This is a genomic window from Nitrosospira sp. Nsp11 (genome assembly GCF_900142705.1).
Taxonomy (GTDB): Bacteria; Pseudomonadota; Gammaproteobacteria; order Burkholderiales; family Nitrosomonadaceae; genus Nitrosospira.
In genome coordinates this window covers 57672-113338 of record NZ_FRBV01000009.1, presented here as the reverse complement: position 1 = coordinate 113338, position 55667 = coordinate 57672, and the positions used below count along the sequence as shown (strand labels likewise).

The 55667-nt window shown below is 52.7% G+C and carries 59 protein-coding genes and 2 tRNA genes (1 of these 61 only partly in view); 44 read left to right on the top strand and 17 right to left on the bottom strand.

Annotated features, from left to right (window positions below; genetic code table 11):
• The first annotated feature begins 200 nt into the window (after positions 1 to 200).
• Positions 201 to 683 carry a hypothetical protein gene (locus tag BUA28_RS10985; protein WP_072768161.1) on the top strand — a complete coding sequence of 161 codons (483 nt, stop codon included), beginning with the start codon at positions 201 to 203 and terminating at the stop codon, positions 681 to 683.
• A 131-nt stretch (positions 684 to 814) separates the two neighbouring features.
• On the opposite strand, the gene BUA28_RS10980 is transcribed toward BUA28_RS10985, so the two are convergent.
• The 3 genes from BUA28_RS10980 to BUA28_RS15585 form a co-directional block, all read right to left on the bottom strand.
• A complete protein-coding gene (locus BUA28_RS10980; protein WP_218587261.1) occupies positions 815 to 2116 on the bottom strand; it encodes an MFS transporter in 1302 nt (433 codons plus the stop codon).
• 343 nt (positions 2117 to 2459) lie between these two features.
• Positions 2460 to 2738: a hypothetical protein gene (locus tag BUA28_RS10975; RefSeq protein WP_072768160.1), complete on the bottom strand. Its 279-nt coding sequence runs from the start codon at positions 2736 to 2738 to the stop codon at positions 2460 to 2462.
• A gap of 938 nt (positions 2739 to 3676) precedes the next feature.
• Complete coding sequence (locus BUA28_RS15585) at positions 3677 to 3808, bottom strand: transposase (RefSeq protein WP_090958220.1); 132 nt, start codon at positions 3806 to 3808, stop codon at positions 3677 to 3679.
• 414 nt (positions 3809 to 4222) lie between these two features.
• On the opposite strand from BUA28_RS15585, the gene BUA28_RS10965 reads away from it, so the two are divergent.
• Complete coding sequence (locus BUA28_RS10965; protein ID WP_072768159.1) at positions 4223 to 4525, top strand: hypothetical protein; 303 nt, start codon at positions 4223 to 4225, stop codon at positions 4523 to 4525.
• Positions 4526 to 4996: 471 nt separating this feature from the next.
• Here BUA28_RS10965 and BUA28_RS10960 read toward each other — a convergent pair.
• Positions 4997 to 5072, bottom strand: a tRNA-Thr gene (locus BUA28_RS10960).
• Positions 5073 to 5343: 271 nt separating this feature from the next.
• Here BUA28_RS10960 and aroQ point away from each other — a divergent pair.
• From aroQ to BUA28_RS10895, 13 genes are all read left to right on the top strand, one after another.
• A complete protein-coding gene (aroQ, locus tag BUA28_RS10955) occupies positions 5344 to 5826 on the top strand; it encodes a type II 3-dehydroquinate dehydratase (RefSeq protein WP_072768158.1) in 483 nt (160 codons plus the stop codon).
• A gap of 159 nt (positions 5827 to 5985) precedes the next feature.
• Complete coding sequence (gene accB / locus BUA28_RS10950) at positions 5986 to 6450, top strand: acetyl-CoA carboxylase biotin carboxyl carrier protein (protein WP_072768157.1); 465 nt, start codon at positions 5986 to 5988, stop codon at positions 6448 to 6450.
• A 76-nt stretch (positions 6451 to 6526) separates the two neighbouring features.
• Positions 6527 to 7882: an acetyl-CoA carboxylase biotin carboxylase subunit gene (gene accC, locus BUA28_RS10945; protein WP_072768156.1), complete on the top strand. Its 1356-nt coding sequence runs from the start codon at positions 6527 to 6529 to the stop codon at positions 7880 to 7882.
• A gap of 92 nt (positions 7883 to 7974) precedes the next feature.
• Positions 7975 to 8892 carry a 50S ribosomal protein L11 methyltransferase gene (prmA, locus tag BUA28_RS10940; RefSeq protein WP_072768155.1) on the top strand — a complete coding sequence of 306 codons (918 nt, stop codon included), beginning with the start codon at positions 7975 to 7977 and terminating at the stop codon, positions 8890 to 8892.
• Positions 8893 to 8914: 22 nt separating this feature from the next.
• Positions 8915 to 9922, top strand: coding sequence for a DUF3426 domain-containing protein (locus BUA28_RS10935; RefSeq protein ID WP_072768154.1), 1008 nt, complete (start codon positions 8915 to 8917; stop codon positions 9920 to 9922).
• A 249-nt stretch (positions 9923 to 10171) separates the two neighbouring features.
• Entirely contained in the window at positions 10172 to 10984 is an 813-nt protein-coding gene (locus BUA28_RS10930; protein WP_072768153.1) for an ABC transporter ATP-binding protein, read from the top strand.
• Positions 10977 to 11774, top strand: coding sequence for a lipid asymmetry maintenance ABC transporter permease subunit MlaE (mlaE, locus tag BUA28_RS10925; RefSeq protein ID WP_072768152.1), 798 nt, complete (start codon positions 10977 to 10979; stop codon positions 11772 to 11774). Before BUA28_RS10930 ends, mlaE begins: the two co-directional genes overlap by 8 nt.
• Positions 11774 to 12268 carry an outer membrane lipid asymmetry maintenance protein MlaD gene (gene mlaD, locus BUA28_RS10920; RefSeq protein ID WP_072768151.1) on the top strand — a complete coding sequence of 165 codons (495 nt, stop codon included), beginning with the start codon at positions 11774 to 11776 and terminating at the stop codon, positions 12266 to 12268. Before mlaE ends, mlaD begins: the two co-directional genes overlap by 1 nt.
• A 58-nt stretch (positions 12269 to 12326) precedes the next feature.
• Positions 12327 to 12965 carry an MlaC/ttg2D family ABC transporter substrate-binding protein gene (locus BUA28_RS10915; protein WP_072768173.1) on the top strand — a complete coding sequence of 213 codons (639 nt, stop codon included), beginning with the start codon at positions 12327 to 12329 and terminating at the stop codon, positions 12963 to 12965.
• A 3-nt stretch (positions 12966 to 12968) separates the two neighbouring features.
• A complete protein-coding gene (locus BUA28_RS10910; protein WP_072768150.1) occupies positions 12969 to 13271 on the top strand; it encodes an STAS domain-containing protein in 303 nt (100 codons plus the stop codon).
• A gap of 121 nt (positions 13272 to 13392) precedes the next feature.
• Positions 13393 to 14325: an ABC transporter ATP-binding protein gene (locus tag BUA28_RS10905; protein WP_178298017.1), complete on the top strand. Its 933-nt coding sequence runs from the start codon at positions 13393 to 13395 to the stop codon at positions 14323 to 14325.
• The gene (locus tag BUA28_RS10900; RefSeq protein WP_072768149.1) at positions 14322 to 15077 is read left to right on the top strand and encodes an ABC transporter permease; all 756 of its coding nucleotides are present in this window, start codon (positions 14322 to 14324) and stop codon (positions 15075 to 15077) included. The genes BUA28_RS10905 and BUA28_RS10900 overlap by 4 nt, the downstream gene beginning before the upstream one ends.
• Before the next feature lie 212 nt (positions 15078 to 15289).
• The gene (locus BUA28_RS10895; protein WP_072768148.1) at positions 15290 to 15538 is read left to right on the top strand and encodes a BolA family protein; all 249 of its coding nucleotides are present in this window, start codon (positions 15290 to 15292) and stop codon (positions 15536 to 15538) included.
• Positions 15539 to 15758: 220 nt separating this feature from the next.
• On the opposite strand, the gene rpoH is transcribed toward BUA28_RS10895, so the two are convergent.
• The 4 genes from rpoH to ftsY all read right to left on the bottom strand — a co-directional run bounded on the left by rpoH (position 15759) and on the right by ftsY (position 19290).
• Positions 15759 to 16604, bottom strand: coding sequence for an RNA polymerase sigma factor RpoH (gene rpoH / locus BUA28_RS10890; RefSeq protein WP_072768147.1), 846 nt, complete (start codon positions 16602 to 16604; stop codon positions 15759 to 15761).
• Between the two features lie 90 nt (positions 16605 to 16694).
• Complete coding sequence (gene ftsX / locus BUA28_RS10885) at positions 16695 to 17603, bottom strand: permease-like cell division protein FtsX (protein WP_072768146.1); 909 nt, start codon at positions 17601 to 17603, stop codon at positions 16695 to 16697.
• A complete protein-coding gene (ftsE, locus tag BUA28_RS10880; RefSeq protein WP_072768145.1) occupies positions 17600 to 18253 on the bottom strand; it encodes a cell division ATP-binding protein FtsE in 654 nt (217 codons plus the stop codon). Before ftsE ends, ftsX begins: the two co-directional genes overlap by 4 nt.
• 50 nt (positions 18254 to 18303) lie before the next feature.
• Entirely contained in the window at positions 18304 to 19290 is a 987-nt protein-coding gene (ftsY, locus tag BUA28_RS10875; protein ID WP_072768144.1) for a signal recognition particle-docking protein FtsY, read from the bottom strand.
• Positions 19291 to 19457: 167 nt separating this feature from the next.
• On the opposite strand from ftsY, the gene BUA28_RS10870 reads away from it, so the two are divergent.
• The 5 genes from BUA28_RS10870 to BUA28_RS10850 all read left to right on the top strand — a co-directional run bounded on the left by BUA28_RS10870 (position 19458) and on the right by BUA28_RS10850 (position 23557).
• On the top strand, positions 19458 to 20819 hold the full coding sequence (locus BUA28_RS10870; protein ID WP_256598303.1) for a M16 family metallopeptidase: 1362 nt from the start codon (positions 19458 to 19460) through the stop codon (positions 20817 to 20819).
• 66 nt (positions 20820 to 20885) lie between these two features.
• Positions 20886 to 22196: a M16 family metallopeptidase gene (locus BUA28_RS10865; RefSeq protein WP_072768142.1), complete on the top strand. Its 1311-nt coding sequence runs from the start codon at positions 20886 to 20888 to the stop codon at positions 22194 to 22196.
• Between the two features lie 53 nt (positions 22197 to 22249).
• Positions 22250 to 22801, top strand: a complete 552-nt coding sequence (gene rsmD, locus BUA28_RS10860) for a 16S rRNA (guanine(966)-N(2))-methyltransferase RsmD (RefSeq protein WP_371915215.1) — start codon at positions 22250 to 22252, stop codon at positions 22799 to 22801.
• Complete coding sequence (gene coaD, locus BUA28_RS10855) at positions 22794 to 23273, top strand: pantetheine-phosphate adenylyltransferase (protein WP_072768141.1); 480 nt, start codon at positions 22794 to 22796, stop codon at positions 23271 to 23273. The genes rsmD and coaD overlap by 8 nt, the downstream gene beginning before the upstream one ends.
• A gap of 14 nt (positions 23274 to 23287) precedes the next feature.
• Positions 23288 to 23557 carry a YfhL family 4Fe-4S dicluster ferredoxin gene (locus BUA28_RS10850; RefSeq protein WP_072768140.1) on the top strand — a complete coding sequence of 90 codons (270 nt, stop codon included), beginning with the start codon at positions 23288 to 23290 and terminating at the stop codon, positions 23555 to 23557.
• Here BUA28_RS10850 and BUA28_RS10845 read toward each other — a convergent pair.
• From BUA28_RS10845 to BUA28_RS10820, 6 genes are all read right to left on the bottom strand, one after another.
• Positions 23523 to 24254: a YggS family pyridoxal phosphate-dependent enzyme gene (locus tag BUA28_RS10845; RefSeq protein WP_072768139.1), complete on the bottom strand. Its 732-nt coding sequence runs from the start codon at positions 24252 to 24254 to the stop codon at positions 23523 to 23525. The two genes, BUA28_RS10850 and BUA28_RS10845, sit on opposite strands and share 35 nt — an antisense overlap.
• A gap of 139 nt (positions 24255 to 24393) precedes the next feature.
• The gene (locus BUA28_RS10840) at positions 24394 to 24828 is read right to left on the bottom strand and encodes a type II toxin-antitoxin system VapC family toxin (RefSeq protein ID WP_072768138.1); all 435 of its coding nucleotides are present in this window, start codon (positions 24826 to 24828) and stop codon (positions 24394 to 24396) included.
• Complete coding sequence (locus tag BUA28_RS10835) at positions 24828 to 25082, bottom strand: type II toxin-antitoxin system Phd/YefM family antitoxin (RefSeq protein WP_072768137.1); 255 nt, start codon at positions 25080 to 25082, stop codon at positions 24828 to 24830. The genes BUA28_RS10840 and BUA28_RS10835 overlap by 1 nt, the downstream gene beginning before the upstream one ends.
• Positions 25083 to 25393: 311 nt before the next feature.
• Positions 25394 to 28960 carry a DNA polymerase III subunit alpha gene (dnaE, locus tag BUA28_RS10830; protein WP_072768136.1) on the bottom strand — a complete coding sequence of 1189 codons (3567 nt, stop codon included), beginning with the start codon at positions 28958 to 28960 and terminating at the stop codon, positions 25394 to 25396.
• A 357-nt stretch (positions 28961 to 29317) separates the two neighbouring features.
• Entirely contained in the window at positions 29318 to 30361 is a 1044-nt protein-coding gene (locus BUA28_RS10825) for a YheT family hydrolase (protein ID WP_072768135.1), read from the bottom strand.
• A gap of 265 nt (positions 30362 to 30626) precedes the next feature.
• Entirely contained in the window at positions 30627 to 31067 is a 441-nt protein-coding gene (locus BUA28_RS10820; RefSeq protein ID WP_072768170.1) for a DUF2127 domain-containing protein, read from the bottom strand.
• A gap of 240 nt (positions 31068 to 31307) precedes the next feature.
• On the opposite strand from BUA28_RS10820, the gene BUA28_RS10815 reads away from it, so the two are divergent.
• Complete coding sequence (locus BUA28_RS10815; RefSeq protein ID WP_072768134.1) at positions 31308 to 31640, top strand: hypothetical protein; 333 nt, start codon at positions 31308 to 31310, stop codon at positions 31638 to 31640.
• A 262-nt stretch (positions 31641 to 31902) separates the two neighbouring features.
• On the opposite strand, the gene BUA28_RS10810 is transcribed toward BUA28_RS10815, so the two are convergent.
• The gene (locus tag BUA28_RS10810; RefSeq protein ID WP_072768133.1) at positions 31903 to 32175 is read right to left on the bottom strand and encodes a hypothetical protein; all 273 of its coding nucleotides are present in this window, start codon (positions 32173 to 32175) and stop codon (positions 31903 to 31905) included.
• Between the two features lie 422 nt (positions 32176 to 32597).
• Between BUA28_RS10810 and BUA28_RS10805 the strand changes: the two genes are divergently transcribed.
• The 5 genes from BUA28_RS10805 (at position 32598) to BUA28_RS10785 (ending at position 39750) form a co-directional block, all read left to right on the top strand.
• Entirely contained in the window at positions 32598 to 33419 is an 822-nt protein-coding gene (locus BUA28_RS10805; protein WP_072768132.1) for a TlpA disulfide reductase family protein, read from the top strand.
• A 569-nt stretch (positions 33420 to 33988) separates the two neighbouring features.
• On the top strand, positions 33989 to 35641 hold the full coding sequence (locus BUA28_RS10800; RefSeq protein WP_072768131.1) for a phospholipase D-like domain-containing protein: 1653 nt from the start codon (positions 33989 to 33991) through the stop codon (positions 35639 to 35641).
• A gap of 745 nt (positions 35642 to 36386) precedes the next feature.
• Entirely contained in the window at positions 36387 to 37661 is a 1275-nt protein-coding gene (gene dcm, locus BUA28_RS10795) for a DNA (cytosine-5-)-methyltransferase (RefSeq protein WP_083569970.1), read from the top strand.
• A gap of 269 nt (positions 37662 to 37930) precedes the next feature.
• Entirely contained in the window at positions 37931 to 38410 is a 480-nt protein-coding gene (locus BUA28_RS10790) for a very short patch repair endonuclease (protein ID WP_072768130.1), read from the top strand.
• Between the two features lie 29 nt (positions 38411 to 38439).
• Positions 38440 to 39750 (top strand): MvaI/BcnI family restriction endonuclease, encoded by a 1311-nt coding sequence (locus tag BUA28_RS10785; RefSeq protein ID WP_072768129.1) that lies wholly within the window; start codon positions 38440 to 38442, stop codon positions 39748 to 39750.
• Positions 39751 to 40065: 315 nt separating this feature from the next.
• On the opposite strand, the gene BUA28_RS10780 is transcribed toward BUA28_RS10785, so the two are convergent.
• Positions 40066 to 40141 (bottom strand) — tRNA-Lys (locus tag BUA28_RS10780).
• A 142-nt stretch (positions 40142 to 40283) separates the two neighbouring features.
• Between BUA28_RS10780 and thiO the strand changes: the two genes are divergently transcribed.
• The 16 genes from thiO (at position 40284) to BUA28_RS10700 (ending at position 53116) form a co-directional block, all read left to right on the top strand.
• Positions 40284 to 41414: a glycine oxidase ThiO gene (gene thiO, locus BUA28_RS10775; RefSeq protein WP_072768128.1), complete on the top strand. Its 1131-nt coding sequence runs from the start codon at positions 40284 to 40286 to the stop codon at positions 41412 to 41414.
• 149 nt (positions 41415 to 41563) lie between these two features.
• Complete coding sequence (locus BUA28_RS10770; RefSeq protein ID WP_072768127.1) at positions 41564 to 42289, top strand: YebC/PmpR family DNA-binding transcriptional regulator; 726 nt, start codon at positions 41564 to 41566, stop codon at positions 42287 to 42289.
• Positions 42290 to 42435: 146 nt separating this feature from the next.
• Positions 42436 to 42954, top strand: coding sequence for a crossover junction endodeoxyribonuclease RuvC (gene ruvC, locus BUA28_RS10765; RefSeq protein ID WP_025041824.1), 519 nt, complete (start codon positions 42436 to 42438; stop codon positions 42952 to 42954).
• Positions 42951 to 43544: a Holliday junction branch migration protein RuvA gene (ruvA, locus tag BUA28_RS10760; RefSeq protein ID WP_072768126.1), complete on the top strand. Its 594-nt coding sequence runs from the start codon at positions 42951 to 42953 to the stop codon at positions 43542 to 43544. The genes ruvC and ruvA overlap by 4 nt, the downstream gene beginning before the upstream one ends.
• Before the next feature lie 96 nt (positions 43545 to 43640).
• Entirely contained in the window at positions 43641 to 44696 is a 1056-nt protein-coding gene (gene ruvB / locus BUA28_RS10755) for a Holliday junction branch migration DNA helicase RuvB (RefSeq protein WP_072768125.1), read from the top strand.
• 173 nt (positions 44697 to 44869) lie between these two features.
• Positions 44870 to 45316, top strand: a complete 447-nt coding sequence (gene ybgC / locus BUA28_RS10750; protein WP_072768168.1) for a tol-pal system-associated acyl-CoA thioesterase — start codon at positions 44870 to 44872, stop codon at positions 45314 to 45316.
• Positions 45313 to 45999 carry a protein TolQ gene (gene tolQ, locus BUA28_RS10745; protein ID WP_072768124.1) on the top strand — a complete coding sequence of 229 codons (687 nt, stop codon included), beginning with the start codon at positions 45313 to 45315 and terminating at the stop codon, positions 45997 to 45999. Before ybgC ends, tolQ begins: the two co-directional genes overlap by 4 nt.
• Positions 46000 to 46023: 24 nt before the next feature.
• Entirely contained in the window at positions 46024 to 46440 is a 417-nt protein-coding gene (tolR, locus tag BUA28_RS10740) for a protein TolR (protein WP_072768123.1), read from the top strand.
• 40 nt (positions 46441 to 46480) lie between these two features.
• The gene (locus tag BUA28_RS10735) at positions 46481 to 47311 is read left to right on the top strand and encodes an energy transducer TonB (protein ID WP_072768122.1); all 831 of its coding nucleotides are present in this window, start codon (positions 46481 to 46483) and stop codon (positions 47309 to 47311) included.
• 38 nt (positions 47312 to 47349) lie between these two features.
• Positions 47350 to 48648 carry a Tol-Pal system beta propeller repeat protein TolB gene (gene tolB, locus BUA28_RS10730; protein WP_083569969.1) on the top strand — a complete coding sequence of 433 codons (1299 nt, stop codon included), beginning with the start codon at positions 47350 to 47352 and terminating at the stop codon, positions 48646 to 48648.
• A 40-nt stretch (positions 48649 to 48688) separates the two neighbouring features.
• Positions 48689 to 49204 (top strand): peptidoglycan-associated lipoprotein Pal, encoded by a 516-nt coding sequence (gene pal, locus BUA28_RS10725; RefSeq protein ID WP_072768121.1) that lies wholly within the window; start codon positions 48689 to 48691, stop codon positions 49202 to 49204.
• A 2-nt stretch (positions 49205 to 49206) separates the two neighbouring features.
• A complete protein-coding gene (gene ybgF, locus BUA28_RS10720; RefSeq protein ID WP_072768120.1) occupies positions 49207 to 50112 on the top strand; it encodes a tol-pal system protein YbgF in 906 nt (301 codons plus the stop codon).
• 147 nt (positions 50113 to 50259) lie between these two features.
• Positions 50260 to 50892 (top strand): 7-carboxy-7-deazaguanine synthase QueE, encoded by a 633-nt coding sequence (gene queE / locus BUA28_RS10715; RefSeq protein ID WP_072768119.1) that lies wholly within the window; start codon positions 50260 to 50262, stop codon positions 50890 to 50892.
• A gap of 42 nt (positions 50893 to 50934) precedes the next feature.
• Complete coding sequence (gene queC, locus BUA28_RS10710) at positions 50935 to 51660, top strand: 7-cyano-7-deazaguanine synthase QueC (protein ID WP_072768118.1); 726 nt, start codon at positions 50935 to 50937, stop codon at positions 51658 to 51660.
• A gap of 30 nt (positions 51661 to 51690) precedes the next feature.
• Positions 51691 to 52389: a leucyl/phenylalanyl-tRNA--protein transferase gene (gene aat, locus BUA28_RS10705; RefSeq protein ID WP_072768117.1), complete on the top strand. Its 699-nt coding sequence runs from the start codon at positions 51691 to 51693 to the stop codon at positions 52387 to 52389.
• Positions 52373 to 53116: an arginyltransferase gene (locus tag BUA28_RS10700; RefSeq protein ID WP_072768116.1), complete on the top strand. Its 744-nt coding sequence runs from the start codon at positions 52373 to 52375 to the stop codon at positions 53114 to 53116. The genes aat and BUA28_RS10700 overlap by 17 nt, the downstream gene beginning before the upstream one ends.
• Positions 53117 to 53169: 53 nt before the next feature.
• Here the strand turns inward: BUA28_RS10700 and BUA28_RS10695 are convergent, their stop codons facing one another.
• A complete protein-coding gene (locus BUA28_RS10695) occupies positions 53170 to 54114 on the bottom strand; it encodes a tetratricopeptide repeat protein (protein WP_083569967.1) in 945 nt (314 codons plus the stop codon).
• Between the two features lie 343 nt (positions 54115 to 54457).
• Between BUA28_RS10695 and BUA28_RS10690 the strand changes: the two genes are divergently transcribed.
• Together BUA28_RS10690 and BUA28_RS10685 are read left to right on the top strand one after the other, a co-directional pair.
• Complete coding sequence (locus tag BUA28_RS10690) at positions 54458 to 55504, top strand: quinone-dependent dihydroorotate dehydrogenase (RefSeq protein WP_072768115.1); 1047 nt, start codon at positions 54458 to 54460, stop codon at positions 55502 to 55504.
• A protein-coding gene (locus BUA28_RS10685) for an RnfABCDGE type electron transport complex subunit B (RefSeq protein WP_072768114.1) crosses the window boundary here: on the top strand, positions 55501 to 55667 show its 5' portion. Its footprint extends 565 nt past the window's final position; only the first 167 of its 732 coding nucleotides appear in the window; the start codon lies at positions 55501 to 55503; its stop codon lies off the right edge, out of view. The genes BUA28_RS10690 and BUA28_RS10685 overlap by 4 nt, the downstream gene beginning before the upstream one ends.

Sequence of the window (55667 nt, the reverse complement as noted above, 5' to 3'; positions counted from 1 at the left end):
CGGGCTGGTCAAACACCGAGATGCTGATGCAGCAGGTCGCGCAGCTTAATCGGGAAAAGGAGATATTGCCCCCGCCGGGGGATCATGTGCATTGAGTTGAGTAATGGCTCACAAAAGGGAGGGAGCAGACCGAGAAACATAGAGCCCTGTATGAGGCTTTCCACCAAAGTTTTTTTAATAATCGTTCAAGGAGATAAAATATGATTAAATCGATGGCCACGGTCTTGATGAGTGCTGCGCTGGTCGTGTCAGTACCCGCGTCGGCGCATACCGAAGAGCATTTCGACGCCATTGATACGCCGCACGGGGGACAGATGCGTATGGCAGGTCCCTATCATCTGGAGCTTGTTACACAAGAGAAAGACATCGTCCTCTACGTAACGGACCATGGGGATAATAAAGTCAGCACCGATGGTGGAACGGGTAAAGCAAGTTTTCAGATAGGCAAGGCCAAGCCCAAGGATTCGATAAAACTCGAACCCGCTGGGGATAACATCCTTAAAGGCACCGGGGATTTCAAGCTCACGCCCGAAACTACAATCGTCGTTTTCGTCAAATTACCGGACCAGGAGCCACAATCTACCCGCTTTACTCCGCTCAAGCCTAAGGCGTCCCAAAAAACCCAGGAAAAAAAGCCTGCGGGATCCGCCAGTGGACATGAGCATCATCACATGCACCATTGAGCGCCACGAGAAAAATAGCCCGTAAACGATAGAAAGCGGGATATCATAAAATCGCGGGGCGGCAGCAACTGGATAGCGCCAACCGAAACACCACGACGTCTTGCCATTTTTTAAGCAATTCACAGCGGTTTTTACGTTTGCAGCGCAGCTTGCCGCCCCCTCTTGATATCAATGTTTAGCAGTATCAGTAATCCAATAACAAAATAAACGCCGGTAATCAGCATGGCAAGCCGATGATCTCCTCGAGAAATCCAGCTTACCAATCCATACGTGACCGGACCCAGTATGGACGACAGCTTGACTGCCAGTCCCCACAGCCCGAAAAATTCGGCACGCCTGGCGTCAGGGCTGAAATATCCTACCAACGCCCGACCTGCTGACTGAGAAGCCCCCAGGCACAGGCCGGCGACATTGGCAGCCAGCCAGAACATCGCCCGGCTTTCGGCCATCCAGGCCAGCAATATCATAACAATCCAGCCAACAAGCGTCAGAGCGATCGTGGGAATATGCCCGATCCTGTCCTGTATGCTGCCGAAAGCAAATGCCCCCACTGATGCGGTGATGTTAACCACCAGGACCAGAAACATGGTGTCGCTCGTGTTAAAGCTCATTACCTGCTGCGCGTATATTGCAGCCAATGTAATTACAGTCTGGATACCCGCTTGGTAAAATACGATGCAGACAAGAAAACGCACCAGGTCGCGGTAATCCCGCACGCGATGAAACGTATCGCCCAGCCGCGAAAATGCCTCACTCACCACGGTACGTCCCGCAAGATGCGATTGAGGTACGGCGCGTTCCTTCAGGAAAAGAAAGGTGGGAATACTCGACAGCGCAAAGAAACCAGCGGTTATCAGCATCGTAACGGGAACAAAATGCTCGGCCGGCTCGCCATGTTCCTGCGCCCAGGTGACATACGCCAGTGATAAGCCCAGACTGACCAAGCCGCCGATATAACCCAGGCTCCAGCCCCAGCCCGAGACTTTTCCCAGCGCCTCGCTCTGCGCCAGCTCCGGTAAAAACGCGGCAATCAAATTTTCACCGCAACCAAAGAAGAAATTGGTGAGAATTATCAGCACAACCGCCAGCCACAGATCACCGGGCCCCACAAAGTAGAGCAATCCCGTAAACAGGACACAGCCCACCGCACTCAGGAACAGCAGACGCTTCTTCGCTGCATACGCGTCGGCATATGCTCCTAGCGCAGGTGCGGTCAGGATAATAAGGGCATAGGAAACCGCAAGCGCAGCGGTCCATGCAAACGTCGCCCACTCAGCATTTCCCGCTACGACCGCAACGAAATAAGCATTAAAAATGGCGGTGATTACAACTGTGGTATAGCCTGAATTGGCGAAATCAAACATCGCCCAAGACCACGCTTCCCGCCGGCTCACCCCTGCCGCCAGATATTGAGGGTTATCCTGTATTTGCATGGAAGGCGGCGATATCCCTGATTAATCAGCTAACAATACATGATTATTAACTTAGGGCTGTCCTAAGCCATGAAGGCCGTTGCAGATCGCTGAGGTCATTTTTTACGGCAAAAGGACTCCACCGTCCTGACCTAGGCAGTAAGCACTCACTCCCTACGCTAGCGTTTGTAGAATCTGCCTAATTACAATAGGCCTGTACCGCCCCGACTGTTCTGCAGTCATTCAAAGGGCTTGTCCGAAATTTCCACCCGCAGTCTCTGATTACGACCAAAAAATACGAGTGGTCACAGCGTGATTATGGACTGGCACCGCTCCATCTCAGAAAAAAACCGCAATCCTGATATTAATGCCTAACCTGTCTTACGTCGCCGCAGACATTCACCAGCACCCCTATCAGGTTTAACATGCCTTCCATCAGTAAATTCAAATGTTCCTCGCTCCACTCGAACGATCGTAACGATGCCAAGGTTTGGTCAACCGGGATCTCTTCATGATTTATCTGCTGATGCGCAAGACTCAAGGCTAGCAGGCGCGCGCATTCGGCCAGTTGATCCTTGGTTGCCTTCTTGATCAGCATATTCGCCAAGTCATATGTCTGATCAAAGGTTAATAGTTGGGTCACGATATTTGCCTATCATAATTTTGTCAGCCTTTATTCTTCTGCAATAGCACACCGAATAAACCCCACAAGCATTCAGCTCTCTGAGTATTCCGGCGTTGGTTTTATTATTCCTTAGGGTTGGCAAAACTCAACGCTATTCCCAACAGGAAAGCTGATTGTTCGCATAATAACCGTATTGTCGGGCATTGCAATTGGACTTAAGTACACGTGCTAATCTTTAGCTCATGATTTAGCTAATCTACATTCCGTGTTGCGCCATAGAAAAAGGTTACCGAAATAGTTTTTAGAAGTTAACGCAAACGCCATAAGGATGGGCACTTCACTTTAGTGCGTTGAAAATGATTTTAAGTTTTGCCTGTATGGTTTTCTTCAGGATAAAGGGATCGGTATTGAGGAAAGTATCTGTCAATCGGTTTTTTGTTTCTGGGCAGACATGATCGGACGCTAGCAGCCGCTGGCAAGGTGTTTGAGGAGAGTGGTATTCCTTGTTAATCTAGAATGACGCGCTACTTTTCCTTGAGTTTCAGCAGATTAAGCTTCAGGGCACAAATACACCCGACAGGTGCGCTTGTGATTCCATGCATGACCTGCTAGCCGCAGCCGGTCGTGACATTTCCAGAACCCCCAGCGGCTATGCTTGGTGCCCACGGCATGAGCGCTTCAACTACGGGCATCACGCGCTGCAAGCTTGTTCTCTTCCCGGTAATACGCCGCCCCTGACAGGTTCACCAACTGGCAGGATCGTCTTACGGATAACCTCTGATCCTGCGCCAAGCGGAAAACCATGTCCCCGCGTTCAGGCGGCGCTACAGCTTTTTTAATACCGCCTTGATCGCTTCATTCTCCAGCGCCAAGTTCGCATACATCCGCTTGGGCTGGCTGTTCTCCGTTTCCAGCTCTTTTACACGCACCAGCTCGGAAACCTCAAGCCCGCCATACTAGGCTTTCCACTTATAGTAGGTCGCCGAACTAATCCCATGCTTGCGCCAGATCTCGTCGACTGCAACCCCGCTATAGGCTTCCTTCAGAATCCCTACAATCCGACTTTCCGTAAACCGCGAATTCTTCATTTGAACCTCCAGGCAAAATGCTGTCAGAAAGTTCTACTTCTTGCTTGTCTCTTAAATGGGGATGCTTACGTTACCACTTCATTTTTCAGACAGTGTGAAGCTCGCGCTCGTCAGGACGCACTGCGGGAAAAAAGCCCAGGTCTGAAGTCACGCCATATGTTTCACCTGTATTTGCTGATCTCGCCCAACTGACATGAACGACATTCTGACCTATAGTGAAGAAAGCATAGTCTTTCAAATACTATCGCGGAAATTTGTGATTCATAATTTTTGGTAGCAGCTATTGGATGAATTTCTAATACAGCAAGTTATTACAGGATGTCATGACAATTTCTTGTACGCCATTAAGGAAATATCATTTTTCTCTAAAAATCGTTTAATGAACTACTGGAAACCAAACTAAGGAGAGTCATCATGATACAAAAACGAAAAATGGAATCTATTATTGCAATCGTTCCTTTTTTAATGGCCACGGTTAGTTTCGCAACTAGTGCCAATGCAAGTGAACATGAAGGAGGAAGCGATGCTTCTGTGATGAAAAGAGAACCAGACGGTAGTGTCAGTAAAAAAGAATTCATGAAACACCACGAGTGGATGTTTGACCAAAACGACAAAAACCATAACGCTAAGCTGGAGCCCGATGAAATGAGAAACCTACACAAAATGGTGAGTAAAATGCATGGGCGCTTTGAACAAGAATATGGACAAAAAAAATAGCTAGTGTATTGGGATTTATTTGAGCTAACGGAACCCTGCTCCCACAGGTGACCTGACCAGACTAGGGGGGTAGGGAATGGGGGTGTGTCCAGTCTCGGCAAGACCCCGCCCCCTTAAGTCTGGGTGCCATCCCCCTCTCACCTTTCTCAAATTTCAAAAACCATTTTTCTGTAGACGGACATTCTCTTGCTCATGGGAATGCCTCTTCCTGTCGGCTATATTGTCGTTTTACGCATTTTTCTGACAAGTAACACCCTAACTAGTCTGTAAAGCCAAGGATAGGTAAGTGCTGTACTCAAAATCCTAGACATGGGGTTCCCAAAATAGCACCCCTACCTGTCGGAAACAGCTCCCCTTCATCTGTTTCACATGAGAATAGGCTAAAACCCTAAATTTGTTGTTCAAAGTTACCCCATTGTTACCCCAAAAGGGTTTTCCGGTGTTTGGGACATAATTAAGTTATTGAAATAATGGTGCTGTTGAGAGGAGTCGAACCTCCGACCTACTGATTACGAATCAGTTGCTCTACCAACTGAGCTACAACAGCGCGAAGGGAAATACAACGTTGTGGATTATAGAGGTTTGGTAAACGGCGAGCAATGTGAGGGACGAGCGTAAAGGGCGGCTTTTTCCACGGGGACTGACAAAAATGTTTTGAATATACTTTCGCAGCCTGAAAACTTGTAGTTGAAGCTGCTAAAATCGCCAATGGTGTTTGCTCTACCGCATCCCGTTAAAACTATCCCTATTTTCCCTTATTTTCGTCGATGTCCTGCAATAACTAGACTTTTTTATAGGTTTACGGCACACTTGCATCCATGGAAAATGACGCGTCCACAATAAAAAAAATCCTCGTTCTTCATGGGCCTAACCTAAATCTTCTGGGAACACGCGAGCCGGAGCTCTACGGAACACTCACGTTAGGCGAAATTAACAGCAAATTAGCGATTTTAGCGAACCACGCGGGTGTCGGATTAATTCACTTTCAAAGTAACGCCGAGGGTGAGCTAATAGATCGGGTTCAGCTAGCGATGAGCGAGGGGATCGCTTTTATAATCATCAATCCCGCAGCCTACACGCATACCAGCATTGCTTTACGTGATGCCTTTGCCGCAACCAGAATACCGTTCATCGAAGTGCATCTTTCCAATGTTTTTGCTCGTGAGTCTTTCCGCAGGAGGTCGTATTTCTCCGATCTGGCGGTAGGTGTAATCAGCGGTTTGGGCCCTAAAGGATACGAACTTGCCTTGGAGTACGCTTTAGAGGTAACAGCAGGCGTGAAGTTCGATAATCCCGCATAGCCGTATTGATATTTATGAGACTGGGAGGCAGGGAAGTGGGACATGAAAGAGAAACTTCGCGGAATAGAAAGCAGACATGCGCCAGCGCGCTGAAAGATGGTGCAGCAATGGCAGGCATGTTGTTAAAGACGTAAAGGGGGACCGCCCCGGAGGCCTATTATGGATTTGAGAAAACTGAAGAAACTGATTGATCTGGTCGAGGAGTCGGGCATTGCCGAACTGGAAATTACCGAAGGTGAGGAGAAGGTGCGCATCAGCAGATCAACCTCATCCGTGCAAACCCAGGTAACCCCCGGTGGAACATCACCTCAACAGGGGACGCCGCCCAGTGCTGTTATCGCATCCACGGCGCTTACTCCCGCTAACGCAGTAGCCGAGATCTTGCCAGAGGGTCATGTGGTGAAATCACCCATGGTAGGAACGTTCTACCGTAGCTCCTCTCCTGGTTCCAATGCATTCGTAGAAGTAGGACAGACGGTCAAGGAGGGGGAAACGCTTTGCATCATTGAGGCGATGAAGCTGCTTAACGAAATAGAATCAGACAAGAGTGGCGTGATAAAGGCAGTCCTGGTGGAAAATGGCCAGCCAGTAGAGTATGGCGAACCGCTATTCGTGATCGAGTGATCCTGCGCCAACGCGCATATAACGCGCGGAAAGACAGTGGGCAACTTCCATCTTCAGGAAATAATTTCCGGTAAATATGTTCGAAAAAATTCTTATAGCCAATCGGGGCGAGATCGCCCTGCGAATACAGCGTGCATGCCGGGAGATGGGCATCAAAACAGTCGCGGTGCATTCCCAGGCGGACGCTGACGCCAAGTATGTGAAGCTGTCCGATGAGTCCGTGTGCATCGGCCCAGCCCCCTCGGCGCAAAGTTACCTTAATATTCCTGCCATTATCAGCGCTGCGGAGGTGACGGACTCGGAGGCTATTCATCCGGGCTATGGGTTTCTTTCCGAAAATGCCGACTTCGCCGAACGCGTTGAAAGCAGTGGTTTTGTCTTTATTGGCCCTCGCCCCGAAACCATTCGCCAGATGGGCGATAAGATCAGTGCCAAGAATGCGATGAAAAAGGCAGGTGTGCCTTGTGTTCCAGGGTCTAACGGCGGGCTTCCCGAGTCCCCTGAAGAGATCCGGGCCATTGTCCGCTCCATTGGTTATCCAATAATTATCAAGGCCGCAGCGGGTGGCGGCGGCCGCGGAATGCGGGTAGTCCATACCGAAGCCGCTTTGTCGAACGCGGTGATAATAACCCGGAACGAGGCGCAGGCAGCTTTCGGTAACCCGACGGTCTATGTGGAAAGATATCTTGAAAACCCGCGCCACATCGAGTTCCAGGTTTTGGCGGACGCGCACGGGAATGCGATTTATCTCGGCGAACGAGAATGTTCGATGCAGCGCCGCCATCAGAAAATTCTCGAGGAAGCGCCCGCGCCGGGCATCCCCCCGAGGTTGCGCGACAAGATGGGCGCACGCTGCGCGGACGCATGCCGCCGTATCGGTTATCGCGGCGTAGGTACGTTCGAATTCCTGTTTGAGAAAAATGAATTTTATTTCATCGAAATGAATACGCGCCTGCAAGTAGAACACCCGGTTACGGAAGCGGTTACCGGAATCGATCTGGTACAAGCGCAAATTCGTGTTGCGGCAGGCGAAAAACTCAACATTCGCCAGAGGGATGTCGTATTGAAAGGACACGCCATAGAGTGCCGCATTAATGCCGAGGATCCTTATAAACTTACGCCGTCCGCTGGGCGTATTACGCAATACCACGCGCCAGGCGGACCCGGCATTCGCGTGGATTCCCATGTATACCATAACTATTTGGTGCCGCCCTATTACGATTCGATGATCGGTAAAGTGATTGCCTACGGCGACAACCGCGACCAGGCAATTGCAAGGATGCGCATCGCGTTGTCCGAAATGGTGATTGAAGGCATTAAAACGAACATGCCGTTACACCTCGACCTGTTATCCGACGCCGCTTTTCTGAATGGCGGCACCAGCATCCATTACCTGGAGCAAAAGCTTGCCAATTATAATAAGTCAGGCTAAAACGCAATCCATTTCGCGCCGCCTGAGCTATTTCAAGGCGGGTGAGCCAGCGTTCCACCGGACAGCCAGCTTGCGGTCACCTGTTTCTTGATATGGCCTGGATTTCGCTGGCTATAGAAACCGATAGCGCGCACGCCGAAGCCTTGGGTGACGCGCTGCTCGAACTGGGCGCGCTGTCAACAGACATACATGACGCCGCCAGCGGCACGGATCGAGAGCAACTCTTGTTCGATGAGCCGGGTGAGCCTTCCGAGAAAATCTGGCTCGCATCCGAGCTTACCGCTCTATTCAACGAGGATGTTGACATCGCTTCCACTGTACAGGCTGCGGCGAACGCGGCCCAGCTCCGCTGTCAGCCCAGCTATCGCATTACACGTGTGGAGGAGCAGGACTGGGTTCGGATGACACAGTCGCAATTCACCCCGATCCAGATATCGTCCCGCCTGTGGATCGTTCCCAGTTGGCATCAAATACCCGATACCGCGGCGGTCAACCTGATACTCGATCCCGGGTTGGCTTTCGGTACGGGTAGTCACCCCTCTACGCAACTGTGCCTTGGCTGGCTTGACGAAACGCTGCGGGGGGGTGAAGATGTTTTAGATTATGGCTGCGGTTCAGGCATACTTGCCATTGCCGCGTTGAAACTGGGTGCGGGTCACGTAGTGGGAATAGATATCGACCCGCAAGCCGTTGCCGCAAGCCGCGCAAATGCAATACTTAATCAGTGCGATGAAACAAAAGCGGAATTTTTTGCGACTCCCGTCACGGATCGGGCAGGGTCTAAAAATGGAGCATGGGCGGATGTGGTCGTGGCCAATATCCTTGCCAACCCGTTAATCGTACTGGCGCCGTTATTGATGCACGCCACGCGCAGGGGTGGACACATAGCGCTTTCCGGCATCCTCATGGAACAGGCGGAAGATGTGATACAGATTTATCGGCAATGGTTTGATATTCATATTACACGCGAGCAGGCAGGATGGGCTCTGCTCACCGGGACGAGAAAGTGAATTTGTTATAAAACCTACGGCTATGGCGCTCGTAACCCGTTGTCCTAACTGCGCGGCTGCTTTCCGCGTAACCCCTTTGCATCTGCAGGCGCATGGTGGTGACGTGCGCTGTGGACAATGCTCACAGGTATTTAACGGCTTTGCCACCTTGGCGACGGTGCAGGAACCGGAAGACCATGATGTGGCCGGACCAGAAGCGGAGGAAATGCCAGAAACCGAGGCAGCGCCAGAAGGCCAATCGGGAACCCCGCCTCAAAATGATCCGGATACGCTGACTGTATCGGATCAAGAGAATTTACCTTCAGCGCCAGCTCAAGAAGCAGCTCCGGATCAATCCGGTCCGGACATGACAGCGCAGGCCGCGCCTGCTTCGGACTTGCCACCCATTGCGGAAGAATCAGCACCGCAAAGAGAAGGCGAGACCAGCAGCAGCGCTGCCGCTAGCGAAGGCGGGGAAAAACGATCTCCGCACAGGCCGGACGCGACCATTCCGCCGTCGGAAAATTACGCATGGGACAACCATGCTTTCGACGAGGTTCAGTTGCCCAAGGCCTCCCTGGCGTGGGGGATCGGCAGCCTTTTGTTGATTGTGATGCTGGCGGCCCAGGCCATCTATCTTTATCGTGTCGAGCTATCCGTCAACGCGCCAGCGACCAAGCCTTATCTTCAACGATATTGTGAGCTATTGGGGTGCACAATTCCCTCGTCACAATATGCGAAGTTGCTGAATATCGAATCGTCCGATATGCAATCGGATACGGCGCAACCCGGCGTCATCACCCTGAGCGCCACGATACGCAATCATGCCTCCAATCCCCAGGCACTTCCGTCTTTTCAATTAACGCTGATCGACCATCAGGACCAACCCCTCGCCAGCCGTAACTTTCCTCCCGAAGCCTATCTTGAAGACGCTGCCAGCCGTGGGAAAGTCATTGCGCCCAATGCCGAATTCAATGTAAAGCTTCACCTCGATAGCGGGACTTTGAACGCGGCCGGATATCGACTGCTATTGCTTAATCCTCGTTCGTAGGAAGTAGGAACATTGCACGGAGAGGTTTCGCAGAAAGGACCGGGCGCATAGGGACGTGACGACGAGCCGGTTTGTTCCGTTTGCGTCCGTGACCGAGCCCAACTCTCGACGGTTCTGCCTTACGTTGCGCCATCCAGCATATCGTGTCACTGCTTTTCACCGTGCTCCAAACGTACACTCCATCCCGCCCAGTTGCCGGATTTAGGTTAAAATCAGCATCCCGTCAAATCATCTTCGTCCTCTGGCAGAATGACACCTGAAGCTTTGATCGAAACCAAGGATCTCGGTTTTTCCTATGGGGATCGTTCCATTCTCAAAGGGATCGACATCACCATGTCGCGCGGCAAAGTCATCGCTATCATGGGGGGCAGCGGTAGCGGCAAGACTACCCTGTTGCGCCTTATCGGCGGTGCGATCCGTCCGTCCTCCGGTTATGTCAAGTTTGCCGGTAAGATAGTGCATGAGCAAAAAAGAGATGAGCTTTTCCAGATGCGCCGGAAGATGAGTATGTTATTTCAGTTCGGCGCGCTGTTTACCGATTTGTCGGTATTCGATAATGTAGCTTTCCAGATGCGGGAGCATACCGACTTACCGGAATCCATGATTCGCGACCTGGTGCTGATGAAACTTCAGGCTGTGGGCCTGCGCGGCGCACATGACCTGATGCCGGCGGAACTCTCGGGAGGAATGGCGCGGCGGGTGGCATTGGCTCGCTCGATTGCGCTTGACCCGGTACTCATCATGTATGACGAGCCTTTTACCGGTCTTGACCCCATTTCGCTAACGGTCATCGGTAATTTGATCCGTCGTTTGACCGACGCGTTAGGCATGACTTCAATCGTCGTGACGCACGACGTGCAGGAATCGCTGAAAATCGTGGATTATGTGTACTTTATTGCAGACGGGGTGATCGCAGCACATGGCACCCCGGATGAAGTGCGCGGATCGGTGGCCCCCTTCGTACATCAGTTCGTGCATGGAGAAGAAGATGGTCCCGTCTCGTTTCACTATCCGGCTCAAGCCTATGCGCGCGATCTGAAACTGGAGGGCAGTTTTGCCTAGGCGCATCGTTATCGGCATCCGGGGCGTTGGTCACCGTGTAATAGATAGCGTCTGGCGGCTGGGCTACGCCAGCCGCTTTTTCTTGCTGACTCTGCTGAAGTCGGGTACCAGCTTTCGGCGCTTCGGCCTGATTATCCGTGAGCTTTATTTTACGGGCGTTTTGTCGCTCGTCATTATCGTTGTATCGGGGTTGTTCGTCGGCATGGTGCTGGGTTTGCAGGGTTATGAGACATTACAGCGATTCGGCGCCGAATCTGCTGTGGGTACAATGGTTGCATTGTCGCTTGTTCGGGAACTGGGACCCGTGGTGGCGGCGTTGTTATTTGCCAGCCGTGCCGGCTCCGCCATTACTGCTGAAATCGGCTTGATGAAAGCCACCGATCAACTGGCAGCGATGGAAATGATGGCGGTGGATCCGATTGCACGGGTGGTTGCCCCCCGGTTCTGGGCGGGCGTAATTTCGATGCCATTACTTGCGGCAATGTTTTCCATCATCGGGGTTTTTGGCGGTTATATGGTGGCCGTAGTGCTTATCGGTGTGGATGAAGGGTCATTCTGGTCACAAATGCAGGATGCGGTGGACTTCAGGTACGACATCGTCAACGGTATCATCAAGACCTGTGTTTTTGGTGTGGCGGTGACGGCAATCGCAGTGTTCGAGGGTTACGATGCGGCGCCGACGGCTGAGGGAGTGTCCGGCGCGACAACCCGCACCGTGGTGACTTCCGCGCTGGCGATTCTGGGACTGGATTTTGTTTTGACCTCGGTCATGTTCAGGGGAATGAGCTGATGCAGCGGACAACAATGGATCTGTGGGTAGGCGTATTTGTCATGGCTGGTATAGGCGCGTTGCTGTTGCTGGCGCTGAAGGTGGGAAATCTTGGCACTTACAGCTCGGCAGCGAGCTATACGTTGACTGGAAGTTTTGAGAATATCGGCGGTTTGAAAGTCAAGGCGCCGGTAAAGGGTGCGGGCGTGGTAGTGGGGCGTGTAACGGATATCCAGTTTAACACCAAGACTTACGACGCAGTGGTAACACTGAGCATAGACAACCGTTACCAATTTCCGAAGGACACTTTCGCCAGCATTCTTACATCGGGCCTTTTAGGGGAGCAGTACATAGGCTTGGCGGCAGGCGGTGACGAGACAGCGCTGAAGAATGGAGATAAAATCATGAAAACCAATTCCGCGATGGTCCTGGAAGAAATGATCGGCCGGTTCCTGTTCGACAAGGCATCAGAGAATAAGAAAACGGACGACGACAAGAGCGGAAATGGTGATTAACAAAAATATCGTAATTTCGCATAATGTAGTGTGGTTAAAAAATTCTAGCGAGGGAATCATGAAGAAATATTTTAATACGTCTTTATTATTGGCGACTTGGCTCGTCACGCTCCCCGTATGGGCCATGGCGACCAGCCCGGATACCCTGGTGGATAATACGGCCCAGGAGGTGCTCGCGATCGTCCGGCAAGATAAGGACTTGCGCGCGGGCAATACCACCAAGATTCTCGATCTGGTGGAAGCTAAGATATTGCCCCATTTCGACTTTACCCGGATGACGCGGTTGGCGATGGGTAAGAATTGGTCCAAGGCTACGCCTGAGCAACAGCAGGTATTGGTGAAGGAATTTCGCACGTTGCTGGTACGCACCTATTCCAACGCACTTAGCAGCTATAGCGAGCATACCATTACGGTTGAGCCGCTGAAAGAGAAGGCGGGCGAGACCGATACCACAGTCAAGACAAAAGTGATAAACCAAGGTCAACAGCCGATTCCCATCGACTATAGTATGGAAAAGACAGGTGACGATTGGAAAGTCTATGATGTGACAGTGGCTGGGGTAAGCCTGGTAACCAATTATCGCAGCACCTTCAATAACCAGGTGCGTGACGGTGGCGTAGAAAAATTGATTCAAACGCTCGTGGAAAAAAACCGGGCCCTGGTTGCTGCCGATAATAAGGCTGCATCAGCGAAATAATCCATGATTGAAGATGCGGCTAGATTGGTTTTGCGCGCGGGCGGCGAACTGAGCGTCGAAGGCTCGATAACCATCAATAACGTTGTGGCGATGGTTGGGCAAGGCATTGCTCTGTTTGACCGCGATAATATGGTAATCGATCTGGCGCGTGTGACTGAGGTGGATTCTTCCGCGGTAAGCATGTTGCTGGAGTGGCAGCGCGAGGCGGGTCGCCGCAATTGTCCTGTGCGCTTTGCCAATATACCGCTTAATCTGCGAAGCCTCGTGCAGCTATATGGTCTCTCCGAATTAATGCACGTCGCCTGATCGGTAACCGATCAATATCGGGCTCAAGTATCTTTTACATAGAGGCTTGTCCCTCGCGGATCTGCAATCCGTCCCGGCTATCTGGCCCATGTGTCAGGCCACTATCTTATCCAATTTCTCGATGATCCCGGCAATCGAAGTCAAACAGATGCACAAGTGCTTCGGTAAACTGCAGGCGTTGGCAGGTATCGACCTTGAAATAAAAACCGGGGAATTTTTTGCCTTGCTTGGCCCCAACGGCGCAGGCAAGACAACGCTTATCAACATTATTGCCGGACTAACCCGCGCCACGAGCGGCAGCGCCAGGGTAATGGGTTACGATGTCGTTGCGGACTACCGTGAAGCGCGACGCATGCTGGGCGTGGTGCCTCAAGAACTGGTGTTCGATCCCTTTTTTACCGTTCGAGAAACGCTTGCAATTCAATCCGGATATTACGGCTTAAAAAACAATAAATCCTGGATAGACGAAATAATTCACCATCTGGATCTGGCAGACAAGGCGGACGCCAACATGCGTACGCTTTCCGGGGGCATGAAGCGACGCGTGTTGGTGGCTCAGGCATTGGTGCACAAGCCCCCGGTCATCGTACTGGATGAGCCTACCGCAGGGGTTGACGTCGAGTTGCGCCAAGGCCTTTGGCGTTTTATCAGAGAGTTGAATCGTGATGGACATACCATCGTACTCACCACCCATTACCTTGACGAAGCAGAAGCCTTATGCAGCCGCGTCGCAATGCTGAAGCAAGGTAATATCGTAGCGCTCGATAGCATCAGAAATCTCATTAGCGGAATTTCCGGATGCTCGGTGCGGCTGCGGCTATCGCCCGATACGCTGCCTCCAGCCCTGCAACCTTTGATGAGCCGTTGTGAAGCAGAGTATTACATACTGGCGCTTGACGAGTATTCCCAGCTTGAGCAAGTTATGGCGGCGCTGCGTACAGCAGGATCGCAAGTGCTGGAGATGCAGGTATTTCAGCCCGATCTCGAAGAGGTATTCGTAAAAATCATGGGGGACGTTGAAATCAGGGAAGCGGTAGCCGTTCCCATCACATGACCGGATTTCTTACGCTGCTCTATAAGGAATTGTTGCGATTCTGGAAGGTCGGGTTTCAGACCGTATTCGCGCCTATGGTGTCCACCCTGCTTTATCTCATGATTTTTTCTCATGTCCTGGATGCCCATGTGCAAGCCTATCCAGGTGTTGCCTACACTGTTTTCATGATTCCGGGCCTGATAATGATGGCGGTGCTTCAGAACGCTTTTGCCAACTCGTCGTCCAGCCTGATCCAGTCCAAGATCACCGGAAACCTGGTTTTTGTGCTGTTATCACCGCTATCCTACCAGGAAATATTTTTTGCCTATGTGCTGGCATCGGTAGTGCGTGGGCTGGCGGTGGGACTGGGCGTTTACCTGATAACATACGGATTTTTCGATGTTTCCTTATCCTCGTTTCCATGGATATTCATATTTGCCCTGATGGGCAGCGCGCTACTGGGCGCGTTGGGTCTTATTGCCGGCATTTGGGCTGAAAAATTTGATCACCTTGCCACATTTCAAAACTTCATCATTCTGCCGCTGACTTTCCTATCGGGAGTGTTCTATTCAATCCACTCCCTACCGCCTTTCTGGCGAGGCCTCTCCCACTTGAATCCGTTTTTCTACATAATCGATGGTTTTCGCTATGGCTTCTTCAGCACGTCGGATATTTCGCCCTATATCAGCCTTGGGATTGTGGCAATGTGCTTCCTGGCAGTATCATGGTTGACATTGCAGATGTTGAGCACGGGTTACAAGATCCGGCAGTAACGCTGGCTAGGGCTTTTCGGACTTAAAGAATTGCAGCGAAAAATGAACCAGCCGGATGCCTTTGCAGCCGATTTCCTTTGAGTCCCACACGCTGCGAAGGCCCAGCGGTAAGGATTTGCATAGTTCAATAAATATAACGGACAACGCAAAGGTAAATTCAGGCAGTTGTCTTTAAGAATTCCAAGAGAATCATTTATATAAGGAAGAGAAGGATGGTTACGCCAGAAAGCATTAAAAATCACATCGAAAGTTCCTTGCCATGCGAACTGGTGCATGTAGAAGGGGATGATGGTCATCATTTCAGCGCCATCATTGTAAGTGCTGAATTCCGGGGGAAAAATATGGTGCAGCAGCATCAGCTTGTTTACCGCGCGCTCGGCGACAGGATGAAGCAAGAGATCCATGCGCTATCCATGAAAACCCACACGCCCGAACAATGGGCGGAAATAAACCCGAGCTAGGAGTCTGTCTGACCTGAAGAATCGCAGCGAAATATGAAGCCGATTTCCTTAAAGTCTCACAGGCCGCCAAGCCCCGCCAATATCCTGGATGTGGATAGTTGGCGCGAGGGCGCATCAACAAGAAGCGAGAAGCGCATTGCGCCGTATAAGGAATTCTTGAACAGAAGAGCTTGGCTTGAAGGCAAGGTCTTCCGCAGGAGCTGAGGCTCAGCTCTTGCAATTACACACTGGGGGCCAGGGCGGCCCGCATCTTCTGCATGGCTTTGGCTTCAATCTGGCGGATTCGCTCCGCAGATACGCCCAGCTCGCCAGCAAGATCATGCAGCGTGGCGGGGTCTTTTTCCCGCAACCAGCGGGCTTCAATGATGCGGCGGCTGCGTGCGTCCAAGCCGGATAATGCCTGTTCCAGGCCTTCCCCGCGCAGACGCGTGTTCTCTTCAGCTTCCAGCAACTGCCGAGGTTCTGAACCATCGGTAAGATAAGCGATGGGGCTGAATGCCTCATCGTCATCCTCATCAGATAAAGGTTCGAGGGAAATGTCCCTTCCGCTGAAGCGGGTCTCCATTTCCACCACTTCCTCGACCTTGACGCCCAGCTGCTTGGCCATCGCGCTGACCTCTTCCGGATTCATGGTGTCCAGCACCGGCTTCATGCTGCGCAGGTTAAAGAACAGCTTACGTTGCGCTTTTGTGGTGGCAATTCTTACCAGCCGCCAATTACGCAGTATGAATTCGTGGATTTCCGCCTTGATCCAGTGCACTGCAAACGATACCAGTCTCACGCCGCGTTCGGGATCATAGCGTTTGACCGCTTTCATAAGGCCAATATTGCCTTCCTGAATCAGGTCGGCCTGGGGCAGGCCATACCCTTTATAACCGCGAGCAATGGCGATCACTACGCGCAAGTGCGACAGCACCAGTTGGCGGGCTGCGTCGATGTTATCTTCATCCCTCAGGGACCGCGCCAGACGAATCTCTTCTTCCTGAGAAAGAATTCCGAAGCGGTTGGCAGACTGGATGTAGCTCTCGATGCTGCCGGCTGAAGGTATGGCTAAAGCGAAGTTCATGTATCCCCCTAGTTTCTCATGAAGTTAACCTATTCCAATAAGAGCGTCAACAGTTTTGAAAGTTCCTCTCACATAGTTTAAGTTGATGAATTACCTCGGTTCTACTTGCGAGAGATGATTCGCGACCGATAACCAGGCTCCCGCCCAGCCAAGCCCTGCCGAAAAAAGCAACAGGCTCAGGCTATCCTCCAGAGAGAGGTGATAGAGACGAAAATTTACCTCATACAGTTGCAACAAATCCTTCAGTTGGTCATCCGTGAGATAAATTCCCGCAGAAATGATAAGCCATGCTGCAGCACCGCCAACCATCCCTTGCAAGGCCCCAAAATACAGAAAAGGGCGCCTAACAAAGCCTGTGGTTGCACCGATCAGCTTTGCAACCTCTATTTCATCTTGCATCGTCAGGATTTGCAAACGTATCGTATTAAATGCTACGGCTATCAGCGAAAAACTCAGCAGCGCGCCAAGCAGTAACACCGCCAGATGGCCCAGCTTGAGCAAGGCATCCAGCCGCTTGGCCCAAGCCGAGTCAACCTGCGCGTATTCGACCTGCGGCAATTGCCCCAGTTCCATGCGCAATGCTTCCAGCCCTTCAGGCGTAAGCGCTCTAGTACTGACCACGAAAGCATCCGGAAGCGGATTCCGCTCGAGGCCATTCATTACATCAGCCAGCCCGCTTTCCTGCTTGAGTTGATCAAGGGCACTATCCTTGGAAACGAACTTGAAGCTTGCCACAGGAGGGTGCTGTTCCAGGTACGATTCGATTTTCGCCACGTCATCCTTATCTACGTCCAGCCTGAGGAACAAGCTCAATTGCGGCGCTCCCGAAACTTGACCGGAGAGGGCCTGGAGGTTTTCAAGCAGCACGTAAATTCCCGCTGGAAGACTGAAAGCGATTCCGATCACGGCAATGCTGAGCAGGCTACCCAGTGGCGCACGCCCCAGCCGTTTGAATGCCAGAGCGAGAGCATGCAAGTGATGGGAAAGCCAAACGTTCATGCTGCCAGCTCGCCATGATTGAGTGTCAAAATGCGCTGCTGCATGCTGCCCAGCAACTCGACGTCATGGGTAGCTATCAATATCGCCACGCCCACCTGATTGAACGACACGAACATGTCCATGATATCTCTCGCGTAATCGGCGTCAAGGTTGCTGGTTGGCTCATCCGCGATGAGGATGGAGGGTCTGTTGACTATGGCGCGGGCAATGCACAGGCGTTGTTGCTCACCCCCGGAAAGCGTAATGGGCCAAGCTTTTTCCCTGTTCAGCAAGCCTACCTTGTCGAGCGCAGCGCGTACCCGTCGGGTCGCTGCCGTGGAACCAAACCCGCTTATTTGCAGGGGCAGCAGTACATTCTGGAAGACATTGCGGTCGAACAGGATTTTTTGATCCTGGAACACCAGCCCGAGATTGCGCCGCAGAAAAGGAATTGCACCGCCCTTAAGCGTGCTGACATTCTGGCCGTTGACGATAATGCTGCCCGAGGTAGGGCGCTCGATGGCCGCAATAAGCCTCAGCAGCGTAGTCTTGCCCGCGCCCGAATGGCCGGTAATCAGGGCCATTTCACCTGCCTCAAGGCTAAAACTGATATTCTTGAGTGCTTCGTAGCCGTTCGGATAACGTTTATAGACCTGGCTGAAGCTAATCATTGATTGCTGAAGTTATACCGTTGACCCGAATTTCCACTCGCTTGATTCTCTCAATCAAAAAGTGCCTCGACAAATTCACTTGCGACAAACGGCCTCAAATCATCAAGGCCCTCACCTACGCCAATAAAACGGATGGGTAGTGGCGTTTTTTTCTGGCGTTGCCTGGCAATAGCGGCGATTACCCCCCCTTTTGCGGTACCATCGAGCTTGGTGACGATGAGTCCAGTAAGACCCAGTGCATCGTCAAAGGCTTGCACCTGAGCAACCGCATTCTGGCCGGTGTTGGCGTCGAGCACCAGCAGCGTTTCATGAGGGGCGCCCGGCTCGGCCTTGGCGATGACGCGCTTGACTTTCTTGATTTCCTCCATGAGATGCAGTTGCGTGGCGAGCCGTCCGGCGGTATCCGCGAGCACGATATCGATGCCGCGTGCTTTCGCGGCATTAACCGCATCGAATATCACCGCAGCCGGATCGCCCTTTTGCTGGCCGCTATTCTCCTGGGCGATAACGGCGACATTGTTGCGCTCGCCCCAGGCCATCAGTTGTTCACGTGCGGCGGCACGAAACGTATCGCCGGCAGCAAGCAGAACGGTCTTTCCCTGTAACTGAAAATAATGGGCAAGTTTTCCGATGGAGGTAGTTTTCCCCGCGCCGTTCACGCCAGCCAGCATAATGATAAAGGGCTTGCTCGTATCCGTGTCGAAAGGCTGCACCAGTGGCTCAAGCAAAGCAGCGAGGGCTTCCTGCAATGCACCCTTGAGTTGCGCCGCGTCGGTAAGGCCTTTCCGTTTGACTTCGCTGCGCAGTTCGCCAAGCAGCCACATGGTTGCATTTACGCCAGCATCCGCTGTGAGCAGTATCGTTTCCAATTCCTCATAGAGCGCGTCATCTATTTTACCACCGCCGAGCAGGCCGGACAGGCGTCTACCCAGGTTATCCCGGGTACGGGAGAGCCCCTGCCTGACCCGCGCCGACCAATTCGTTGACGCGGGTTCCGCAGGAGCAGCGCTATTTTTGGATTTAAAGAAACCTGGCATTCTGGTAGGCTGTCAGTATGAGTCGAAATTCATGCTTGGAAATCGCAAGACGATCTGTTCCCGATTTTATTCCGTTTATCCGGACTTAGGTTATTAAAAAAATGATGATTTATCGTCGTGTTACTGTTCTTTTATCTGCCTTGCGGGCTATTGCCATGGTATTCGCGATGGTATCCGTTTCGCTGGTTTCAGCAAGTGCCATCGCTGTCACGCCGGAGGCTACTACGCATGAGTACAAGCTCGGCAACGGGCTTAAGCTGATCGTCAAGGAAGATCATCGCTCACCAGTGGTAATCTCGCAAATCTGGTACAAGGCGGGAAGCATTGATGAAGTAAATGGCGTTACCGGCGTGGCCCATGTGTTGGAACATATGATGTTCAAGGGTACGAAGAAATTTCCCGGCAGCGAATTTTCGACGCTGATCGCGGCGGCAGGCGGACGCGAGAATGCTTTCACCAGCCGCGACTACACCGCCTATTTCCAGCAGTTGCATAAGTCCAGGCTGCCGCTGGCGATGCAACTGGAATCTGACCGGATGCGCAACCTGGTGCTGACAAAAGAGGAGTTCGCGAAGGAAATCGAAGTGGTAATGGAGGAACGGCGACTCCGCACAGATGATCAGCCGCGCGCGCTGGTGCATGAGAAAATGACCGCAACTGCTATCCAGTCGCATCCTTATCGGCGTCCCGTAATAGGCTGGATGAACGATCTGGAGAACATGAGTGTCGGCGATGCGCAGGAATGGTACGACCGCTGGTACGCACCCAACAACGCCATCCTGGTCGTGGTAGGCGACGTAAATCCGGGAGAAGTCTTTGCTTTGGCACAAAAGTATTATGGACAGATCAAGTCGCGCACGCTATTGCCACTGGATAAACGCAAGCCCCAAGTCGAGCCGAAGCAGCTGGGCATCAAGCGGCTTACGGTAAAAGCCCCGGCACGGCTGCCATACCTGGCGATGAGTTATCACGCCCCGGTATTACGCAATCCCGCGATTGATTGGGAGCCTTATGCGCTAGAGATGCTGGCTGGCGTGCTGGATGGCAACGAATCGGCGCGGCTCAACAAGGAGCTGGTGCGCGAGCGGCACATTGCGAGTTCGGCAGGTGCAGGCTACGACTCAACCGGGCGTGGTCCCGGCATGTTTTATATCGACGGCACCCCGAGTGAAGGTAAAACCGTGGCCGATCTGGAAGCTGCCTTGCGTGGAGAAATAGAAAAACTTGTGCGTGACGGTGTAACCGACGAGGAACTTGCGCGGGTCAAGGCCCAGATCGTTGCCAGCCACGTCTTTCAGCTCGATTCAATGTTTGCTCAGGCGATGCAGATCGGCCAGATGGAAAGCATTGGATTGTCATATCGTGACGTGGATACGATGTTAAAAAAGCTGCAGGCTGTTACTGCCGAGCAAGTGCGTGACGTGGCAAAAAAATATTTGATGGATGACAGTCTGACAGTTGCCATACTGGACCCCCAACCGCTGGAACAGAAGCCTCCCTCTGCTGCACCCGCCGGGTTGAGGCATTGATGCTACAACCTCGATCTGTTCGTTTCCTGTCCTGAATTCAAAAAGCGCTTTTTTAGAGAGGCTGCGATGCATGTGATGCGCTTGATATTTTTCCTGTTTTTGGGTGTATTTTCCCAATGGGCTTTTGCCACCCTGCCGATCCAGCATTGGCAAACTTCTTCCGGTGCCCGGGTATATTTCATCGAAAGCCGTGATTTGCCGATACTCGACATCAGCATTGATTTCAGCGCGGGCAGCAGTACTGATACCCGCGACAAATCCGGCCGCGCTGCCATGACCCTGCATCTGCTGGATCTTGGGGCGGGCGGGTTGAGCGAAGATCAGATTGCAAAAGGGTTGGCCGATATCGGCGCTCGACTCAATAGTCATTTTGACCAGGATCGCGCGGGCATTGCTTTGCGTACTTTGAGCAGTGCGCGTGAGCGCGAGCAGGCGCTGGATATATTCCGTCGGGTCATACAACACCCCGAATTCGACGCCAAAGTGATGGAGAGGGAAAAAGTCCGGGCAATTGCGGGATTGCGCGAAGCGGATACCAAACCGGGAACCATAGCTGACCGTACGTTGATGAAAATGCTCTACGGCGACCATCCATACGGCCTACGCGGTTCGGGTGAAATCGATAGTGTGAGCGCGCTGCAGCGCGAAGATCTCGTGAATCTATACCGGTCTCTCTATACCGCTCCGGGCGCAGTGGTGTCCATCATGGGAGACATGAGCCGTGCGGAAGCGGAAGCCCTTGCGGAATCGCTAACGAAAGAGCTTACGCAAGAAAAGGCCCCTTATAGTCTGCCGGACGTGGCAGCGCCGGTTGCGGATATCAAGAGAATTGCTCATCCCGCCACTCAAAGCCATATCCTTATCGCCTATCCCGGACTCCGCCGCGATGATCCCGATTATTTTCCGCTGCTCGTGGGTAACCACATCCTTGGCGGCGGCGCATTTACCTCGCGCCTGATGGAAGAAATTCGCCAAAAACGTGGATTGGCTTACAGTGTTCATAGCCAATTTTCACCGCTGAGAAAAGAGGGGCCATTCGAAATCGGCTTGCAAACCAGGAAAGATCAGTCGGAGGAAGCGCTTGCGCTGACGCGGAAAGTGCTGGCGGATTTTGTCGCTGGCGGACCTACGGAAAAAGAGCTTACCGCAGCCAAGCAGAACATTATCGGCAGCTTTCCGCTGCGCATAGACAGCAACAAGAAAATTATCGGATACCTGGCAATGATCGGTTTTTACAACCTGCCTCTAACCTATCTGGATGATTACGTTAAATCAGTGGAAAAAGTAACTGTTCCCCAGATCAAGGAAACATTCCAGCGCCGCATCAACCCAGCGGGAATGGTAACTGTTGTGGTGGGGGCCGAGGAAAAAAAATAGATTTCATAAAAAACCGGTACTGCTAGCAGCGGTTTTCCGTTTTTCAGCACTGTATGATGAGAAATAAAATCCGCGTCATAGGCGGCGAATGGCGCAGCCGCATAATTACTTTTGATAGCTGCGCAGACCTCAGACCGACCCCTGACCGTGTACGCGAGACCGTATTCAACTGGTTAGGGCAGGATATGAGCGGGAAACACTGCCTTGATCTGTTTGCAGGCAGCGGGGCGATGAGTTTCGAGGCTGCGTCACGTGGGGCAACGCGTGTGGTAATGGTGGAGTCCGACCCCGGCGTAATGAAGACGCTGAAAATCAATATGCAGAAGTTGGGAGCAGAACGAATCGAACTGATATCGATGGATGCGTTAAAATTCCTCGATTCCGATAGGCGCCAGTTTGACCTGGTTTTTCTTGATCCTCCCTATCGGCTGGGCCTGCTACCCAGACTATTATCGAGCCTGCATTCCCATCTTTCGGTCAGCGGGCTGGTCTATATAGAGAATGACAGCCTCCCGGAGGCCGACGCGGATGATTGGCTGGTGTGGCGCCAAGGGCAGGCTGGCAAGGTTCGTTACCAACTACTAAAATCTAAAAAGAATGGATAAAGCGGTATACCCTGGTACGTTTGATCCCATTACACGGGGTCATGAGGATCTGGTTCGGCGGGCGTCGGGCCTGTTTGATCGGGTGGTGGTCGCGGTAGCGGTGAGCAGTGGAAAAAAACCCTTCTTTACGCAGCATGAGCGCGTGGAAATGGTGCGTGAGGTATTGGCGGACTGCCACAACGTCGAGGTGACCGCGTTCTCCGGCCTGTTGATGGAATTTGCGCAACAGCAGAATGCGAGGGTCATCTTGCGGGGCTTGCGCGCCGTGTCCGATTTCGAATATGAATTTCAGATGGCAGGGATGAACCGCAGCATATATCCCGGTGTCGAGACCATGTTTTTAACGCCATCGGAGCAATACATGTTTATCTCCGCCACCATTGTGCGGGAGATCGCGCAGCTGGGCGGAAGCGTGGACAAGTTTGTGCACCCGTTGATTGCCGAGCAGTTGCGGATCAGAATCAAAACCTAATCCTTGAGGTCGGTATGGCTTTAATGATCACTGACGAATGTATCAATTGCGACGTTTGCGAGCCGGAATGTCCCAATGATGCTATTTCACAGGGGGAGGAAATCTATGTGATAGATCCCGCTCTCTGCACCGAGTGCGTCGGACACCACGAAGTTTCGCAGTGTGTGGAGGTATGCCCGGTGGACTGCATCATCCTCGACCCGGACATTACTGAGACGAAGGAACAGCTGTACGGAAAGTACCTTGCTCTTATCGGGAGCGCGCAGCAAGTTCCTCAGGGATAGGGTAGCGTCTCGGCCCAAAGATTGCAGTGCCTACGCGCACCATGGTCGCGCCTTCCTCAATGGCGATATCAAGATCCTCGGACATACCCATTGAGATCGTATCGACGTCATAGCCAGCCTGCTTCAGCTGATCGTAGGCTTCTCTCACCATGCGAAACTGGCTGCGTTGCAGTGCGGTCGCTCTGGTAAGCTCGGGAATAGCCATTACGCCCCGTAGTTTCAGGTTGGGCAACTCCACAACATGCGCCGCCAGGTCGAGAATCTCCTCGGGCGCTATGCCACTCTTGCTATCTTCTCCGCTCACATTTACTTGCAGGCATATCTGAAGGGGCGGCAACGACTCTGGCCGGTCTTTCGATAAACGGTCGGCTATCTTTTTCCGGTCTACGCTATGCACCCAGGCAAAATTTTCTGCTATGCGTTTTGTTTTATTGCTCTGTATCGGGCCGATGAAATGCCACTCGATCGGCAGATCGGCGAGCGCTTCGATTTTTACCAGCGCTTCCTGAAGGTAGTTTTCTCCGAAAATAGTCTGTCCGGCGGCAAAGGCTTCCCGCAGAGATTCGGGAGGATTGGTTTTGCTTGCGGCTAACAGCGTAATAGCTTCAGGTTGCCGTCCTGCCGTGCTCGCAATATCCGCGATATGAGCTCTTATTTTATGCAAGCCCAAGGCGATGGTTGTGGTATTTGGTTCCATTCTGACTTTTTATTTACCGGTTACTCTGGGCTATTGACCCATGAGAATTTAAAAAATGGTTTGAGAGAGCAGGAGCATAGTAGAACTACTCATCTTTACGGTCAAGCCGCCACGCGCGGGAGAGCCCAAAATCGGCTCGCTATTCGTCTTCGGCTTTCCACGTCCACGGGTTGAGCAATCGAACCTCGCTCGACTCAAAATCGGCCAGGTTTCGTGTGACGACAGTCATTCCATGCACCAACGCAGTTGCCGCTATCAGTCCATCCCGGACCGGCCGAGGATCGGGGATATGAAGTCTTGCGCTACGCTGCGCCACGGCAAAATCGATAGGCAGGATGCGGCTGGCGAATGCCGGTATGACGTGGCTATCCAGCCATATCCTGAACACAGCACCTTGCGAGGGGTCGCGACGCTCCGCCAGTAATACACCAATTTCCAGTTCCTGAACGGTGATTGCCGACAAGTACAAATCAGCAGCATCAACACTTTCCGCCCAGCTTGCAACTTTCGCATCAGCTTTCCCGAGTCGAACCTTCCTTAACTCGGAAACAACGTTGGTATCAAGAACAAACATCAGGAAAAGTCCGCAGCTTGAGCAAGGTCATGGAGTCGCGGAATCTCGAATGTAGCGTCTTCAATACCGGGCATTGCCAGAAGGTCGGCAATTTTCTTACGCCCCCCTATAATCTTGCGATAATCCTCAATGCTAAGCAGCACATGCGCGGGCCGGCCGCGATCCGTGATGAAAACCGGGCCGCTCAAACTGGCTCTCTTCGCTTTGCTGGCGTCCTGGTTGAATTCCCGGCTGGATAACGTCGTGATAGTCATTCCGCACCTCATTAATCTCTTAATGTATATACGTTACTACACTGTTCAAACCAGCACAATAATTCGCGAAAAGATCCCTTATTTTGCTAATGCTCAAACGGACATAAAATAAATTGCGCCGGATAGCCGCTTCATATCGGGTTGGATATAGCATAGCGGAGGGTGGGAATGCTTGACGAAAAAGAACAACCCACGAGATGCCGTCCTCGACGGTAACCGTATAGGAAAAAAGCATGGCCGAGGCAAAGTGTTAATAGGTTTTCTGCTCCACTTCTCCCCGCTATGAGCCCTGGGGGAACGCTTTCGCCATGTCAGTAAATGACTTTGACATTCTCCGCATCGAAATGCGCTGATAGCGACTGCAGGAGATTATCCTGAAGACGTACCCGCCAGGCGTCGCCCAGTTCAAGCTCGCACATAGCATCCCGGTTGTGATAAACGACCCGCACAGGGCAGGACAATTTATCGTCGTCTTTCGTATTACCGGAATTGCCGTTATTTGTGCTGTGACGATGAGGCGCAAGCAATTCCTTCAGTTTTATGGCGTTCGATGGACCATTGCCATTGCAATGAAGCTCCATCCGCTTGGCGAAGCGAGTGCGAGCGCTGTTCAAGTCATACAGTTGGTCGGCGGTAATGCGCAGCGTGCTGCCATACTCATCATCGCCGCCTCTGCCGTTCACTTTGGCCTCAACTATCAGCAACTGATCTTCTTTCAGCCATGTCCGCACAGATTCGAATAATTCGTTGTACACGACCAGTTCCACCCGTGTGCTGCCGTCGTCCAACACAATCACTCCCATTCTGCCGCGTCGAGTCACCTGCGTGCGTATAGCATAGACGATTCCCGCCAGTAGCTGTATTTCCCGCTGGGAGTTCAATCGATCCAGACGGGTGCGTACAAATGGTTTCAGTTCTTCCGCATACGCGTGGAATGGATGCCCGCTCAAATAGAGGCCTAATGCCACCTTTTCATTTTTCAACTTCTCCTTTTCCGGCCAAGGCGGCACGTTGATCAGGCTCGGCCCGGTGTCGCTATCAGCTTCGCCAAACAGGCTTCCCTGATTGACTGCGCGATCCGCCTGTTCGGCGGATTCAAGTGCGATACCGACCGAGGCCAACAGGCCGGCCCTGTGGGTGTTGACTGAATCAAAGGCGCCGGCACGGATGAGCGATTCCATCACGCGGCGATTGACAACGCGCTTGTCGACCCGTTGGCAGAAATCGAACAAATGGCTAAAAGGCCCGCTCTTGTCGCGCACCTTGATAATCGCTGCAATCGCGGAGCTCCCCGTTCCTTTTATGGCGCCAAGACCATATCGGATGGTTTTTTTGTCTACGGGAACAAAGCGATAGTCGGACAGGTTAATATCGGGCGGCAACATGATAAGCCCGTTGGCCACGCTGTCCTCGAAGAACGAATTCACCTTGTCGGTATCGTCCATATCGGCGGACAAGGTGGCAGCCATGAACTCCGCCGGATAATGTGCCTTGAGGTAGGCGGTCTGGAAGGCGATCAAAGCATAAGCTGCGGCATGCGACTTATTGAATCCGTAACCCGCGAATTTCTCCATCAAATCGAAGAGTTCTGCGGCGATACGCTCGGTCAAGCCGTTCTTGGTCGCTCCCGCAACAAAGATGTCGCGATGCAAAGCCATTTCCTCAACCTGTTTCTTGCCCATTGCCCGTCGCAGCAGGTCCGCGGCGCCGAGGCTATATCCGCCTATCACCTGGGCGATTTGCATCACCTGTTCCTGATAAACCATCACCCCGTAGGTAGGCTCAAGTATGGGCTTCAGCCGTGGATCAAGGTATTCCACGCGCTTGCCATGCTTGCGTTCCGTGAACTCGGGGATCAGCGCCATCGGTCCCGGACGGTACAATGCCACTAATGCGATAATGTCCTCGAAACGGTCGGGCCTTGCCTTCTGCAGCAAATCCTTCATGCCCCGCGACTCGAACTGGAACACGCCCACGGCATTGCCCTGCCGCAACAGGGCGTAGGTGGCCGCATCGTCCAGGGGCAGATTTTCCAGGGAAAAGGAGTCGGAATGCCGGATACCGGACTCGGCAGCAGGCTTGCTTGCATCGGTTGCGATTGGCGCGGATTCTTCTTCCGCAGCGTCCCGATTACGCTGCCTGATGTATCTGACAGTCCAGTCGAGTATGGTCAAGGTCCGCAGCCCCAGGAAGTCGAACTTCACCAGCCCGATTTTCTCCACATCGTCCTTGTCGAGCTGGCTTATTACCGACTCGCCCGAATCTGTACAATAGATGGGGCAAAAATCGGTGATCTTTCCCGATGCAATCAATACACCGCCGGCGTGCATCCCGACATTACGGGTGAGCCCTTCAAGCCGTTCAGCCAGTTCCAGCAGATTACGCACCTCTTCTTCGGCCTGCGCCCGCTCATTCAGCTGCGGTTCCTCTTCACGTGCTTTTTTCAGGGTCATGCCGATTTCAAACGGCACCAGCTTCGCCAATTGGTCAACAAAGCTGTACGGTAGATCCAGCACGCGTCCAACGTCGCGCACCACCGCCTTTGCCGCCATCGTCCCGAAAGTGGCAATCTGGGAAACACTCTCGGCGCCATATTTCTGTTTTACATAGTCGATGACATTTTCGCGTCCGTCCTGGCAGAAATCGATATCGAAGTCAGGCATCGAAACACGTTCAGGATTGAGAAAACGCTCGAACAGCAGGTCATAGCGAAGCGGGTCGAGGTCGGTAATCCCCAGCGAATAGGCCACTAGCGAACCCGCGCCGGAGCCCCGGCCCGGCCCTACCGGCACGCCATTGTGCTTGGCCCAATTGATGAAGTCGGCGACGATCAGAAAATAACCGGCAAAACCCATCTGTATGATGACACCGGCTTCGAAATCCAGCCGGGCGTAATACTTGGGCATTTCCGCGTCACGCTGGACGGCATCCGGAAAAAGCGCATTCAGGCGCACTTCCAGACCTTCTGCTGCCTGGGTACGCAGATACAGCTCCAGGCTTTCATTATTGGGTGTGGGAAACAGTGGCAGGCGATTGACCCCCAATTCGAGCGCGAGATTGCAGCGCTTGGCAAGTGCCACGGTGTTGGCCAGTGCCGATGGGATGTCGGCAAATAATTCGGCCATTTCAGCCTGGGTTTTGAAGTATTGCTCTTCGGTGGAATTCTTGGGGCGTCGGCGATCGCCCAGCACATAGCCTTCTGCGATACAGACTCGCGCCTCGTGGGCCCGATAGTCTTCAGGGTTCAAGAACTGAACCGGGTGTGTCGCCACTACCGGCAAACGCAGGGCAGACGCCAACATCAGTGAGCGTTGCACCAGAGCCTCCGCATTGGGATGTCCTGCCCGCTGCACTTCGATATAGAAACGACCGGGAAAAAGATCAGCCCATTCTCGTGCCAGCTGCTCCGCCTGATCGGGATCGTTCTGCAGCAGCATCAGGCCGATTTCGCCAGAGCCCGCCCCCGACAATGCGATCAGCCCCTCTGCTCCACTTCCCCCATCAATTCGCGCAAGCCAGGATTTCCTGATTTCTGCGCGTCCACGGTGCTGGTTTTCACGGTAGGCACGCGACAAAAGGCGGCACAACAGCAGATAACCCTGGTAGGACTGGCACAGGAGCAAGATACGCCCCGGCTTGTCCCGATCGGATTCATTACTGATCCAGACGTCGCAGCCGATAATCGGCTTTATTCCCTTCTTGCGGGCTTCCTGGTAAAACTTGACCAGGCCGAACAGATTGGAAAGGTCGGTCAGCGCCAGTGCCGGCATATCATCCGCTACTGCTTTTGCCACAGCCTCGTCGATTCGCACGATACCGTCTACCACGGAAAACTCGCTGTGCAGGCGCAAATGAACGAAAAATGGAGATGTAGGCATGTTGCTCAAGGGTCTCGATATTCGGAATTAATAGCGGATTGCGGAAGCGCAGATCCTGAATCAAGTGATCAATTCAAAATAGCGTAAAAACCGGATCTCAATTTTACACCGGGGAAGCCTTCCATTGCCCACCTCACCTTAACTCTGGCTAACTATGAACTTCTGGAACCTGAAGATGCACGAGTCACGGCACGCAAGAAAAATGCCACATGCGGATACGGATTGAGGCTGGAAAGTACAATCATCGCCAGCTATCCGTCGACAGAAGAAATCCCATTATGGGAAACAGCTGTAGCTGGTAACGGGCAAGGAAAGTGATGATTACAACGGGTGGCGTTGCGTTGTTTTACCGAGCTGCTAAGAAGCCCGGAGTTCGGGTAGATTCGTTTGCGAATCGTAGTGCAGCCCAACCTCCTGCTCCCTGAAAAAACTTATAATCCTTTCCGGCAGCCACGTCAGCCTGCCGGGAAATGGCGAGTCCAGGAATCCCGCATGCCCTCCCTCTTCGGGAAACTCCAGAATGACCGCAGGTGAAGTATCTTCCGGCCGGGGCAATGCAGAAGCCGGCATAAACGGGTCGTTACGCGCATTAATCACAAGTGTTGGCACGAAGATATGCTTGAGCCACGGCTTGCTGCTGGATAGGTTCCAGTAATCCTCGGCGTCGCGGAAACCGTGCAGTGGCGCAGTTACGATATTATCGAACTCATATAGTGTAGTGCACGCTGCTAACGCGGCCGAATCGAACAGGCCGGGATAACGATCCAGCTTATCCCGCGCCTTGCGCTTCAGGGTATCGAGAAAATGACGGGTATAAAACAAATTGAAACCCGAAGCCAGAGTCCTGCCTGCGGCTGCCAAATCCAGCGGTACGGAAACTGTTACAACACCATCGAGTAATTGACGGGCTTGTTTGCCCTGCTCACCCAGCCATTTCAGCAAGGCATTGCCACCCAGCGATACCCCGACCGCAAAAACAGGCACAGCGGAGTTCTGATATTTGTTTTGCTCGCGTATTCGGCGGAGGACCCAATCAATTTCCGTTGAATCGCCGGCGTGATATGCGCGCGGCAACCGATTGGGCGTTCCTGAACAACCGCGAAAGTGCACCACTGCCCCGCGCCAGCCCAGTCCTTGTAGCGTCCTTATGATACTCAGGACATAATGACTGCATGAACCCCCCTCGAGCCCGTGAAATATAACGACCAGCGGCGCATCGTGTTGATTGTCCAGCCAGTCGATATCGATGAAATCGCCGTCGTCCAGTTCGCAACGCTCACGCCGGTAAGCGATCGAAGGGCGGGAAAGCAGATAGGGATAAATCGTTTGCGCATTTCCCCCTCGGAGCCATGCGGGAGCAACGTAGGGTCGGGCGCGCAATAAAGGTAAAGGGGCTTTCACATCCAGGTCCTGGCAGGAAATATCAGATTCAGATAGGTGACCACTGGATCAGTCGGTGCTATCGTATAGCGGCAATTCATGCGATCAGTCAATATAAGGTACTGCAAATCAATGCTGACCGTTTTATGGTCTAATTCGTGCGCAAGCGTAACCTGTTCGGCTATTATAAGGCACTTGACCTCGTATAGTTAACCCGCCCTCGCTCGCAAGGATAGCCCTGGTGACATAAGCGGCGGCTTTCAGAATTTCTCAAACCCGTGCAATATTAGCGGGGCCGACCGCGCAATAAAACAACCAGGATCAGAAGGTTGACGAGAAAAAGAACGGCCTCTGCCCAATTAGCCCGCTTGACCAACTCAAAAATCTCGATTGGAATATATAGCCCCGCACTTATCATGCCAAATATCCAGGCCCATCGCTTGCTATGCCACAGCCCATAGGCTTCAACCAACCTCACCACAGCATACGCTATCCCGCCGAAGCCCAATGCAAGCAGCCGGGTATCGTTGAGGTTGGAAGCGATCTCCAGAAAAATTCGAGGATAACGGCGGGCGGGGTTCAGGTGGAAACGGCTGACCAACTGTTCTGCAGCCTCTTGCACATCGATATGGATGAATTTGAAAATTGCACAGGCCGTAGCGAACACCAGGATGCCTTTAGTGGCTTCGAATACCGCCGCAAACCGAAGGTCAGCGCTTTTTGACATCAATTGCTTTAAACAGCCTCGTCTTTTCGTTAGGATTACGGAAGCCGCCATTTTTCATCTCAATGCCCAAAAGATTGAAGAGGGCCGATGGAAGAAGAAGGTCGATTAAATCTTGATATAAGTCATACTATTTGAGACTGAATCTCATATTATGGTTACGCTGTCATATATGTAAATGCGGCCCATCCGCGGTCTGTTTACAGCCGTGGCCGAGCTAGATGCTTATTCTAAGGGACTATCATGGGACTAAAGTGGTTTTCAATTGTGCTTTTCTTAATCTTTTCAAGCCCGAGTTTTGCGGTTGAGAAGGACTACAAGATATGTAACGTAGGCGGCTTCTTTTCAGGGACGAACGATAAGTTCCTGAGTGGCCTGGCCGCTCACATCGCACAGAAGAAGCATATTCTCGACGATCCCATATGCAGTGCGCTATGGAAAAATGCATCCCGAATAGGCGAAAAATTATCGGAAACCAGAAGAGTCAAAGAACAGGCGGAGGAGGAGATCACGCACCAAGCTGCCGCATTCAGTGAAAAGGTATATGAGGCAGTTAGTGCGGGGATCAAATTCTAGACGGAGGGAAATCTCCCCGTATAAAGGCTACTACCAGCGAATCGTGGCCTGGGTTAAATGTGCTGGCGTTGAGGCCAACGTAGGCTTGGAAATGATTCCCCTTGTGTGAATGGCAGATAGAAGATCACGAGGAGTATGATTTTCAATACTTTGTTAAAGTATTTTGTCTACAAAATAGTTATTTTGATCCAAAGAAAGAGCGATAAATTACGTCCGTAGTATTGGAGTGGGATGGGTCGCACGAAAGTTCTCGTCTACACATTTATTTAGTCCATAACCAGATCCTGTATTGTTCCAGCTCAAGCTGTCTTTGCCGCCGTTCGTTTTCTAGTTGGAAGATTTTCTGCTGGCCATCAAGCTGCTGCATCCGAGTATTATGTTCACTCTCCCGCTGCCTGGCGGCTTCTTCTATTCTTTGCATATCAGCTGTTCCCCTTTGTTGCTGCCACTCTTCCCCCATACTCCGGTTGCGGTCGTACGCGATAACTTCGCTCGTCAGTGCGCATGCTGTTAAAGCCACAAACAGAGCTTTCATAGTCTTACCTGTTTAAATGCAGAGACCGATCCTTTTTAGATACGTTAATCGCCCGTGTCGTTCTGCTGATCGTTTACGTCCATACTGAAGCCGATTCGCAATAATTCAGGAAATGGGGATTTATAAATCGGTGCATATAAATCGAGGCATAAATACCGGGAACGGCAAATTGAGACGGTAAGAGGTCAAGATCTGATGGCCAGGACTAGCCAGAAGTCAGTGGCGTTAGCTTCTGTTGGGCCTGTTTAAAAGCGTTGCTATAGTAGGTGCCGAGCATGTATGCCACGAGCAACCCGTTATTGTCCTGAAGCCTCCAATATACTCATTTATTGGGGAGAGGCGTTCAAAAGTTGGTTTCGAGAGGGAGCACTGGGCGAAGGCTCTTTCCCTTCGGGACACGTCTGCGTTAATCGAGGCACATAATGGATTTCATTAACATCGGACTGATTGCGTTTCACATCAATTTTTTGCTGTTGCTGGGTGCGATGCTGATCGGTTCGTTCGTCGCCAAGCGGATAGGAGGGCGACAAAACGTTGATGTCGAGCCGCTTCTTTGGAGGGTTTTCATTGCCTCCCTGATAGCAGCGAGACTTTTCTTCGTGATTGCCTATTTTGATATGTACCAGAGCGCGCCATTGAGTATTCTGAATATTCTTGATGGCGGGTTCTCACCGGCAGCGGGTATTCTGGCTGCTGTGGCCGGCGTCATCTGGTATGCATGCCGGGTGCGAGAAGGGCGACGCCCTCTGCTGCTAGCGGCATTGACCGGAGGAGCCGCCTGGGCAGTTGGCGCAGTGGCCGCAACGGCGGTCTTTGCCGTCCCAGTGCAGATGCCACAAGCTGAGCTGGTTCGCCTTGATGGCAGTCGTGTCCAGTTTAGTTCACTGGCCGGCAAGCCGACGGTGGTCAACCTGTGGGCCACATGGTGCCCGCCTTGCATACGGGAAATGCCGGTACTGCGGGACGCACAAAAGAACAATCCAGAAGTGATCTTTGTCTTTGCCAACCAGGGTGAATCGGCCGATGCGATTCAGAGGTTTCTGGATCGGGAACGGCTCAACCTTGATAACGTGTTGCTCGATCCCCGTATCGAACTCAGTAGCCAGACCCAGTCTCAAGGATTGCCAACAACCTTGTTCTTTGATGCAAAGGGTGCGCTGGTTGATCGTCGTATTGGCGAGTTATCAGCCGCCACGCTGGCACAAAGAATTGAAAGAATCGTGCCACGCGGCATCGGCCGGTAACTCCAGTATGAAGGGCCGGAAAAGAAGGATGAGGATTCAGCTGTGACCCACCAATAAATTTTATGTGGGGGAACGTACAGTGGAACGCAGCACCAAGGGCTAACATTTGCTTGGTTAATATCCATTCAGTCGCAAAGCTGGCATACCGACGATGTAACAGGGCATACATTGAGTGTGCCTGAGGAAGGCAAGCCGGTGAACCCGGATCCTGTTGCCTCAGCTCACTGAATCAGCGTCCGATGGGTTGGTTCGCATCGTCTCCGCGCTGGTGAATTCCAAGGAATCCCCGAGAAGAGGTGGGTTCTTTTGCTAAATACCAGCGATCGCGTCCATTTCGCTGGATGGGTGTCATTGGCCGACAAGCAAAAAGCCAGGATGCGGCTAAGGGACACACTTGAGCTAACCCGGCATAAAGCTTCGTGTCGATGTTAAACCGCCAGTAGCCTTATTCAATAAGGGAGACATCATCACACTGCTGAACCAGAATGGTTTGAAGGTGCACGGTGTATCCTACACAAAGCAACAAGCGAATCAGCCTGGCTGGAAAATTGTTTTTTAGGTAAGTTGTTATGCGGATTATCCAACAACTTGGTAATTTGACCACGCAGGCGATCGCAGGTACGCATGTGGTGCTGCTTGGCTGGAGCATGACCGAAGCTAACTCTCACGACGTGCTGGGTTTTGCGATCCACCGTACGGATCATACGGAAAATGAAGCATATTGGCTGGAAGGGACGAAAGTGTTCGCGGAAACCGATCTTGGCACCAGCAAGGCATCATTACGCTCCCATCCGGTACAGGGGTTCACCTGGTCCGATTTTAGCGCGAAACCCGGGCACGACTATACCTATCGCATGGTTGCCCTGAAGGGTTCGCCTAAGAGCCTAAAGGAAGAGGATGAGATCGCCATTCGTGTTCAGACCGAAAAAGAAGACAACGGTCAACACGAGGTATGGTTCAATCGCGGGGCCGCAGCCAGCCAGGAGTATGCTTATCGCTTTAAAAACCAAAGCCCCGAAGCGGTGGGAAAACCAGCTTTTGACTGGCTTTCGCGTGGTCTTATGGAAGCGCTACTCGAGTTTCTATCGCGCGCGGAGGATAGCGAATGGCAGTTACGTGTTGCCGCCTATCAGTTTACCGATGAAGTTGTCTTGGAAGCACTAAAAAAAGCAAATGACCAAGGCGTTGATGTAAGGATCATTTACGATGGTCGTGACCCGGACGTTTCCAGGACCAATGATGCAGCCGTACAAAGAATTGGAATCGATGGTTTGTGCGAGAAAAGAATCGCGAATCCGAGCGCCATCGCGCACAACAAATTTATCGTGCTATTGAAAGGGCATAAACCGCAAGCAGTTTTTACGGGCTCGACGAATATCAGCATTGGGGGTATCTTCGGACATTCCAACGTAGGGCATGTAGTAAACGACGGCGCGGTTGCAAGCGCTTATCTGGACTATTGGAATTTGCTCGTAGCTGATCCGGATTCTGTCTCGCTGCGATCCGATGTAGAGAGGCTGACGCCAACACCCGACTCAAGCGATTCTTCGGAAAAAGGATCAATCGTACTCTTTAGTCCCCGCTCGGGCTTAAAACTGCTTTCCTGGTATGCGCAACAAGCCGCCGCGGCGCAGTCGATGCTGTGCATGGCCTTTGCCTTTGGCATCAATAAAGCATTTATCCCTGTATTTGAAACACCTTTTAGCGGCTTGCGTTACGGCTTGCTTGATAATGACGGCAATCGACCTGAACAGGAAGCAGAAGTGTTGCGGCTGCGGAAGTTGCCTTTTAATCGTTTCGCTATTGGTAGCACGATTCGCGTAAACAGTTTTGATAAGTGGCTAAAGGAGAAGTTGAGCGGCTTGAATTCGCATGTACCTTACATACATACGAAATTCATGCTGATCGACCCGCTGGGCCCGGCGCCAATAGTAGTTACAGGATCAGCGAATTTCTCCAATGCATCGACCAATGCCAACGATGAGAACATGCTGGTGATAAAAGGCAACACGACGGTGGCTGACATTTATCTAACGGAATTTTTCCGGCTCTGGAATCACTACGCGTTTCGCGAGTGGGCTTCAAAGAATCAGGACAACCCCAACGTGAAACCTCAATTCCTCAAGACGGACGATTCTTGGCGAAATATTTATTTCGGTGACACTGAACAATCGCGACAAAGGGTTTTGTTCTCTGGTATCGGATTTCTTGGTACTACCTAAATAGGTTTACTCCGATTCCGGACATATCTGGTACTCAGCCGGCAAGATCACATTGCGCGTGATCCCAACATGCTGAGCCGCTTGTGCCCAGAAATGAACTCAATATCAATTAGTGGGGTAAGGCGTAGTACTTATGTCTTTGGAAGATAAATCCATATCGCGACGCCAGCCGCGGACTCGATGATTGTGTCGGCCTAGAGAGGGTGCATGAGCTCTTCCGATCTTCCATTTCACTACCTCCCGCTGGGGTGGCCTAGCTGCCTTTTCTGAGCATCGTAGCGAGGCCATAGGGCGTTTGTGGCAGACGGGAGAAATCAACCGGCGCCGTGGGAGAAATTGAAGAACCAGATTTTTCTGGGTTCAGATGAATTTGTGGCGAGCCTGTAGCGCACTTTCGATTCAGATGCTTCCTATCAGGAAATCCCTGCCGCCCAACGACGGCTACCACCGAAACCGTTAGCTCAGATCGCCGAGGCCCACGGACGAGATGAGGCGATCTTCGATGCTTATGCCAGCGGTGGTTACAGTTTGAAGGAGATCGGGGATCATTTCAGATTGCATTACTGCCGGGGTGAGTCGCATTGTGAAACAGCAACAATTGACAAGAAACAAGACTTGACCCCATCGTTGGTTTGCGTGGTTAGCGTGGTCGCAAGAACTCTTGGAATTATTTCTTCCAGGAATGCATCCATTGGGAAAAATTAGGGCATAATGTCCGCTATTATTCCCAGATTCGGAGTTCGATATGGCCACAATCCTTCACACTGGCCCCGACCGAGATATTGCGACGAGCTACCTCACAGCTGCGTTCAAAACCCACAAACAAGCAGAGATTGCTCGCCATTTAGGCGTTGATGCGCGTACAGTCCGCCGTTGGGTAGTCGAGCAGTCAGTACCGGCACATTACGCATTCGGTCTGCAACGTCTTCTGCCGCTGGAGTTGCCACTTGTCGGCGATGCCCCATTCACCTTCATCGACCTTTTTGCTGGCATTGGTGGCATCCGCATGGCCTTCGAGGGCTTGGGCGGGCGCTGCGTGTTCACCAGCGAATGGGACAGTTACGCGAAGAAAACCTATGCTGACAATTTCCCCGGCGGACATCAGATCAATGGAGACATCACGCAAGTGGCAGCAGCGGACATTCCAAATCACGATGTCCTGCTGGCAGGTTTCCCCTGCCAGCCGTTTTCCATTGCCGGGGTCAGCAAAAAAAATGCGCTCGGCAAGGCGCATGGCTTCGCTTGCGAAACGCAAGGAACTCTTTTTTTTGATGTTGCTCGCATCATCGAGGAAAAACAGCCACGCGCTTTTCTGCTGGAAAACGTCAAGAATCTCGTTTCGCACGATAAGGGGAGAACTTTCGATGTCATTTGCCGAACGCTGAAGGATGAACTGGGTTATCACATCCATCACCGCGTGATTGACGGCGCCCACTTCGTGCCTCAGCACCGTGAACGGATTCTCATCGTCGGCTTTCGCGAACCCGTAAATTTTGATTTCGATGTCCTGCCGTTGCCCGCTAAGAGCAGGCACACATTACGCAAGATTCTGCACAAGACCGATGGCAGCGAGCCTCTTTTATCGTGGGACGGGGATCGCTTTTTCAACCACACCGCACAGCAAGTTGATTCCAAATACACGCTAACCGACAAGTTATGGGCTTATTTGCAGAGCTATGCAGAAAAACATCGGGCCAAGGGCAATGGTTTCGGTTTCGGTCTGGTTACTCCAGACAGTATCACCCGCACCTTGTCCGCACGTTACTACAAGGACGGTTCGGAAATTCTTGTCTATCAGGGAGATACCATTAATCCGCGCCGCCTGACGCCGCGAGAATGCGCACGACTGATGGGCTTCCCAGACACGTTCAGGATTCCAGTGTCGGATACGCGGGCATATAAACAGTTTGGAAATTCTGTTGTTGTTGATGTTATGGCTTATATTGCAAGATTGATGCAACCAATACTGGAAGCTGAGATCTTGGAACCTGAGTTACCCCTTAGTTACATACCTGCTTGAGCGAAAGTCATGCGTACCCAATCATTTATTCCCTTCGCAAAACCAAATTTTGATGGCGTTTTATTGCAGCAATTTGCTTTTCCATCCTCAGGATGATCCCACTTATATTATCCGCATTTAGAACAGCGCACATATTTCTTCGCGAATAGTTAGATGAGAGAATTGTGTTTTTTGCTAACCAAGTTTGAGGAAGGGATTGGGTACAAAAAGGCGATTGAAACCACTTATCCGATTTTCATGAACGCTTGCGGCATTTAACTGGAAGCCTGATGGCGGACGTTGTTGACTCAGCTACCCGTAGCCGGATGATGTCCGGTATCCGAGCGAAAAACACTCGCCCGGAAATTTTCCTCAGAAAGAGGCTTCACGCCCTTGGCTTCCGTTTCAGGCTTCATGCAAAAGATATTCCTGGCAAGCCGGATATTGTGCTGCCAAAGTATCGCGCGCTTGTTGTAATTCATGGATGTTTCTGGCATGCACACGATTGCCGCTACTTCAAGCTCCCTGCAACGAATACGGTGTTTTGGCGAAGTAAGATTGATCTAAATAGCCAAAGAGACAAGCGAAATCTGGAGCTTCAACTTAAAGCTGGCTGGCGTTGCTTAATTGTTTGGGAATGTGCCATTCGTACATGTCAACGAGAGCCGGAAAGGCTTGATGTTGTGGCTCTTGCTGCGCAGTGGCTATCCGGGAGCTCTGTTGCAGCTAAAATTGATGAGCAAGGGCTACAAGAGCAATCAAGTAACTGACAGCCAGACGTCCATTTCAAAGGAGAACCATGTTTGCTGATCTCGCTGGTTTGTTAGGGCGCTTTGCAGAACTGGGGGCTGTTCAGGCCTTCTGCAAACCACTTGCGGAAAATGATAACAGCAAGCAGCAAATTTACCTCGGAGGAAACCTTGACGTTGTGCAGATGTTCCCGTTCGTGAAAGTTGAAGCGACTGAGAAGGGCGAGGACAGCAACTACAAAGCAAAACTCAACTTCGTGTGGGTTGGTGGCGGTACAACGGAGAGAGCTACGGGAGCACAGCTTATTTTATACCCGCGATACCCTGAGGTTCGGCTGTCCGGTTTTCTTCAAGGGTGTAAACATGCTCCCAACGAACAATTGAGGCCGGTTCCTGCAGCCCAACGGCGCTTTAATAATGGCCCGGATGGTCGTGTTCTATTTTTCGGAATTACCCACAACGGTGAAACACTGGCTTATCTGGCACCTGCAGAAAGCTCTGTGGCCCAAGAATTTCGACAGCGCAACATTTACGGCGAATTTCCTCAAGAAAGCGTGTTCTTCAATTTGCCATTGCTTGGACGTGACTCAAAATCCATTCTTCTTGAGAGATTGGCAGAAATCAGGGAAGTCGGCTGGCATCCATCCATCCGCTTGAACAAGGTAGGAGGGGTTGTTCCGTACAGGGCGCGAAATGGAGGCGGATATACGCTGGAAGCGTTACTCGGAATCATTCCCAATGGCCGAGCCGAGCCTGATTTTCTAGGCTGGGAGATTAAAGCTTTTAGTCGCCACAGGATCACCCTCATGACGCCAGAACCAGATGGCGGCATGTATGGTGGGGAGGGGGTTAAAGCCTTTGTCCGTGAATACGGCAAACCCTCGGGAGAGGATACGTTATATTTCACGGGTACGCATCGTGCCGAGTGCCGGAATGCAAAAACCTGCCTCACATTAGCGGTGCGTGGCTTCAATCCGTCGCGCAAAATCATCGAGGACGTCCGTGGAGCAGTGGAGTTGCTCACGGATAGGGGACGTTGCGCAGCAGCTTGGTCGTTTGCCGGGCTGATGATTGCATGGAACAAGAAACACGCACAGGCGGCTTATGTTTCATATGAAAGTGAAAGCGAGAAGGAAAAGGCTTCCGCCTACCGCTACTTCAGCCCTGCACTACTGGGGGAAGGCACCGATTTCAACCGCTATCTGGGGGCGCTGTGTGCAGGACGGGTGATCTTTGATCCGGGTTCCAAGGTAATGAATGCAAGCACTGCGAAATCGACGGTGAAAGCACGCAGCCAGTTCAGGATGTCGGTGCGGCATCTGCCGGAGCTTTACCAGAAGTTCGGTTCAGTGGAATTCTAAGCGTAAGTTACAGGTGTAGTAGTATATTGCGTGGCTTTGTTGGCTTGACTCTGCATTCGAGCGGGATTCGCAAAGAGAGGTGCGCCTCTTAATTTCCAAGTTGAGGCTGTCGAAAAACTTGGGTTTTCGTTTACCATTAATGACTCAAACGTGTCGGTTTGAGTCATATATCAACGACGCAAAAATTTTGAAACTAGCGGTTCACATTTAACACTATTTGTCAAAGTAACTCATAGCAGACAGCCGGACTATAGAGTTTCTATTAGAAAAGGACAAGTATTTACTTGTTTTAAGTACTTGTGTACTTGTTTTTATTGGTAGGCCGTGCCAGATTCGAACTGGCGACCAACGGATTAAAAGTCCGCTGCTCTACCGGCTGAGCTAACGACCCAATTACCAAGGTCGTGCATTATAACGGCTCACCTCTCCGATATAAAGTTTTTTGGATCAAGTTCGTCCGAATGCGATTGCCTGCCCATCCCATTTCAGCGCAGAATCGGGTTTAACGCGCCCATCCTGTGAAGAGTTGATCCTTGAGTAGTGACATTATTGTTATCGGCGGCGGAATAGCCGGGCTGACTGTGGCGCATGAATTGCTGCGGCTTGGCGCAACGGTGACCATACTGGAGCGTCAGCACTGCGCCCGCGAGGCATCATGGGCGGGGGGCGGCATACTTTCGCCACTGTTGCCGTGGAATTATTCCTGCCCGGTAACGCGGTTGACGCAATTGAGCAATGCGCTATTTCCGAAGTTTATCGAAGCGCTGCGGTGCGATACAGGCATTGATCCGGAGTATCAGGCCAGCGGTATGCTGGTTTTAACCCACACCACCGGCGAACCGGGCAGCGAAGGCCACGGCGGAGCGTTGCGGGGCGCCCGCGAGCATAACGCCGAGGCTTGGTGCGCTCTCCACGATTTTCGGCTGAGCAAGGTTCGCTCTCATGAAATTGCACCGCTGCTCTCCACTGACGAAGCAGCGCTTTGGCTGCCGGACGTTTGCCAAGTGCGTAACCCCCGTTTATTGCAGGCGTTGATGAAGGCGGTAGGGCAGCGTGGCGGCGTCATTAAGGAGCACGCCGAGATTACCGATTGGCAGGTTGAGCATGGGCGGGTCCAATCGGTCAGTACGAGCAGGGGTGAGAAATTCACTGCATCGAATTACATCGTCACCGCTGGGGCATGGAGCGGCGGGCTTTTGCGTGAGCATGCATTAAAGCTCGATATCTGGCCGGTACGAGGGCAGATTCTGCTGTTCCAGGCACAATCGGGTCTGCTTCCCGCAATCCTGCTGCAGGAACAGGACAATTTTTATTTGATCCCGCGCCGGGATGGACACATTCTTGCCGGTAGCACTCTGGAGGAAACCGGCTTCGACAGACGCACGACTGCTCAGGCGGGAAAACTATTGCTCGAAAAAGCGCACGCGCTCGTGCCTGCATTGACTGAAGCGACTCTTTCCTGCCATTGGGCGGGATTACGCCCGGGGTCGCCTGATAATATCCCCGTCGTCGGTAGCCACCCCCACATCCCGAACCTTTATCTCAATAGCGGCCATTACCGCTACGGCATCACCATGGCGCCGGGCAGCGCTCAGCTTATATCCAATATGATCCTGAACAAACCACAACCGCTGGATATCGCGCCCTATAAGTGGCCATTCTAGCCCGTGCGAAGAACATATTTTCGCCGGTGGCGTTGTTTCCGCACTGTTTCCACGCAGTTTCCAATAAAGCCTTGCCCGCGCTGCGCTTTATCGGCACGAGGCGGAGTGATAACATTGCACCACTTCAATAACAAGGATAGGGCATACGCATGGCCGGTCACAGCAAGTGGGCTAATATCAAGCACAAGAAAGCCGCGCAGGACGCAAGGCGCGGCAAGATTTTTACCCGGCTCATTAAAGAAATTACCGTTGCGGCGCGGCTTGGCGGTGGGGATCCCAACAGCAACCCACGGTTGCGCCTGGCTGTCGACAAGGCTTACGAGCAGAACATGCCCAAGGACAACGTCGAGCGTGCAATCAAGCGCGGCAGTGGCGACCTGGAGGGCGTGAACTATGAAGAAGTACGTTATGAAGGCTACGGTATCGCTGGCGCAGCCGTATTGGTTGATTGCATGACGGACAACCGCGTGCGTACCGTCGCGGATGTGCGCCATGCTTTTACCAAGTATGGCGGCAATCTCGGTACGGATGGCTCAGTCGCATTCCTGTTCAAGCATTGCGGGCAAATGCTTTTTGCGCCCGGCACCGACGAAGAAAAGCTGATGGAAGCCGCTCTCGATGCCGGCGCGGAGGACGTAGTCACCAATGATGACGGAAGCATGGAAGTCATTACTGCGCCGTATGAATTTGTGACGGTCAGAGCGGGGCTGGAGAAAGCAGGATTCAAGGCAGAGCTTGCCGAAGTGACGATGAAGCCTGTCAGTGAAACCGTGCTGAGCGGTGATGATTCAGTCAAAATGCAAAAGCTGCTGGATGCGCTGGAAAATATAGACGATGTGCAAGAGGCTTACACTACCGCAGTGCTGGATGAATAGCATTTTTACCCTGAATATATTGGAAAATCGATGCAGGGAGCGCGTTTGTGCTTGCTCCCGTTTGCGCGGTTATTTTTCAACTTGACCGAAAGCAGGCTTTTTCCGGCATTTAAATTGATAGTCGCGCTTATTCAGAAGGAAAAAAAATCCGTATTCTTGGCATAGACCCCGGCTTGCGCATTACGGGCTTTGGTGTTATCGATAAATTCGGCAGCAAGCTGGCCTATGTCAGTAGCGGTTGTATCAAAACGGTAGAGGGCGAGCTACCGTTGCGCCTCAAGACGATCATGGATCATCTTAACGAGGTGATCGCGCAGCACCAGCCTGATCAAGTCGCGGTGGAACAGGTATTCGTCAACGTTAATCCAAAATCCACACTAATGCTCGGGCAGGCCCGGGGGGCGGCGATTTGCACGGCGGTACTGAATAATCTGGCCGTCGCCGAGTACACCGCGCTACAGATCAAGCAGGCAGTGGTCGGCAAAGGGCATGCCAAAAAAGAGCAAGTGCAGGAAATGGTGAAGCGTCTGTTGCAACTTGGCGGTAGCCCCAGCGCAGATGCGGCGGATGCGCTTGCTTGCGCGATCTGCCATGCTCATGGGGGGCAGGGGCTGGGCGGAATTTCGACAGCGGGCTACCGCATGAAACGGGGGCGTCTGGTATGATCGGCCGGATAACCGGTGTGCTGCTGGAAAAATTTCCCCCCTTGGTGCTGGTTGACATACAAGGCCTCGGGTACGAGATCGATGTGCCCATGAGCACGTTCTATAATCTGCCGGCAATCGGTGCGCGAATCACGCTTCACACCCACCTCGTCGTGCGCGAAGACGTGCATCTGCTTTTCGGTTTCGCCACCGAAGGAGAGCGGCAAGCTTTTCGTCAGCTCGTGAAGATTTCCGGCGTCGGGGCAAGAACAGCCCTTGCGTTGCTGTCTGGCCTGAGCGTGGCTGATTTGCATCACGCGGTAGCGGCCCAGGATAGCGGGCGGTTGATCAAGATCCCCGGTATCGGCAAAAAAACCGCCGAGCGTTTGCTGCTGGAATTACGCGACAAGCTCGACCTTGGCATGGCTGGCGCAGCAGATGCCTCAGGCGTCGGGCTCATGACAACGAGCGCAAATGACGTGCTCAATGCCCTGTTGTCTCTGGGGTATAATGACCGGGAAGCCAATTGGGCAGTCAAGCAGTTACCCGCCAACGTTAACGTATCCGATGGCATACGTCAGGCGTTGAAGTTCCTATCGAAAGACAAATAAAAGAAACACGACGGCCGCGCTCGAATCGCGCGCGTTTACTGCCACCACTCACTTCCAGCCCAACACGGATAAGAGGTGCAGCTTTAGTGTTTGATTATGATTGAAACCGATCGATTGATTACCTCCGCGCCCGTCTCTCTCAAGGAAGAGGAGCTGGAGCGGGCACTGCGCCCCAAGCACCTGACCGAGTACGTCGGCCAGGAAAAAATTCGTGGGCAGTTGCAAATATTCATCGAGGCGGCACGGCGCCGCGGTGAGGCGCTCGACCACGTGCTGCTGTACGGGCCGCCCGGTCTGGGCAAGACAACGCTTGCGCACATCATTGCTAGGGAGATGGGCGTGAGCCTGCGCCAGACGTCCGGCCCGGTGCTGGAACGCCCCGGCGACCTGGCGGCCCTGCTGACCAATCTCGAACCCAACGATGTATTGTTCATCGATGAAATTCATCGGCTTTCACCTATCGTGGAGGAGATTCTTTATCCCGCGCTGGAAGACTATCAGCTCGATATCATGATAGGCGAAGGTCCCGCGGCACGGTCTGTCAAACTCGATTTGCCACCGTTCACTTTGGTGGGCGCCACTACTCGCGCCGGTATGCTGACGAACCCGTTGCGCGATCGTTTTGGCATTATTTCACGCCTTGAATTTTATTCAGTGGAAGAGCTGACTAAAATCGTGACTCGATCCGCGGGATTGCTGAACGTGGAAATTTCTTCCGATGGAGCGGTGGAAATTGCGCGCCGCTCGCGCGGCACGCCACGCATAGTAAACCGTCTGCTGCGGCGAGTGCGTGATTTCGCTGAAGTCAAAGCCGATGGTTACATTACCCGCCCCGTGGCGGATGCTGCATTGATCATGCTCGATGTGGACCTCATCGGTCTCGACGTGATGGACAGAAAACTGCTGCTTGCCGTCATGGAAAAATTCGGCGGTGGCCCGGTGGGTGTGGATAATCTCGCCGCCGCCATCAGCGAAGAGCGTGGCACCATTGAAGATGTGCTGGAACCGTACCTGATACAGCAGGGCTACATGAAGCGCACACCACGCGGCCGCATGGCCACGGCTATCGCCTATCAGCATTTCGGCATGGCCTTGCCGAAGAATGGATTGGTTGGGTTGAGCGGAGAGTTGTGGATAGAGGACCAGCCATGAAGGCGCGGCATGAATCGCCATCGATCCCGGCAATCCGCTTGAGGCGCTGGATAACCTGAGTCCACAGCAATCACGACGCCTGATAGCTGAATGATGGAAGCCGCGCTGAGGGAGGCTCGGTTTCTATTGGAAAGACGACGCTCTCGAATACCGAAATTTTTTTGTTTAAAAATATGAAAGCAACAGAAGTTGATAAATTTACCGTTAATCCGGACGAGACCGCTTTTTCGTTGCCCATTCGCGTCTACTATCAGGACACCGATGCGGGCGGAGTAGTTTATCATTCGACTTATCTCGATTTCATGGAGCGCGCCCGCTATGAATGGCTGCGGCAGCTCGGATTCGATATTCACTCATTGATTCAGGTTCACAAGGTAATTTTCATGGTGCGTTCACTTAGTATTGAATACCTCAAGCCGGCGCTACTGGATGATTTGCTGCATGTCACTGCGGAAGCGGCTGAAATAGGCAGCAGCCGCATCGTGATCTCGCAACAGGTGCTGCGTGGTCCTGCTACGCTGGTTAATGCAACCGTCCAGGCGGTGTGCGTGGGAGCGGGCAGCCTCAAGCCCGTACGCGTACCCGCGCCTTTGCGCCACCAGCTTGGAAAGCCCTCATGAGCCCGGCAGTTACCCAGGATATGTCTCTTTTCCACCTCATCGGCAGTGCCAGCTTGCTGGTGCAACTGGTAATGTTGCTGTTGCTGCTGGCTTCGTTCCTGTCGTGGTGGTACATCTTTCGCAAGCTGTTCGTCATCCGCGAGGCGATAAGGCAAAGCGATGAGTTCGAGAATGTTTTCTGGAAGGGAACCGATCTCAATGCACTTTTTCAAAGCGCCGCCGGTTCGCGCCATACGGCAGGCAGCATGGAACGAATTTTCGAAGCTGGTTTTCGGGAATTCATGAAACACAAACGCCAGCCGGGAACAGACATCACCACGGTGATGGACAGTACGCGCCGCGCGATGCGGGCCACCTATCAGCGCGAAATGGATAATCTTGAATCGCACCTTTCGTTTCTTGCGACGGTGGGTTCGGTAAGCCCCTACGTTGGCCTGTTTGGTACCGTTTGGGGAATCATGAATTCCTTCAGGGGCTTATCCAATGTCACCCAGGCCACTATCGCTCACGTTGCGCCAGGCATTGCGGAGGCGCTGATCGCGACGGCAATGGGGTTGTTTGCAGCGATTCCGGCGGTTATCGCCTATAACCGTTATTCGAGTCGCATCGATCGGCTGGCAACCCGTTTTGAGAGCTTCATGGAAGAATTATCCAATGTCCTGCAGCGTCAAGCGAGCGGATGAGATCATTTTCATGGGGTAAGCGCCATGAATGAGCGCCGCGCCAAACGTCGGTTGATGAATGAAATAAACGTGGTGCCATACATTGACGTAATGTTGGTGCTGCTGGTGATTTTTATGATTACGGCGCCGCTCATCACGCCCGGTCAGATTGAGTTGCCCCAGATAGGCAAATCGCTGGCGCCGCCGGTAGCGCCGCTGGAGGTGATTGTCAAGGCTGACGGCAGCCTGGGATTGCATGACCGTTCCATGCCGGGAGGCGAACAAAAGATCAATCGTGAAGAATTGGTCAGCGCGATTAAACAGAAGCAGGCGGCAAATATTGAGCAGCCGGTGGTCATTGCCGGCGATAAGAATGTACGTTACGAAGAAGTAATGAATGTGATGGACATTCTTCAACAGCAGCAGGTGAAAAAGGTGGGGCTGCTGGCCAGACCGAAGTGAGCAGCGGGCGGCCATCTCATATGAACAGACGGTGAGCGGAATGGCGTTGAGGAAGCCCTCGGAAATTGAACCGGGCGCGATGCGGGCGGGCCTGCTGGCGGTACTGGTCCACGTCATTTTTTTCGCTTTCATGGTTTTCGGACTCAATTGGAAAACATATCCGACAGAACCGGTGATGGTGGATTTGTGGAGCAGCCTGCCTCCAGCGGTTCAGCCGGCTATCAAGGCAGCGCCGCCTCTGCCCGAGCCCAAGCCGGTCCAGCCGCCGCCCGAAGCAGCGCCGTTGCCACCCAGGATCGAGACGCCACCGCCGCCCCCAAAGCCGGATATTGCCCTCAAGGAAAAAATCGAGAAGCCTAACCCAGTTGAAAAAAAGCCGGTGGAAAAAAAAGAACTGGTAAAAAAAGAACAGGAACAGAAAGAGCGGAAAGAGAAAGAGCGAAAAGAAAAGGAGCAGAAAGAGCAGGAGCTGAAAGAGCAGAAAGCGCGAGTGGCGGCGGAAGTAGCGCAACTTCAACGGGAACAGCAGGAAGCGAATGCCAAGGCACAGGCTAAGGCGGCACAGGCGGTGGCGCAGTCCCGCCTGGCAAACGAAATGGCCGAATATAAGGCAAAAATACTTGCAAAAATCAGGAGAAATATTGTCATGCCACCCGATCTGCCTGGCAATCCGGTGGTGGAATTCGACGTTACGCTGCTTCCGGGTGGAGATATTCTTGATGTGAGGCTACGCGCTAGTAGCGGATTCGCTGCTTTCGATAGCGCCGTGGAACGCGGTATTTTTCTATCCAAACCGCTTCCGCTGCCGCCTGATCCCGCGCTTTTTCCAAAATTCCGCAATCTGAGCGTCAAGGTGCACTATCACGAATGACTGGTATAATTCCCATTATTCTTTAAAGGGTTGTTTTTATGCAAATTTGCTTGCGCAGATTTCCCGGTTATATTTTTGTCCTGTTACTGTCGGTGATCAGTGCGCCGCTGCATGCCGCTCTCGACATCGAGATTTTCGGCGGCGGCGCGGCGCAGATTCCGATTGCCATCGTGCCCTTTGCTGCGGAGGAAAGGCTCAGTCAGAGTATCACGCCGGTAGTATCCGCCGATCTGCAACGCAGCGGACTGTTCAGGCTGGTTGATCCGGGCGGGTTGAGGCCGCATGAGCCCATCGAGGTGAGTTTTCCTGACTGGATGAACCGCGGCGCCAGTGCGCTGGTCATTGGCAGCACCACGGCCTTGCCCGGGGGTCAGGTTGCAGTCCGCGTCCGGTTAATGGATGTCGCGAAACAAGCGGAGTTGGCGGTTTATGCCGAGACCGTGCCCGCGGAACAATTGCGTGCCGCTGCGCATCGGATAGCGGACCTGATTTATGAAAAGCTGACAGGGGATGTGGGGGTGTTCAGCACCCGCATTGCCTACGTGGTGAAGCAGGGAAAAAAATATTCCTTGCAGGTGGCGGATGCGGACGGCTTCAATGCGCAGCCGGTGATCGAGTACACGGAACCTATCATATCGCCCACATGGTCGCCGGATGGTTCTCGGTTGGCATATGTATCCTTCGAGAACAAAAAGCCGGTCGTTTACGTGCAGACGCTGGCCACGCGCGCGCGGAAGGCGGTAGCCAATTTCAGGGGCAGCAACAGCGCGCCGGCATGGTCGCCGGACGGAAAGAAGCTTGCAGTAGTGCTATCTCTGATGGGTGGCTCGCAGATCTTCCTGGTGAATGCCGATGGCAGCGGATTGCAACGGCTCAGCCAAAGCGCCGGAATCGATACCGAGCCTAGTTTTTCGCCCGATGGGCAGTCCATCATATTTACTTCCGACCGTGGCGGCAGTCCGCAGATTTATCGAATGGCAGTCACAGGGCGTGCATCCGGAACGGCAGAGCGTCTCACATTCGAGGGCAGTTACAACGTGAGCCCACATTACAGTCCGGACGGAAAAAGCTTCGTCTTCGTCCACCGCAATGGGGACAGATTCAATGTCGCGACCCAGGATCTGGCTACCCGCCAGGTGCAATTGCTCACTAATTCCCAATTTGACGAATCCCCCAGCTTCGCTCCCAACGGCAAGATCATCCTCTATGCATCCGAGGTAAGGGGGCGTGGTATATTATCCGCCGTGTCGAGCGACGGCAAAACAAGACAACAGCTTTCAACGCAGGCTGGTGACATAAGAGAGCCGGCGTGGGGGCCTTTGCGAAGGCTCCAGTAGTTCGGGTTCCGTATTTTTTGCTAACTTTAAAGGAAATGAAATGAAAAAGATTTTATCCGTATTATTTATCAGTGTGTTGTCCGCCTGCGCGAGCAAGACTCCCCAGCCTTCTGCCGATGTGGAAGACAGGTCCGCAGGCGCCCGGACGGGGATGGAAACTCCTAGGTCAGGGGAAGGCGAGCCGAGCCTCAATCCGCTCACCGACCCCAATAATATTCTTTCACGGCGCAGCGTTTATTTCGATTTCGACAGCTACGTGGTAAAGGATGAATACAAGTCGCTGGTAGTGGCCCATGCCCAGTATCTGCGCGACAACTCCAATGCCAAGGCGATGGTGCAGGGCAACACAGATGAACGCGGAAGCAGGGAATATAACCTTGCGCTGGGGCAGCGCCGGTCCGATGCGGTAAAGTATGTGATGACTTTATCAGGGGCCAGGGAATCGCAGGTTGAATCTGTCAGCCTGGGAGAAGAGAAACCCCGCGCTACGGGTCATGACGAGGCCTCCTGGGCCGAGAACCGCCGCGCCGACATCCGTTATCAAGGGGACTATTAATCGTGGCGTTGCGCGCTTTCTGGTTGGTGTTCGTGATCGCCTGTAATTCAAGCTTTGCCGGCGTGTTCGACGACGAGGAGGCGCGCCGGCAGATTGCCGTGCAAAAAGCATCTATCGGGGAAGTACGCAGTCAGGGACAGGCGCTGGAATCGCGCGTCGTAAAGCTTGAGGACCTGCTTAACAATCAACCGTTGCTCGAACTCCATAGTCAGATCGAAGCCCTGAGACTTGACATGAACAAGTTGCAGGGCCAGATCGAAGTACTGGTCAACGAGAACGAGTCCTCACAGAAGCGCCAGAGGGATTTTTATATTGATCTGGATAGCCGGTTGCGGCGGATCGAGCAGCAGCCTGGCGAGCCTGAGGCATCCGGATCTGCAACATCCGAATCTGCAGAGGCAGCCGCAGAGCACGGCGCGCCCGGGATGGAACCCGAACCGGCAGCCGAGGCTCCAGCAGCAGCCACGGCTGCCACCGTTGTTTCGTCCGCAGCGAGCACACCTGCCAAGGGTATGAGCTCCGCATCGGCGAAGAATGGCGAAAGCGATGCCTATGAGGCTGCCTACAGCTTGTTCAAGGCCGGCAGTTATCAAGACGCCATTTCCCGGTTTAACAAGTTTCTCAAGACCTATCCCGGCTCCAGCTTTGCACCGAGCGCCCATTACTGGATCGGTAATTCTTATTATGCGCTACGTGATTTCAAGAGCGCCATCAGTGCTCAGGAGAAGCTGATCAAGACTTACCCGGATAGTGCGAAGGCGCCCGATGCAATGCTTAACATCGCCAGCAGCCAGCAGGAAATGAATAAAAAACCCGCTGCAAGGAAAACCCTGGAAACGCTGGTGGCCAGGTATCCGGGTAGCGAGGCCGCCGACAAGGCCAAGCGCCGGCTGATCACTAAAAAGTAATTTAACCAGTCATGGAGTATTGTCCCGTACATCTACGATATGGTTCACACCTTTTCTCCTCCTCCACCTCCACCTATATCCCAGGTTAAACGATCCCCCGAAGCGGAGCGATCCCCTGAAGCGGAGCGATCCCGCAAAGCGGAGAGTTTGCGTATCAGCGAGATATTTTTCTCTCTTCAGGGAGAAACCAGCCGCTCAGGATTGCCGACCGTTTTTGTACGCCTGACCGGTTGTCCGCTGCGTTGTGCTTATTGCGATACCGATTACGCTTTCTACGGAGGAAAGCGTTTGTCAATCTCCGATATTCTGGCCGAAGTTGCCAGCTACGGTGCCCGCTACGTGACGGTGACCGGAGGAGAGCCCCTGGCACAGAAAGAATGCCTGCTATTGCTTACATTATTATGTGACGCAGGCTATTCGGTATCGCTCGAAACCAGCGGCGCCTTGGATATATCCGAAGTAGATGATCGCGTTTCGAAAATTCTGGATATCAAAACGCCGGGTTCGGGCGAAGTGGCAAGAAATTTCTGGCCAAACCTCCAGCATCTCACGTCCCATGATGAAGTGAAGTTTGTGTTGTGCGATGAAGCCGACTATCAATGGGCGTTGGAGGTAATGCATGAGCGTCAATTGAGTCTCATCTGCCCTGTTTTATTTTCGCCGGTCTATGGCAAGCTTGACCCCGCGATGTTGGCTGCATGGGTGTTACGCGACCGCGTAATGGTCCGGGTGCAGATCCAGCTCCACAAATTATTGTGGGGAGAAGGCGCGGGACGGTGAAGAACGAGCGAAAATACCTCTCCAATTTCCCATCTTGACTTCATGGCCAAGGCTGTAGTTCTTTTATCGGGTGGGCTCGACTCCGCCACCACCCTTGCCATTGCCCATAGTAGAGGGTATGAATGCTACGCCTTGAGCATGGATTATGGGCAGCGCCACGCATCGGAACTTGCAGCTGCGGAAGAACTGGCTCATTCGATCGGCGCGCGCGAGCACAAGGTAATCAAGCTCGACCTGTCCGTATTCGGCGGTTCGGCGCTAACGGATAAATCGAGCCCTATACCGACGGAAGGCTCCAGCGCCGGTATTCCGGTCACGTATGTGCCTGCCCGTAACACCATCATGTTGTCTCTCGCGCTCGCCTGGGCCGAAGTGCTTGAGAGCCGGGATATTTTTATTGGGGTCAACGTTATAGACTACTCGGGGTATCCAGATTGCCGCCCAGAGTACATCCAGGCGTTTGAGGAGATGGCGAACCTTGCTACGAAAGCCGCGATTGAAGGCACCAGGCTAAGCATTCACGCGCCCCTGCTAGCGTTGTCGAAAGCGCAGATTATTCAGCAGGGGATCTTGCTGGGGCTCGATTACAGTTCGACCGTGTCGTGTTATCAGGCGGATGAAGATGGGCGCGCCTGCGGCGTGTGCGATTCCTGCCGGTTACGGCGGGCGGGGTTTGAATCAGCCGGCGTGGCCGATGTAACGCGTTATCAACGCGTGATCAACGCATTATCAAAACGGGGAGTTGCGCCTGATTCCTTGATTCCATAGCGGGAAAGCGTATTCAACCATCCTCTCTTCATGATCCCCTGGCTCACGCCCGAAACCCCTTTTCCCCCGTTAGGCACTGCGCTCACCCATCCTAACGGCCTGCTTGCGGCTGGCGGCGATCTCTCGCCGCAACGGTTGATCGCGGCCTACCGCTGCGGGATTTTTCCATGGTTCAACGAGGGCGACCCTATTTTATGGTGGAGCCCGGACCCGCGCATGGTGCTTTTCCCCCCTGAACTTAAAATATCTCGATCACTAAGAAAAACGCTGAAGAAGGCCAATTATACGATCAGGGCCGACAGTGCTTTCAACGAGGTCGTGCGGGCGTGTGCCGAGCCCCGCAAGGAGCGGCCAGGCACATGGATACACGATGAGATGATCGCAGCTTACACTGCGCTGCACGAGATGGGCTTGGCCCATTCCATCGAAACGTGGATGGAGGGTGAGCTGGTGGGTGGATTGTACGGCGTTGCGCAGGGAAAAATGTTTTTTGGCGAATCCATGTTTTCCCGCACTACCGATGCGTCCAAAGTTGCGTTTGTGCACCTGGTACGACACCTGGAGCGCCGGGGCTTCAAAATGATCGACTGCCAGATGAAAACCGCTCATCTCGCTTCTTTCGGCGCCCGGGAAATTTCCCGCAAGGAATTTAGTCTAAAATTAAAAGAATTGGTAAACTATCCCGAACGAGTCGACAAATGGTGTATGGATAATGAGTCACTTGAATGATCTTCCGTCATCAACGCTACAGTTTTACACTACCGCGTCTTATCCATGCAGTTACCTGCCGGAGCAATTGGCGCGATCTCAGGTGGCGACACCCAGCCACCTGATCGATACCGGTGTCTATGGTGCATTGGTACAGGCTGGCTTTCGCCGTAGTGGCGCTTTTACCTATCGCCCGTACTGCGACAACTGCAGTGCTTGCATGCCGGTACGGATCGTGGTTGACGAATTGATTTCAAGGCGCGCCCAACGTCGTTCCTGGAAACGTCATCAGAACCTGGTCGCGACTCAACACGGTCTTTATTATCATCCGGATCACTATGCGCTATACCTGCGCTATCAGGCGCGCCGGCATAGCGGCGGCGGCATGGATCGCGACAGCCGGGAGCAATACCGCCACTTCCTGCTGCCAAGCAATGTCAATTCCAGCCTTGTCGAGTTTCATGAAAATGGCAAGCTGCGCATGATCAGTATTATCGACGAACTGCACGACGGTATATCCTCTGTATATACTTTCTTCGATCCCGATGTGCCGGGTGCCAGCTTTGGTACCTACAATATTTTATGGCAGGTGCAACTGTGCCGGCTATTGAAATTGCCCTATCTTTATCTTGGTTACTGGATAAAGGAAAGCCAGAAAATGGCATATAAGGCTGGCTTCAGGCCGCTGCAAGGTTTGGTCGGGGGACAATGGGAGCCGCTGAGCAACTCCCGGATTCCTGAAGACTGAGACCACTCGCAGGAACGGCTGGAACATCAAGCTATAAAGTTATCGTTATGCAGTTATCGCTGCGCCGCTCTTATCGCGGCTGCGCGTGTAGCCAGCGGTTTTGCCTTATCCGCGTGGCCAATTTCCCGATAGAGCTGCGCCAGGTTTTCAAGGCTTGTGGCTACATTAGGATGATTTCGACCCAGCGCTTTTTCTGAAATAGCCAATGCGCGCCTGAACAGTGGCTCGGCATAAGGGTACTTGCCCTGTTCGTTATACATGCCTGCCAAATTATTCAAGCTCAAGGCAACGCTTGGATGATCCGGACCCAGTGCCTTTTGCGACATTGCCAATACGCGTTTAAAAAGCGGTTCAGCCTGCGCATATTGTTGTTCGGCTGTATACAGTAGCGCAAGGTTGTTCAAAGTCATCGCCACGTTTGCATGGGTCGCGCCAAGCGTTTTCTCCAATATTTCCAGCGCGCGCTTGAGAAGAGGTTCTGCCTGTGCGTACTGTTCCTGGGCTTGATATAGCTGTGCCAGGTTGTTCAGGCTCATTGCGACATTTGGATGATCCGGGCCGAGCGCCTTCTCATCGATTGCCAATGCGCGCTTATACAAGGGTTCGGCCTGCGCGTATTGCCCTTGTTTCCGGTAAAGCATTGCAAGATTGTTCAATGTCGCCGCCACCTCGGCGCCTTCCCCGACAGACTTTTCAAAAATAGCCAAGGCGCGTATGAGAAGAGGTTCCGCCTGTTTATACTGATCCCGGGCATTATATAAAAATGCCAGGCTGTTCAGACTCGATGCAATGTCGGAATGGTCCGGTTCCCTTGTTTGTTCAGCTATCTGCAGCGCCTTGGCAGCTACTACAGTCGCACGGTTATAGTCCCCCTGCTCATAAAGCAATTCCCACTCCTGATTGAGCGTATCCCATTCAGTCATGGCATGAGTCAACCCCGAAGATGCCATGAGAACGAAGATCAGAGAATAGGAAGCCCGCTTGATGAATGTAATCATTTAGTCCTATGAGAAGTAACAAACAATGGGCAATTTTCTGTCGAATCCCGAAGGAATTTCTGAATCTGGATGCGGCGCTGGCAGCTCATTTTTTTAGCTCGCTCGACTGATGCCATGGCAAAAAGGATCTTTCATATCCCGTTGGCCTAATAGCTCCGCCCGTTCAACTGCTGAATATAAGCCGAAGTGGAAACGTTTTGCCAAGCATGAAAAAATTCTCGCGCACGCCTTTTGGGCGGTGTCAGATTATAAACGCTGTTCCGGACCAGACTCCCTATGACGCTGATTAACGCTTGCAAGTTCCTTTACAGACTCGGCACTTTCCCAGTGTTAAAATAAATCCATGTTCTATTCCTTACTTCGTCCGTTATTATTCAGTCTCGAACCTGAAACAGCTCACCGAGTTACGTTTGATGCAATCGAGAAGGCTTATCGGTTCGGGTTGATCCGCCGTGCCGCAATAGCATGCCGGTCCCGCAACGTCATGGGTCTCGATTTTTCCAATCCCGTTGGAATGGCTGCCGGACTGGACAAGAATGGGGAGCACATAGACGCGCTTGCAGCGCTCGGGTTTGGCTTTATCGAGATCGGTACGGTTACACCTCGTGCACAGCCAGGAAACCCGAAACCCCGGCTGTTTCGTATTCCTCAGGCACGTGCCATTGTCAATCGTATGGGCTTTAACAATGACGGTATCGATAAACTGATGGCGAATGTCAGGCGTGCAAATTATCGCGGCATACTCGGCATCAACATCGGAAAAAATTTCGATACGCCAATTGAAAAGGCTGTCGACGATTACCTGACTTGCCTGCGTAAAGCCTATCGCTACGCCGATTACATCGCTATCAATATTTCATCGCCTAATACGCCTTCCCTTCGTCAACTACAAAACGCTGAAGAACTGGATCATCTATTGCATATGCTGAAGCTCAATCAGCAAAAGCTCTCCGACGAGTACGGAAAATATACGCCCATCGCCGTAAAAATAGCTCCTGATCTCGATCCACAGCAAATCGACTCCATCGCGGCACTTTTGATGAAACATCGTATAGACGGGGTTATCGCGACGAATACCACTATTTCCCGAGCTGGAATAGAAACACTGCCTTATGCATGCGAGTCTGGCGGACTGAGCGGTGGACCGCTGGCAAAACGTGCCACCGCGGTCATCCGGCGCTTGCATGGCGTGCTGCAAGGGGCGCTGCCCATCATTGGGGTGGGCGGCATCCTATGCGCAGCGGATGCTGTGGAAAAAGTCGAGGCCGGCGCAAGCCTGGTCCAGATATACAGCGGCCTGATCTATCGCGGCCCTCGCCTGATACGGGAGATTGCGCATGCATTGTGCGCCTCAGACGCGCAGCATTCTTCACGGGCGGGTTCGAGATGAAAGAAAATTTGCTGGTAGCGGAAATCGATGCGATCCTGCCGCAAACCCAGTGCCGCCGGTGCGGATTCTCCGGTTGCGAACCTTATGCCAGGGCCATTGCTGAAGGGCATGCCAGCATCAACCAGTGTCCTCCGGGTGGCGACAAGGGCATTCGCAAGCTGGC

What these genes read in the sequence shown, in the direction of transcription:
- ybgC (WP_072768168.1), top strand. Translation starts at nt 44,870, where the DNA reads ATGAAAGCAACAGAAGTTGATAAATTTACCGTTAATCCGGACGAGACC.
- ftsY (WP_072768144.1), bottom strand. Translation starts at nt 19,290, where the DNA reads ATGCCAGGTTTCTTTAAATCCAAAAATAGCGCTGCTCCTGCGGAACCC.
- tolB (WP_083569969.1), top strand. Translation starts at nt 47,350, where the DNA reads ATGCAAATTTGCTTGCGCAGATTTCCCGGTTATATTTTTGTCCTGTTA.
- ruvA (WP_072768126.1), top strand. Translation starts at nt 42,951, where the DNA reads ATGATCGGCCGGATAACCGGTGTGCTGCTGGAAAAATTTCCCCCCTTG.
- aroQ (WP_072768158.1), top strand. Translation starts at nt 5,344, where the DNA reads ATGGAAAATGACGCGTCCACAATAAAAAAAATCCTCGTTCTTCATGGG.
- BUA28_RS10840 (WP_072768138.1), bottom strand. Translation starts at nt 24,828, where the DNA reads ATGTTTGTTCTTGATACCAACGTTGTTTCCGAGTTAAGGAAGGTTCGA.
- BUA28_RS10915 (WP_072768173.1), top strand. Translation starts at nt 12,327, where the DNA reads ATGAAGAAATATTTTAATACGTCTTTATTATTGGCGACTTGGCTCGTC.
- mlaD (WP_072768151.1), top strand. Translation starts at nt 11,774, where the DNA reads ATGCAGCGGACAACAATGGATCTGTGGGTAGGCGTATTTGTCATGGCT.
- BUA28_RS10785 (WP_072768129.1), top strand. Translation starts at nt 38,440, where the DNA reads ATGTTTGCTGATCTCGCTGGTTTGTTAGGGCGCTTTGCAGAACTGGGG.
- ruvB (WP_072768125.1), top strand. Translation starts at nt 43,641, where the DNA reads ATGATTGAAACCGATCGATTGATTACCTCCGCGCCCGTCTCTCTCAAG.
- BUA28_RS10895 (WP_072768148.1), top strand. Translation starts at nt 15,290, where the DNA reads ATGGTTACGCCAGAAAGCATTAAAAATCACATCGAAAGTTCCTTGCCA.
- BUA28_RS10865 (WP_072768142.1), top strand. Translation starts at nt 20,886, where the DNA reads ATGCATGTGATGCGCTTGATATTTTTCCTGTTTTTGGGTGTATTTTCC.
- BUA28_RS10985 (WP_072768161.1), top strand. Translation starts at nt 201, where the DNA reads ATGATTAAATCGATGGCCACGGTCTTGATGAGTGCTGCGCTGGTCGTG.
- BUA28_RS10930 (WP_072768153.1), top strand. Translation starts at nt 10,172, where the DNA reads ATGACACCTGAAGCTTTGATCGAAACCAAGGATCTCGGTTTTTCCTAT.
- accB (WP_072768157.1), top strand. Translation starts at nt 5,986, where the DNA reads ATGGATTTGAGAAAACTGAAGAAACTGATTGATCTGGTCGAGGAGTCG.
- BUA28_RS10870 (WP_256598303.1), top strand. Translation starts at nt 19,458, where the DNA reads ATGGTATCCGTTTCGCTGGTTTCAGCAAGTGCCATCGCTGTCACGCCG.
- tolQ (WP_072768124.1), top strand. Translation starts at nt 45,313, where the DNA reads ATGAGCCCGGCAGTTACCCAGGATATGTCTCTTTTCCACCTCATCGGC.
- BUA28_RS10910 (WP_072768150.1), top strand. Translation starts at nt 12,969, where the DNA reads ATGATTGAAGATGCGGCTAGATTGGTTTTGCGCGCGGGCGGCGAACTG.
- BUA28_RS10770 (WP_072768127.1), top strand. Translation starts at nt 41,564, where the DNA reads ATGGCCGGTCACAGCAAGTGGGCTAATATCAAGCACAAGAAAGCCGCG.
- BUA28_RS10815 (WP_072768134.1), top strand. Translation starts at nt 31,308, where the DNA reads ATGGGACTAAAGTGGTTTTCAATTGTGCTTTTCTTAATCTTTTCAAGC.
- coaD (WP_072768141.1), top strand. Translation starts at nt 22,794, where the DNA reads ATGGATAAAGCGGTATACCCTGGTACGTTTGATCCCATTACACGGGGT.
- queC (WP_072768118.1), top strand. Translation starts at nt 50,935, where the DNA reads ATGGCCAAGGCTGTAGTTCTTTTATCGGGTGGGCTCGACTCCGCCACC.
- ftsX (WP_072768146.1), bottom strand. Translation starts at nt 17,603, where the DNA reads ATGAACGTTTGGCTTTCCCATCACTTGCATGCTCTCGCTCTGGCATTC.
- rsmD (WP_371915215.1), top strand. Translation starts at nt 22,250, where the DNA reads ATGATGAGAAATAAAATCCGCGTCATAGGCGGCGAATGGCGCAGCCGC.
- BUA28_RS10900 (WP_072768149.1), top strand. Translation starts at nt 14,322, where the DNA reads ATGACCGGATTTCTTACGCTGCTCTATAAGGAATTGTTGCGATTCTGG.
- pal (WP_072768121.1), top strand. Translation starts at nt 48,689, where the DNA reads ATGAAAAAGATTTTATCCGTATTATTTATCAGTGTGTTGTCCGCCTGC.
- BUA28_RS10980 (WP_218587261.1), bottom strand. Translation starts at nt 2,116, where the DNA reads ATGCAAATACAGGATAACCCTCAATATCTGGCGGCAGGGGTGAGCCGG.
- BUA28_RS10850 (WP_072768140.1), top strand. Translation starts at nt 23,288, where the DNA reads ATGGCTTTAATGATCACTGACGAATGTATCAATTGCGACGTTTGCGAG.
- tolR (WP_072768123.1), top strand. Translation starts at nt 46,024, where the DNA reads ATGAATGAGCGCCGCGCCAAACGTCGGTTGATGAATGAAATAAACGTG.
- BUA28_RS10695 (WP_083569967.1), bottom strand. Translation starts at nt 54,114, where the DNA reads ATGATTACATTCATCAAGCGGGCTTCCTATTCTCTGATCTTCGTTCTC.
- BUA28_RS10835 (WP_072768137.1), bottom strand. Translation starts at nt 25,082, where the DNA reads ATGACTATCACGACGTTATCCAGCCGGGAATTCAACCAGGACGCCAGC.
- aat (WP_072768117.1), top strand. Translation starts at nt 51,691, where the DNA reads ATGATCCCCTGGCTCACGCCCGAAACCCCTTTTCCCCCGTTAGGCACT.
- BUA28_RS10800 (WP_072768131.1), top strand. Translation starts at nt 33,989, where the DNA reads ATGCGGATTATCCAACAACTTGGTAATTTGACCACGCAGGCGATCGCA.
- BUA28_RS10810 (WP_072768133.1), bottom strand. Translation starts at nt 32,175, where the DNA reads ATGAAAGCTCTGTTTGTGGCTTTAACAGCATGCGCACTGACGAGCGAA.
- BUA28_RS10965 (WP_072768159.1), top strand. Translation starts at nt 4,223, where the DNA reads ATGATACAAAAACGAAAAATGGAATCTATTATTGCAATCGTTCCTTTT.
- BUA28_RS10790 (WP_072768130.1), top strand. Translation starts at nt 37,931, where the DNA reads ATGGCGGACGTTGTTGACTCAGCTACCCGTAGCCGGATGATGTCCGGT.
- ftsE (WP_072768145.1), bottom strand. Translation starts at nt 18,253, where the DNA reads ATGATTAGCTTCAGCCAGGTCTATAAACGTTATCCGAACGGCTACGAA.
- BUA28_RS10935 (WP_072768154.1), top strand. Translation starts at nt 8,915, where the DNA reads ATGGCGCTCGTAACCCGTTGTCCTAACTGCGCGGCTGCTTTCCGCGTA.
- BUA28_RS10700 (WP_072768116.1), top strand. Translation starts at nt 52,373, where the DNA reads ATGAGTCACTTGAATGATCTTCCGTCATCAACGCTACAGTTTTACACT.
- BUA28_RS10845 (WP_072768139.1), bottom strand. Translation starts at nt 24,254, where the DNA reads ATGGAACCAAATACCACAACCATCGCCTTGGGCTTGCATAAAATAAGA.
- dcm (WP_083569970.1), top strand. Translation starts at nt 36,387, where the DNA reads ATGGCCACAATCCTTCACACTGGCCCCGACCGAGATATTGCGACGAGC.
- rpoH (WP_072768147.1), bottom strand. Translation starts at nt 16,604, where the DNA reads ATGAACTTCGCTTTAGCCATACCTTCAGCCGGCAGCATCGAGAGCTAC.
- dnaE (WP_072768136.1), bottom strand. Translation starts at nt 28,960, where the DNA reads ATGCCTACATCTCCATTTTTCGTTCATTTGCGCCTGCACAGCGAGTTT.
- BUA28_RS10735 (WP_072768122.1), top strand. Translation starts at nt 46,481, where the DNA reads ATGGCGTTGAGGAAGCCCTCGGAAATTGAACCGGGCGCGATGCGGGCG.
- accC (WP_072768156.1), top strand. Translation starts at nt 6,527, where the DNA reads ATGTTCGAAAAAATTCTTATAGCCAATCGGGGCGAGATCGCCCTGCGA.
- prmA (WP_072768155.1), top strand. Translation starts at nt 7,975, where the DNA reads ATGGCCTGGATTTCGCTGGCTATAGAAACCGATAGCGCGCACGCCGAA.
- BUA28_RS10905 (WP_178298017.1), top strand. Translation starts at nt 13,393, where the DNA reads ATGATCCCGGCAATCGAAGTCAAACAGATGCACAAGTGCTTCGGTAAA.
- BUA28_RS10805 (WP_072768132.1), top strand. Translation starts at nt 32,598, where the DNA reads ATGGATTTCATTAACATCGGACTGATTGCGTTTCACATCAATTTTTTG.
- BUA28_RS10690 (WP_072768115.1), top strand. Translation starts at nt 54,458, where the DNA reads ATGTTCTATTCCTTACTTCGTCCGTTATTATTCAGTCTCGAACCTGAA.
- BUA28_RS15585 (WP_090958220.1), bottom strand. Translation starts at nt 3,808, where the DNA reads ATGAAGAATTCGCGGTTTACGGAAAGTCGGATTGTAGGGATTCTGAAG.
- BUA28_RS10820 (WP_072768170.1), bottom strand. Translation starts at nt 31,067, where the DNA reads ATGTCAAAAAGCGCTGACCTTCGGTTTGCGGCGGTATTCGAAGCCACT.